At 45.0% G+C, this 57,671-nt stretch carries 52 protein-coding genes and 1 tRNA gene (2 of these 53 only partly in view); 45 read left to right on the top strand and 8 right to left on the bottom strand.

The genetic code is table 11. From position 1 onward, the window contains the following. Nucleotides 1–971, top strand: the 3' portion of a protein-coding gene (nspC, locus tag UQ64_RS16065; RefSeq protein ID WP_060624450.1) for a carboxynorspermidine decarboxylase. 166 nt of this gene lie to the left of the window's left edge; the window shows 971 of its 1,137 coding nt (coding positions 167–1,137); its start codon lies beyond the left edge, outside the window; the stop codon is at nucleotides 969–971. Between the two features lie 45 nt (nucleotides 972–1,016). On the opposite strand, the gene UQ64_RS16060 is transcribed toward nspC, so the two are convergent. Continuing rightward, nucleotides 1,017–2,537 (bottom strand): stalk domain-containing protein, encoded by a 1,521-nt coding sequence (locus tag UQ64_RS16060; protein ID WP_060624449.1) that lies wholly within the window; start codon nucleotides 2,535–2,537, stop codon nucleotides 1,017–1,019. Between the two features lie 300 nt (nucleotides 2,538–2,837). Here UQ64_RS16060 and UQ64_RS16055 point away from each other — a divergent pair, with 300 nt between their 5' ends. The 31 genes from UQ64_RS16055 (at nucleotide 2,838) to UQ64_RS15910 (ending at nucleotide 37,168) form a co-directional block, all read left to right on the top strand. Further along, nucleotides 2,838–3,461, top strand: coding sequence for a deoxynucleoside kinase (locus UQ64_RS16055; protein WP_060624448.1), 624 nt, complete (start codon nucleotides 2,838–2,840; stop codon nucleotides 3,459–3,461). After that, on the top strand, nucleotides 3,458–4,111 hold the full coding sequence (locus tag UQ64_RS16050; RefSeq protein WP_060624447.1) for a deoxynucleoside kinase: 654 nt from the start codon (nucleotides 3,458–3,460) through the stop codon (nucleotides 4,109–4,111). The genes UQ64_RS16055 and UQ64_RS16050 overlap by 4 nt, the downstream gene beginning before the upstream one ends. A gap of 472 nt (nucleotides 4,112–4,583) precedes the next feature. Continuing rightward, entirely contained in the window at nucleotides 4,584–5,993 is a 1,410-nt protein-coding gene (locus UQ64_RS16045) for an extracellular solute-binding protein (protein WP_060624446.1), read from the top strand. A 557-nt stretch (nucleotides 5,994–6,550) separates the two neighbouring features. Further along, entirely contained in the window at nucleotides 6,551–8,206 is a 1,656-nt protein-coding gene (locus UQ64_RS16040; protein WP_060624445.1) for an extracellular solute-binding protein, read from the top strand. Nucleotides 8,207–8,315: 109 nt separating this feature from the next. Further along, entirely contained in the window at nucleotides 8,316–9,281 is a 966-nt protein-coding gene (locus tag UQ64_RS16035; protein ID WP_082651161.1) for an ABC transporter permease, read from the top strand. 143 nt (nucleotides 9,282–9,424) lie between these two features. After that, nucleotides 9,425–10,303: a carbohydrate ABC transporter permease gene (locus UQ64_RS16030; protein WP_042126182.1), complete on the top strand. Its 879-nt coding sequence runs from the start codon at nucleotides 9,425–9,427 to the stop codon at nucleotides 10,301–10,303. Nucleotides 10,304–10,367: 64 nt separating this feature from the next. Beyond that, a complete protein-coding gene (locus tag UQ64_RS16025; RefSeq protein WP_060624444.1) occupies nucleotides 10,368–11,432 on the top strand; it encodes a zinc-dependent alcohol dehydrogenase in 1,065 nt (354 codons plus the stop codon). After that, nucleotides 11,429–13,294: a WD40 repeat domain-containing protein gene (locus UQ64_RS16020; protein WP_060624443.1), complete on the top strand. Its 1,866-nt coding sequence runs from the start codon at nucleotides 11,429–11,431 to the stop codon at nucleotides 13,292–13,294. Before UQ64_RS16025 ends, UQ64_RS16020 begins: the two co-directional genes overlap by 4 nt. Before the next feature lie 34 nt (nucleotides 13,295–13,328). Continuing rightward, the gene (locus UQ64_RS16015; protein ID WP_082651160.1) at nucleotides 13,329–14,396 is read left to right on the top strand and encodes a glycosyltransferase family 4 protein; all 1,068 of its coding nucleotides are present in this window, start codon (nucleotides 13,329–13,331) and stop codon (nucleotides 14,394–14,396) included. Nucleotides 14,397–14,452: 56 nt separating this feature from the next. Next, nucleotides 14,453–15,349: a Gfo/Idh/MocA family protein gene (locus tag UQ64_RS16010; RefSeq protein ID WP_060624765.1), complete on the top strand. Its 897-nt coding sequence runs from the start codon at nucleotides 14,453–14,455 to the stop codon at nucleotides 15,347–15,349. A 31-nt stretch (nucleotides 15,350–15,380) separates the two neighbouring features. Next, nucleotides 15,381–16,382, top strand: coding sequence for a Gfo/Idh/MocA family protein (locus UQ64_RS16005; protein WP_167348492.1), 1,002 nt, complete (start codon nucleotides 15,381–15,383; stop codon nucleotides 16,380–16,382). Beyond that, entirely contained in the window at nucleotides 16,379–17,383 is a 1,005-nt protein-coding gene (locus UQ64_RS16000; protein ID WP_060624440.1) for a Gfo/Idh/MocA family protein, read from the top strand. The genes UQ64_RS16005 and UQ64_RS16000 overlap by 4 nt, the downstream gene beginning before the upstream one ends. A gap of 42 nt (nucleotides 17,384–17,425) precedes the next feature. Then, nucleotides 17,426–18,082 carry an RraA family protein gene (locus UQ64_RS15995; protein ID WP_060624439.1) on the top strand — a complete coding sequence of 219 codons (657 nt, stop codon included), beginning with the start codon at nucleotides 17,426–17,428 and terminating at the stop codon, nucleotides 18,080–18,082. A gap of 18 nt (nucleotides 18,083–18,100) precedes the next feature. Beyond that, nucleotides 18,101–18,868, top strand: a complete 768-nt coding sequence (locus UQ64_RS15990; RefSeq protein WP_082651159.1) for an SDR family NAD(P)-dependent oxidoreductase — start codon at nucleotides 18,101–18,103, stop codon at nucleotides 18,866–18,868. 23 nt (nucleotides 18,869–18,891) lie between these two features. Beyond that, a complete protein-coding gene (locus UQ64_RS15985; RefSeq protein WP_060624437.1) occupies nucleotides 18,892–19,785 on the top strand; it encodes an SMP-30/gluconolactonase/LRE family protein in 894 nt (297 codons plus the stop codon). A 17-nt stretch (nucleotides 19,786–19,802) separates the two neighbouring features. After that, nucleotides 19,803–20,573 (top strand): SDR family NAD(P)-dependent oxidoreductase, encoded by a 771-nt coding sequence (locus UQ64_RS15980; protein ID WP_060624436.1) that lies wholly within the window; start codon nucleotides 19,803–19,805, stop codon nucleotides 20,571–20,573. A gap of 18 nt (nucleotides 20,574–20,591) precedes the next feature. After that, on the top strand, nucleotides 20,592–21,500 hold the full coding sequence (locus UQ64_RS15975) for a fumarylacetoacetate hydrolase family protein (RefSeq protein ID WP_060624435.1): 909 nt from the start codon (nucleotides 20,592–20,594) through the stop codon (nucleotides 21,498–21,500). Between the two features lie 9 nt (nucleotides 21,501–21,509). Continuing rightward, nucleotides 21,510–22,352: an amidohydrolase family protein gene (locus UQ64_RS15970; RefSeq protein ID WP_245238019.1), complete on the top strand. Its 843-nt coding sequence runs from the start codon at nucleotides 21,510–21,512 to the stop codon at nucleotides 22,350–22,352. 49 nt (nucleotides 22,353–22,401) lie between these two features. Next, nucleotides 22,402–24,189 carry an IlvD/Edd family dehydratase gene (locus UQ64_RS15965; RefSeq protein ID WP_060624433.1) on the top strand — a complete coding sequence of 596 codons (1,788 nt, stop codon included), beginning with the start codon at nucleotides 22,402–22,404 and terminating at the stop codon, nucleotides 24,187–24,189. 732 nt (nucleotides 24,190–24,921) lie between these two features. Next, complete coding sequence (locus UQ64_RS30915) at nucleotides 24,922–25,095, top strand: hypothetical protein (protein WP_156417578.1); 174 nt, start codon at nucleotides 24,922–24,924, stop codon at nucleotides 25,093–25,095. Nucleotides 25,096–25,113: 18 nt separating this feature from the next. After that, a complete protein-coding gene (locus UQ64_RS15960; RefSeq protein WP_156417577.1) occupies nucleotides 25,114–25,359 on the top strand; it encodes a hypothetical protein in 246 nt (81 codons plus the stop codon). Beyond that, nucleotides 25,359–26,375: an NAD-dependent epimerase/dehydratase family protein gene (locus UQ64_RS15955; RefSeq protein WP_060624431.1), complete on the top strand. Its 1,017-nt coding sequence runs from the start codon at nucleotides 25,359–25,361 to the stop codon at nucleotides 26,373–26,375. The genes UQ64_RS15960 and UQ64_RS15955 overlap by 1 nt, the downstream gene beginning before the upstream one ends. After that, a complete protein-coding gene (locus UQ64_RS15950) occupies nucleotides 26,375–27,445 on the top strand; it encodes a dihydrodipicolinate synthase family protein (RefSeq protein ID WP_060624430.1) in 1,071 nt (356 codons plus the stop codon). The genes UQ64_RS15955 and UQ64_RS15950 overlap by 1 nt, the downstream gene beginning before the upstream one ends. Before the next feature lie 126 nt (nucleotides 27,446–27,571). Beyond that, a complete protein-coding gene (locus UQ64_RS15945; protein ID WP_060624429.1) occupies nucleotides 27,572–28,753 on the top strand; it encodes a MalY/PatB family protein in 1,182 nt (393 codons plus the stop codon). A gap of 117 nt (nucleotides 28,754–28,870) precedes the next feature. Beyond that, on the top strand, nucleotides 28,871–29,182 hold the full coding sequence (locus UQ64_RS15940) for a hypothetical protein (protein WP_060624428.1): 312 nt from the start codon (nucleotides 28,871–28,873) through the stop codon (nucleotides 29,180–29,182). A gap of 45 nt (nucleotides 29,183–29,227) precedes the next feature. After that, entirely contained in the window at nucleotides 29,228–30,178 is a 951-nt protein-coding gene (locus tag UQ64_RS15935) for a nucleoside hydrolase (protein WP_060624427.1), read from the top strand. A gap of 158 nt (nucleotides 30,179–30,336) precedes the next feature. Beyond that, complete coding sequence (locus UQ64_RS15930; RefSeq protein ID WP_082651158.1) at nucleotides 30,337–31,590, top strand: stalk domain-containing protein; 1,254 nt, start codon at nucleotides 30,337–30,339, stop codon at nucleotides 31,588–31,590. 77 nt (nucleotides 31,591–31,667) lie between these two features. Continuing rightward, complete coding sequence (locus UQ64_RS15925) at nucleotides 31,668–32,675, top strand: AraC family transcriptional regulator (RefSeq protein ID WP_245238052.1); 1,008 nt, start codon at nucleotides 31,668–31,670, stop codon at nucleotides 32,673–32,675. A 98-nt stretch (nucleotides 32,676–32,773) separates the two neighbouring features. After that, the gene (locus tag UQ64_RS15920) at nucleotides 32,774–33,721 is read left to right on the top strand and encodes a radical SAM protein (RefSeq protein WP_060624425.1); all 948 of its coding nucleotides are present in this window, start codon (nucleotides 32,774–32,776) and stop codon (nucleotides 33,719–33,721) included. A gap of 172 nt (nucleotides 33,722–33,893) precedes the next feature. Then, a complete protein-coding gene (locus UQ64_RS15915) occupies nucleotides 33,894–34,919 on the top strand; it encodes a bile acid:sodium symporter family protein (protein ID WP_060624424.1) in 1,026 nt (341 codons plus the stop codon). Nucleotides 34,920–35,134: 215 nt separating this feature from the next. Further along, nucleotides 35,135–37,168, top strand: a complete 2,034-nt coding sequence (locus tag UQ64_RS15910) for a methyl-accepting chemotaxis protein (protein WP_060624423.1) — start codon at nucleotides 35,135–35,137, stop codon at nucleotides 37,166–37,168. A gap of 144 nt (nucleotides 37,169–37,312) precedes the next feature. Here the strand turns inward: UQ64_RS15910 and UQ64_RS15905 are convergent, their stop codons facing one another. Next, entirely contained in the window at nucleotides 37,313–38,593 is a 1,281-nt protein-coding gene (locus UQ64_RS15905) for a histidine--tRNA ligase (protein ID WP_342447590.1), read from the bottom strand. A gap of 352 nt (nucleotides 38,594–38,945) precedes the next feature. Here UQ64_RS15905 and UQ64_RS15900 point away from each other — a divergent pair, with 352 nt between their 5' ends. The 3 genes from UQ64_RS15900 (at nucleotide 38,946) to UQ64_RS32580 (ending at nucleotide 41,306) form a co-directional block, all read left to right on the top strand. Then, nucleotides 38,946–39,599: an HD domain-containing protein gene (locus tag UQ64_RS15900; RefSeq protein ID WP_060624421.1), complete on the top strand. Its 654-nt coding sequence runs from the start codon at nucleotides 38,946–38,948 to the stop codon at nucleotides 39,597–39,599. Between the two features lie 85 nt (nucleotides 39,600–39,684). After that, on the top strand, nucleotides 39,685–41,130 hold the full coding sequence (locus UQ64_RS15895) for a DEAD/DEAH box helicase (protein WP_060624420.1): 1,446 nt from the start codon (nucleotides 39,685–39,687) through the stop codon (nucleotides 41,128–41,130). A gap of 47 nt (nucleotides 41,131–41,177) precedes the next feature. Beyond that, nucleotides 41,178–41,306 (top strand): hypothetical protein, encoded by a 129-nt coding sequence (locus tag UQ64_RS32580; protein WP_280818210.1) that lies wholly within the window; start codon nucleotides 41,178–41,180, stop codon nucleotides 41,304–41,306. Nucleotides 41,307–41,689: 383 nt separating this feature from the next. On the opposite strand, the gene UQ64_RS15890 is transcribed toward UQ64_RS32580, so the two are convergent. Beyond that, entirely contained in the window at nucleotides 41,690–43,405 is a 1,716-nt protein-coding gene (locus UQ64_RS15890) for an ABC transporter ATP-binding protein (protein WP_060624419.1), read from the bottom strand. 313 nt (nucleotides 43,406–43,718) lie between these two features. Here UQ64_RS15890 and UQ64_RS15885 point away from each other — a divergent pair, with 313 nt between their 5' ends. Further along, complete coding sequence (locus tag UQ64_RS15885; protein WP_060624762.1) at nucleotides 43,719–44,897, top strand: CynX/NimT family MFS transporter; 1,179 nt, start codon at nucleotides 43,719–43,721, stop codon at nucleotides 44,895–44,897. Between the two features lie 111 nt (nucleotides 44,898–45,008). Here UQ64_RS15885 and UQ64_RS15880 read toward each other — a convergent pair whose 3' ends face one another. Further along, nucleotides 45,009–45,770: a class I SAM-dependent methyltransferase gene (locus UQ64_RS15880; protein ID WP_060624418.1), complete on the bottom strand. Its 762-nt coding sequence runs from the start codon at nucleotides 45,768–45,770 to the stop codon at nucleotides 45,009–45,011. A gap of 157 nt (nucleotides 45,771–45,927) precedes the next feature. Here UQ64_RS15880 and UQ64_RS15875 point away from each other — a divergent pair. Next, nucleotides 45,928–46,011: transfer RNA gene (locus UQ64_RS15875), tRNA-Leu, on the top strand. 131 nt (nucleotides 46,012–46,142) lie between these two features. Here the strand turns inward: UQ64_RS15875 and UQ64_RS15870 are convergent. Then, complete coding sequence (locus UQ64_RS15870; protein ID WP_060624417.1) at nucleotides 46,143–46,880, bottom strand: CPBP family intramembrane glutamic endopeptidase; 738 nt, start codon at nucleotides 46,878–46,880, stop codon at nucleotides 46,143–46,145. A gap of 296 nt (nucleotides 46,881–47,176) precedes the next feature. On the opposite strand from UQ64_RS15870, the gene UQ64_RS15865 reads away from it, so the two are divergent. From UQ64_RS15865 to UQ64_RS15850, 4 genes are all read left to right on the top strand, one after another. Further along, nucleotides 47,177–47,506: a PadR family transcriptional regulator gene (locus UQ64_RS15865; RefSeq protein WP_060624416.1), complete on the top strand. Its 330-nt coding sequence runs from the start codon at nucleotides 47,177–47,179 to the stop codon at nucleotides 47,504–47,506. After that, a complete protein-coding gene (locus UQ64_RS15860; RefSeq protein ID WP_060624415.1) occupies nucleotides 47,503–48,060 on the top strand; it encodes a DUF2812 domain-containing protein in 558 nt (185 codons plus the stop codon). Before UQ64_RS15865 ends, UQ64_RS15860 begins: the two co-directional genes overlap by 4 nt. 221 nt (nucleotides 48,061–48,281) lie before the next feature. Beyond that, a complete protein-coding gene (locus UQ64_RS15855; RefSeq protein WP_060624414.1) occupies nucleotides 48,282–51,371 on the top strand; it encodes a PAS domain-containing hybrid sensor histidine kinase/response regulator in 3,090 nt (1,029 codons plus the stop codon). Nucleotides 51,372–51,441: 70 nt separating this feature from the next. Beyond that, nucleotides 51,442–51,837 (top strand): NusG domain II-containing protein, encoded by a 396-nt coding sequence (locus UQ64_RS15850; protein ID WP_245238017.1) that lies wholly within the window; start codon nucleotides 51,442–51,444, stop codon nucleotides 51,835–51,837. Here the strand turns inward: UQ64_RS15850 and UQ64_RS15845 are convergent. The 3 genes from UQ64_RS15845 to UQ64_RS15835 are packed head-to-tail and all read right to left on the bottom strand — an operon-like array spanning nucleotide 51,830 to nucleotide 54,759. After that, complete coding sequence (locus UQ64_RS15845; protein ID WP_060624412.1) at nucleotides 51,830–52,705, bottom strand: TIGR03943 family putative permease subunit; 876 nt, start codon at nucleotides 52,703–52,705, stop codon at nucleotides 51,830–51,832. The genes UQ64_RS15850 and UQ64_RS15845 overlap by 8 nt on opposite strands. Before the next feature lie 48 nt (nucleotides 52,706–52,753). Then, the gene (locus UQ64_RS15840; RefSeq protein WP_425339598.1) at nucleotides 52,754–53,755 is read right to left on the bottom strand and encodes a permease; all 1,002 of its coding nucleotides are present in this window, start codon (nucleotides 53,753–53,755) and stop codon (nucleotides 52,754–52,756) included. Beyond that, nucleotides 53,731–54,759, bottom strand: a complete 1,029-nt coding sequence (locus UQ64_RS15835) for a CobW family GTP-binding protein (protein ID WP_060624411.1) — start codon at nucleotides 54,757–54,759, stop codon at nucleotides 53,731–53,733. Before UQ64_RS15835 ends, UQ64_RS15840 begins: the two co-directional genes overlap by 25 nt. Before the next feature lie 200 nt (nucleotides 54,760–54,959). Between UQ64_RS15835 and rpmG the strand changes: the two genes are divergently transcribed. The 4 genes from rpmG to UQ64_RS15815 form a co-directional block, all read left to right on the top strand. Further along, a complete protein-coding gene (rpmG, locus tag UQ64_RS15830; protein WP_060624410.1) occupies nucleotides 54,960–55,109 on the top strand; it encodes a 50S ribosomal protein L33 in 150 nt (49 codons plus the stop codon). Between the two features lie 50 nt (nucleotides 55,110–55,159). Then, the gene (locus UQ64_RS15825; protein ID WP_060624409.1) at nucleotides 55,160–56,371 is read left to right on the top strand and encodes a GTP-binding protein; all 1,212 of its coding nucleotides are present in this window, start codon (nucleotides 55,160–55,162) and stop codon (nucleotides 56,369–56,371) included. A gap of 166 nt (nucleotides 56,372–56,537) precedes the next feature. Further along, complete coding sequence (locus UQ64_RS15820) at nucleotides 56,538–56,963, top strand: DUF6157 family protein (RefSeq protein WP_060624408.1); 426 nt, start codon at nucleotides 56,538–56,540, stop codon at nucleotides 56,961–56,963. A gap of 15 nt (nucleotides 56,964–56,978) precedes the next feature. Further along, nucleotides 56,979–57,671, top strand: the 5' portion of a protein-coding gene (locus UQ64_RS15815; protein WP_060624407.1) for a GNAT family N-acetyltransferase. The gene runs 57 nt beyond the window's last position; 693 of the gene's 750 nt are visible here — the first part of the coding sequence; the start codon lies at nucleotides 56,979–56,981; its stop codon lies off the right edge, out of view.

Below are 57,671 nucleotides of genomic sequence, written 5' to 3'. Positions count from 1 at the left end.
AGTACTTGCATGGCGTAACCTCAAGCTCCTTGTTCGAAGCCAGACTTGGCTATGAAAAGATGGGCAAAGAGGTTCATGTGTACGCACCAGCTTATATAGATAGTGAATTCGATGAGCTTCTTGGATACTCCGACCACATTGTGTTCAATTCTTTTGACCAGTGGAATCGATTCAAGGATCGCGTTAAGAATGCACCGAAGCAGATCAGCTGCGGTATTCGGGTGAATCCAGAGTATTCTGAGATCGAAGTTCCGCTGTATGATCCGTGCTACAATTATTCCAGAATGGGAGTAACCCTCCCTAACTTCAGACCGGAAGAGCTTGAGGGGATTGATGGATTACACTTCCATACAATGTGCGAACAGAATTCGGATACACTTGAGCGTACACTCAAGGTGGTAGAAGAGAAGTTCGGACCTTATCTCAAAGGAATGAAATGGCTTAATTTCGGTGGTGGTCATCATATTACACGTCCCGATTATGATCTGGAGACCTTGATCAAGTGTATTCTACACATGAAAGAGACTTACGGTGTGGAAATCTATCTGGAGCCGGGAGAGGCAGTAGCTCTTAATACCGGATATTTAGTAGCTACCGTTCTCGATGTGATGCATAACGGAATGGATATTGCGATTCTCGATACCTCGGCAGAGTGCCACATGCCGGACGTACTGGCAATGCCGTACCGTCCGAACATTATCGATGCTGGACAACCTGGGGAATATCCTTATACGTACAGATTAGGTGGAATGACTTGCCTAGCGGGAGATGTTATCGGAGATTATTCCTTTAAGGAGCCTTTGAAATACGGCGATAGACTCGTATTTCTCGATATGGCGCATTATTCCATGGTGAAGAACCATATGTTTAACGGCGTGAATCTGCCTTCCATTGTTAGTTACAATGAAGAAGAGGGAATCAAAGTAATCAAACAGTTCGCTTTCGAAGATTTCAGCGAACGTTTATCTTAATAGTAAAAAGGTGTCCCTTGATGGGGCACCTTTTTTGATTACTCCTTATTGCATCGTGATGGCGATACGCTCCTCCTGCGGGAGCCACTCAACATTTGCTCCGAGTTGCTCACTTATAAAGCGAAGCGGCAAATACATCGAGCCGTTTACGATGAAAGGGAGTGTGGGAAGATTCACGGATTTATTGTTCACCATCGTCGCTCCAGTTACACCGTTAATACTGATGGCGAGAGTCGGTTTATCTGTAGCAGAACGTGTGATCATAATTTGTTTGTCTATGGTTTTCGCTGCAGTGATGTTCTCTTTATAGGTAATCGTGGCTCCTAATTTTTCGAACAGCGATCGAAGGGGGACGAAATTTTGTCCGTTTCGAGTAATAACTCCATTTGAGAGTGGGATGGATTCTCCGTTTAAGGAGATCGAAATAGGCTTTTGCACAGGTACGGGCCCATCATGGCTGAATTCATAGTCGCCATAGCCCAGCTGTGCGTCCTTATTGACACCCCAGCCCCAGAGGGAGCCGTCTTTCTTTTGCATGATGATATGCCGTCCGCCTTTCTTTAGGCTACTTACTTCTTTTTCGAGAAGTGTGAATTTTGAATCTGAGGGCATCTTTTCGTTTTCAATAGAAGTTTGATAGACGTTTCCTTCCCCAGTTAATGTAACAATAGAGCGCTCTACGATGTAAGCATCAACTACATTCTTGATCCCTTTTAGAAGAATCGGTGGTTGTTCATGATAGGTTATTCCGTCTGAGGAACCTGTAATGGTAGCGCCCCAGAACCATAATTGAGATGCCCCATCAATGGCTAATAGGCTGTTCTGGTTTCCTTTTAAGCGTTTAATATTACTGATTCCTTTGAAGGGGGTCGCAGATAGATCTATTGGAGCGCCTTGGTTCTTGTAATAATCTTGGATAGGCCAACTCCATATGGAGCCGTCCTTCTTAAGTGCAAGATTGTTTTTGATTTGAATAATATCTGTTAAATTCTGGATTGTTTCGAAGTTTTCAAAATCATCGCGCGTAGTAGAAACAGTTCCATCCTTCTTTAAGAACACATAACGTGTCCAGCTCTTATGAAGATCAGACTCGTAGTAACCATCCACAGCTGCCACGTTATCGACGCCGGAAATCGGTGTGAAATTAGAGGTTGTGAGGCCATCGGACGAAAGGGTGGTGCTCAGAATCGTCCCGTCTCCTTTAAGGGCTATTGTTCTATTTCCCGCCAAGAACATATCGACCAGATTGTCTAGCTCTTGAACGGGGGTGACTTTAACAGCTTCAGAGTATGCCGATGTTCTCCATTGCCAGACCGAAAGGTCTTTCTTCATTACATATTGGGAACCAAAGTATGCTTGTACCTCATTCAGGTCATGGATTTGAGTAGGAACGGAGCGATTACCTCCCCATACCCAGAAGGAACCATCCGTTTTGGTCAGATAATCCGCGCCATACGAAGTGAGGTTGGTTGTAGTGGTCGTTTTCTCTGTAGCTGCAGCTGCGCTTGCGTTAGAGGCGAGGCTTAATACTAGAAGAGCACTAACTATGCTGATCCATTTTTTCATAGGAATACCTCTTTTTTTATTAGATAGTTTTAATATGCTCGCACTATAATCCATTATCTTACATTTAGACGCTAGTACTACTGAAAAAGTTTCTTCATATTTACCCACTCACAAGAAAGGTCTCATGTGATACAATAATTTAGTCTGTTTTTAAAAAAAATAAAAGATAGTATAAGTTTCACACTATACTTTATTCTTATATTTCTCGCTTAAACAGTTACCGTTCTTATAAGGACGCCGAAGGCGTTTATGCTTGATTAGCTATTGAAAGGTTCGTATCTGAGGAGGAAGTCAGCATTAATGAAACATGCACCGTTTATTGCAGTGGAAGGCCCAATCGGGGCTGGAAAAACAACACTAGCTTCTATGCTAGCAGAGGAATTAAATTTACCGATCATTAAAGAGATTGTCGATGAGAATCCGTTTCTGGCTAAATTTTATGAGAACATGGACGATTGGAGCTTTCAACTGGAGATGTTTTTTCTCTGTAATCGGTATAAGCAGCTTGAAGATACCGTCACACAGTACATAGATAAAGGGAGCCCGGTCATTTCGGATTACCATATTTATAAAAACCTCATCTTTGGAGAACGAACGCTGAACGGAACGAAACGTGAAAAGTATCGGAAAATTTATCATGTGCTTACGGATGACCTGCCAAAGCCGAATATTATTCTCTACATTAAAGCTAATTTAGATACGTTATTAACCAGAATTGAAAAACGTGGGCGGCCCTTTGAAGAGGGAATGGATACTGCTTATTTGGAGCAATTAGTTAAAGATTATGATGAAGCGATGGCCTCTCTGGCCATTCAGGAGCCGTCGACCGTAATTATTACCATTGATGGAAATGCAGTCGATTTCGTGGAGAATCCAGAACACTTCACTGATATTGTCTCTTATATAAAGGAGCTAATGAAATGAATTCATATCATATCCCGGAAAACGCCATTATTACCGTGGCTGGAACTGTCGGGGTGGGGAAATCCACTTTAACAGGTGCTTTGGCTAAAAGGCTTAATTTTCAAACCTCGCTAGAGCAGGTTGATCACAATCCTTATCTTGAAAAGTTCTATCATGATTTTGAGAGATGGAGCTTTCACCTGCAAATCTATTTTCTAGCTGAACGTTTTAAAGAGCAGAAGAAGATGTTCGAACTGGGCGGTGGTTTTGTTCAAGACCGTTCCATTTATGAAGATACCGGTATTTTTGCGAAAATGCATGCGGATCAAGGTACGATGTCCAAAACAGACTATGAAACCTACACCAGCTTATATGAAGCTATGGTTATGACGCCTTACTTCCCGCACCCTGATGTGCTGATTTATATTGAAGGCAGCCTGCCCTCTATCTTGACACGAATTAATGAACGTGGCCGTGAGATGGAAATTCAAACGGATGTTTCCTACTGGGAGCATATGCATGGCAGATATTCGAAATGGATCAACGAGTTTACAGCTTGCCCAGTGCTTCGTTTGAACATTGATGATTACGATGTAAATGATGAGACTTCGATGTCTGATATACTTGTGAAAGTTGGCGAAGCGATTCGCAAACCTGCTGATAAAAAATAATAATTGATGATTAGATGCTCCCAAGGTTTGGGGGCTTTTTTTATGAGATCAGTAAGCGAACTAAGCGATATAAACTGAGTTGAGGGATGATTTGTAAAAATAAAAATAGACCCAAATCATAGATTTGAGCCTAATAGGGAAGTGTCCGTTGTCCTAGTAATAAAATACGAAAATTAAATTAAATTGGTGTGGACATTGTAATCTACTCAAGGGCCAGACCCTATTTTTATAGCCCTTTTTTATAGAAATAGGTTCCAGTCTAATAGAAACTAGGACGTGCGATAGGTACATCAGAAATCGTAGAAATGGCTATAGTGCAAACAACGGTCATGGCATCTCTCGGGTGAGGGGGGGCTATTTTACTTAATTTAAATTGTGGAAAAATTCGGAATTTTCATTTGACTTCAATTCGGAGTTGACGCAAAATAAGAAGGAGATGATGTAAACTTGAATTTTTCGGGGAGAATTGTACATGAATAATAAATCAGGTCGTCATTCCTTCCGAGAGCGACTGGATCATATGGTGGGTAAGCTTCGTACGGATATCCTGAGTGGAGTTCTACAGCGAGGTGCTTATCTGCCTGCAGAGAGTATGCTAGCCAAGCAATTTGAGTTAAGTAATAAATCGGTTAGAAGAGGGCTGGATGTGCTCGTACAGGAAGGCCTTATCGTCAAAATTGACCGTGTTGGAAGTAAGGTTATGGAATCCGTGCAGGAGAGGATCCGTATTCATTTTGGCTGCAGTGCCTCGCTGTCCAAGGACTTTCTGCTGGATGATCTAATTGGTGAATTTCATCGACTGCATCCCGGTATTCATATTCTTCCACTGGCGCTGAATGATTTTGACCATGTGAATTCTGCCGTGGAAATGATCAATAATGGGATGCTCGATGCTGTATCGCTAAATAGCACCCAATTTCAGGAATTGGCCGAAAATGGCTCGGCGGAGCTATTGGAATCGCTTGATCCTGATCCTGAATTATATCCAATTGCGACGGAAGCTTTCTATCATGAAGAGCAATTGTATGCCTATCCGATTTCCTTCTCTCCTGTGGTGCTGTGCTATAACAAGGCCCATTTTCGGGAAGCGGATCTGCCGGAACCGGACAGCTATTGGACATGGGATGACTTGATTGAGGCGGCTCGTCAGTTGGCAGAGAAACGTGGACGCCATGCCATTTATTTTGTGCCTGCTTCTGAGAATCGTTATTCTGTATTCCTGCTACAGAGCGGTATTCAAACCGTAGCAGACGGAACTAAGCACCGAACTCTTAGTCCGGAAACCGCTAACAGCCTCAGTGTGTATAGTCGGCTTGTGAACAACCATCAGATTTTCCCTAAATATCTTGCTGGCAATCATGAAGATGAGACAATCTCTTTGTTTGTCCAAGAACAAGTTTCAATGATTCTGACGACCTTTTTTAATTTAAATGAATTCAAGAAATTAACGTTGGACTATGATCTTGCGCCATTACCTAGGCTGAAAACAAAAGATCCACAGAAGACACTATTGGTGACGATCGGAGCGGCTGTTGTCGCGAATTCAAGACAAAAGGAAGCGGCTCGTCAATTCGTGAACTTCCTTGCTTCCGTAGAAGCACAGAAAATTATCCGGGAACGGACGGTTAGTATTCCAGCTCGAAAGCGGATCGCTGAGATGAGCACTGCGGATCATTTGAATCGTCCTTCGAGATATCTGATGTACAGGGAGTTATTTCCAACCTTCTCATACCTAAAAGATCTGGGGCTTCCCATAGCCGTTCTAAAAAGCTTTCGTAAAGTGTTGAACGCTTATTGGTCAAAGATGATTGATGAGGAAACGCTTCATGAGGAGCTGTGTGTCTTGATTTCGGAGCAGGATGATAACGATCAGAAGGTTTAGAGGTGTTTTTTTGCGATTGATGTTCTCTTTAGAATAAATGTAAAGCGTGATAATGGTGCTGTTAGACCATTATTACGCATTTTTTTAAAAAATAAGTTGCCGTTATATCTTATCCATCTAAGATCGGAGATGGTATATATAAAGTATCTAAATACGAGTGTTTTTGTAAGCGTTTTCTATTAAATTTGAGGGATTTCAACATTTTGCGACAGGTACATGTTATAAAAGGTTACACTTATTAGAGATATTTCTTATTATTATATTGACATCATGTAAGCTGGAAAATATAATAAAATACATCAGATGTATAGCAGATAGAGAGGTATAAAAGTCTGTAACTCTGATATGTAAATCAAAAAGAAGTCAGAACAGATGTTTTCGTTTATTTTAAGTGAAAAAGAGGCTAATGAAAGGAGGATATATCTTATAAAAGGTTGTTTGTAATATTATTGTTCATTTAAAAATTTATTAATGTATCGTTGATTCCTTCTAGTTGATGTTAGTGAATATATCATAATGATTATCTTATTTTTTAGTTATTAATAGGGGGTTGAATTATGAATGTTGCTAAAAGGAAATTAGTTCTGCTGCCTGTCCTGTTGTCACTAGTTACGCTCGTATCTGCTTGCGGCGGCTCGAATACTAAGGCTGGCAATACCGCAGATCCAACTGCGGAGGTTCAGAAAGCTACGGCAGTCCCCGCTAAGGAAGGTAAAACAGTAGGTGGTCTGCAGCTCCCGATTGTTTCAGATAAGCTGGATCTGTCACTCTGGTCACCCAGCGGCGGCAATTTCAGAGGAACTAATTTTAATGAGAAATTATCCTTTCAGCAAATGGAAGAGAACACTAACATTCATATCGACTTTCAGCATAGTACGGAAGCCAGTGCAGAAGCCTTCAGCCTATTGATGTCATCTGGAAAGCTGCCAGACATTATCTACAATGATCTTTGGGGCACGGATTCCGGAAAATATGGTACACAAGGAGCGCTGCTTCCACTGGAAGATTTAATTGAGAAAAACGCGCCAAACTTCAAGAAAATCCTCGACGACAACCCGGATATCCGGGGACAAATCACTTCGCCTGAAGGCCACATTTTTTACCTACCTAATCTCGTTCTTGATTCACAGGATCTCACTCAAATGTTCCCGCAAGTGCGGAAAGACTGGATAGAGAAGTTAGGTCTATCTATGCCTGAAACTACGGAAGATTGGTATAACATGCTCAAGGCTTTTAGGGAGCAGGATGCCAACGGAAATGGCAAGAAAGATGAAAATCCACTAGTCACAGTCAACTTGGAAAATATCATGATGTTATTCGCTCCTGCCTTTGGCGTCGACTACGGATTCTTTGTGGATAATGGCCAAGTAAAATATGGCCCAAACGATCCTAAATTTAAGGATGTCGTAACCTATCTGCACCGTCTTTACGATGAACAATTGCTTGACCCGAACTATCTGGTAGATACCACATTTCAGACTCTGACTGAGAAGGTGACTACCGATGTGGCAGGGGCATGGTTTGGTTGGTCTGGCTCCTACATGGGGAACTTTACGACCTTAATGGAGGGCAAACATCCAACTTTTAAAATTGCACCGGCCAATCCTCCTAAAGGACCCAATGGTGATCAACGTCACGTCTCCTTCCGCTGGCAGGCAGCAGCACACGGATTGGCGGTCTCCTCGCGGACCGAGCATCCTGAGGAAGTGATGAAATGGCTGGATTATCAATACTCAGAAGAAGGCATTCTGCTGAACAACTTTGGGGTTGAAGGCAAATCTTATGATCTGGTAAACGGAGAACCTATTTATAAGAAAGAAGTAACTCATCCGACCAATGGACTCACGAATACGCAAGAACTGCTGAACCATACGATCGGGGGCGGAAGCTGGGCTACGGTAGCGGATACCAGATATGCTGAACAAATTCGAGAAGCTAACGGACAGACGGAGAATCCGCTCGAGTTATACAGTGACTATATTGATTTTGATAGTAAGTTGCCTCCAGTCCAATTCACAACGGAGGAAAATGATACAGTGGTTCCTTTGATGGCCGATATCCAGACCTATGTAGCCGAAACGATCAATGCCATGATCATGGGGCGCCAAAAGATTGAAGACTATGACAAAGTAATTGCGCAGCTAGAGAAGATGGGAATTAACGATGTGCTAAAAGAGTACCAGGTAGCCTACGAGCGATTTAAAGGGAAATGATTCAGCTTGTGAGTAGGTTGTCATGGGTCGAGCGGTTCAGAGATTGCTTTATGACCGCTCGCCACATGACTGCTATGACTAACGCCAGTGTCCGGGAGAGGAGAACTATATGGCTGTACCTGTAAAAGTCGCTAAAGTTGAAAGCAGGAAGCTTCCGGTCAAGAGGAGTCCGATTCCCTGGAAACGAATAGCCTCCAATCGCTATCTATATCTCATGCTGCTCCCTACGGTTTTATATTTTCTGATCTTTGAATACAAGCCGATGTATGGGGCGATCATTGCCTTTAAAAATTTCAATCCCTACTTGGGGATTACAGATAGTCCTTGGGTGGGCTTCAAAAACTTCGAGAAGTTTTTCGAAAGCTATTATTTTCTCAGACTGCTTAAAAATACCTTCTTAATGAGTTTCTACTCACTGATCTTCATTTTTCCTGCTTCACTTACTTTTGCTCTGCTGCTCAATGAGCTGCGGCTCAAGAAGCTGAAGTCCTTTCTGCAGACCGTGTCTTATTTGCCGCATTTTATTTCGCTGATCGTCATCTGCGGGATGATTATTGATTTCACCAAACCCGGAGGTATTATTAACAGCTTGCTGCTTGGCATCGGCCTGATCTCGGAGCCTATTCAGTTCCTTATTCTGCCGGAATGGTTTCGAACGATCTATGTGGGTTCTGGCATGTGGCAGAGCCTGGGCTGGAATTCAATTATCTATTTAGCAGCGTTATCTGGCATCAATCCGAGCCTGTACGAGGCCGCGGTTGTAGATGGAGCAGGGCGATGGAAGCAGCTAATGAATATAACGCTGCCTGGGATTCTTCCTACGGTGTTGATCCTCTTGATTCTGAATGTGGGTACCCTGCTGAATGTGGGTTGGGACAAAATTATATTGCTTTACAATCCTGGAACGTACGTCACTGCGGATGTTATATCAACATTTGTCTATAGACGAGGTGTGATGGAGGAGAATTACAGTTTTTCTGCCGCAGTAGGATTATTCAATTCCGTAATTAACTTCACGTTACTCGTTCTAGCCAACCGTATCAGCCGAAAAACAACTGAAAGCAGCCTATGGTGAGTATAAGCTTCCGATGCGAGTTTTGTACGAAGTAAATTCAATGAAGAATAGCTTACAAAACTTAAGCTTATGCTTTCGATGTGAGTTTTGTACGAAGTAAATCCAATGAAGCGTTGCTTACAAAACTTTTAGGAGGGTAGACAATGGTTGTGAAACGCAGTATGGGTGAAATCATTTTCGACAGCTGTAATGTGCTGTTTCTAATCTTGTGTTCTTTCCTGTTCCTGTACCCGATGTGGTACGTGCTGGTCTCCTCGTTCAGCGATGCACATGCTATTGCTGCGGGGAAGGTAAGCTTCTTTCCAATTGGCTTTAATCTGGATGCTTACAAGCTGGTATTTGAGGATACGCGGGTATGGACGGCTTACGGAAATACTTTCTTTTATGTCATTGTCGGTACGTTGATTAATCTGGTACTAACTACACTTGGTGCTTATCCTCTGTCCAGAAAGAATTTGGAGGGGAGAAATGTCATTATGGCTTTCATCGTGTTCACGATGTTTTTCAGTGGTGGTCTAATTCCGGCGTATCTGAATGTCCGTGAGCTTGGCTTGTATGATACGCGGTGGGCGCTGCTGTTACCTGGTGCGGTTAGTGCCTTCAATTTGATAGTGATGAGGACCTTTTTTCAGTCTATTCCTGATAGTTTGATAGAGTCTGCCAAAATAGATGGCGCCCACGATTTCAGAATTCTGCTGCGGATCGTGCTTCCGCTCTCCATGCCGGTTCTGGCGGTGATGACCCTCTTCTATGCGGTAGGCCACTGGAACAGTTGGTTCTCGGCCATGATTTATTTACAGGATCGGAATTTGTTCCCGCTTCAATTGATATTGAGAGAAATCCTGATTCAATCCTCTGCCCAAAATATGCTGGCCGGCGTTACCCAAGATGAGGTGTTTCGGATCAGTGAATCTATTAAATTCGCTACGATTATTATTGCTACTGTTCCCATTCTGATGATCTATCCATTTTTGCAGAAATATTTTGTAAAAGGCGTAATGATCGGTGCGCTGAAGGAGTAACAGCCCTAGAGAAGATGCTGCATGTGACGGAATCGTTTCTGAAGCAGTCGGGAGGAGAAGACATATGAAGGCGGTAATATCTCAGGAAGGACAGATTCGCATGTCGGATGTTTTGACACCAGTCATTGAAGATGGATTTGTACTAGTCCAGACTGAATATTCGGCGATTAGCCCCGGAACGGAAATGATGATGAATGGTCTGCAACGTACCCAACAGATTGTACTTGGGTATAGTGCAGCAGGTGTAATCCGAACGCGTGGGAAGGGAATGGAGCACTGGCCTGAGGGGCTTCGGGTAGCTTGTTATGGTGGTCCTTATGCGAAGCATGCAGAATGGCTGCTAATGCCTCAGCATCTGATGGTGCCCATTCCTGATCATGTAAGTTCGGAGGAAGCATCGACAGTAGGGCTTGGAGCCATTGCAGTACATGCGGTAAGGCAGGTTGCACCGCAGTTTGGAGAGACACTTGTGTTGATCGGTGCCGGAATTCTTGGACAGCTGATTGCGCAGATTGCTAAGGCAGCAGGATGCCGAGTGATTGTCTATGATTTGCTTGCAGAGCGCTGTGAGATGGCTGAGCGCCTGGGGATTAGACATATCGCTACTAGCCCAGAGAAGGTTAAGGAACATCTTACTAACCTAACGGAGAACATGGGAGCAGATGCAGTCATCGTATGCGCGGGAGGCAAAACTGGAGACCTTATTGATCAAGCACTAGAGTGGGTACGGGATCGCGGCAAGGTACTGTTGGTTGGAGATGTTAAGCCAGATTTCTCTCGGGATCTGATGTTCGGTAAGGAAGCCCAAGTGCTGATTTCTAGAGCTGGCGGTCCCGGACGATATGATCCTATCTACGAGCGGAAGGGAGTTGACTATCCTTACGGCTACGTGCGGTGGACGGAAGGGCGCAATATGGCTGAATATATTCGGCTGATCTCTGAAGGGGACATTCAGGTGAAGCCGTTGATTAGCGCGATATTTCCGGTCGAGCGTTGTGAAGAAGCCTTTCGGCGTTATGCAGAGGACCCAGTGGATCTGTTAGGAGCGGTGTTAGCTTATCCTGCGGCAGTCTCTGGAACAGAGCTGAAGGTGAAGGAACAACTGACGAAAGAAGGCGGGAGCAGATGAAGGCGCTGCGGATCGGTGAGCCTCTGAACGGTCTGGCGGTTTGGGCCTCGGCTTATGGAACATGGCAAGGAGTAGACCGGATATACGCGGTTTCTTCCGGGAGTCCTTGCATCTTATTTGTTCTAGACCCGAGCGGTGAACAAGCGGTGGAACGGTATGCACTGGAAGGCTCGGATCATTGCTGGGGTGTAGTCTTAACGGCAAGCGGAGTGTATATCGGGGGAAGTGGCATTTTGTACAGGTACACGCATGAAAATGGTGTGGAGAACCTGGGAGAGATGATTCCCGGAGAATTCTATACGTGGCGGTTAGCAGCAGACGCGCAAGGCAGGATCTATGGGGGATGTTATCCGGGAGGGAAAGTGTTCCAGTATGATCCAGTGACAGGAGTGTTTAGGGATTACGGGGCCATGATAACTGGAGAACAGTATGCTCGATCTATGGAAGCATGGAAAGGTAAGCTCTATGTGGGTGTTGGTACACAATCTCCTCATATTGTAGTACTGGATACGGAGACAGGAGGTCGCTCGGAGATTGGGCTACCAGATGATTGTCAGGGCGAGCAGCTGGTGTATGACTTGAATATCGTTCAGGGTAAGCTTTTTGCTCGAATTACACCGTCTGCACGGTTGTACATTTATGATCTGGAACTGCAGGAGTGGGGCGACACTCTGGATCATGTGAGTGGTCTTAGTGTTTCTCCGCCGGATGAGCTGGGAAATGTGTACTTCATTAAAGATGACCATTTACAGCGCTATGATATCCGGACTGGAAGCCTGTTCGTTACTTCACTAGCTATGCCTGAGCCGGCGGGAGACTATGGCTGGCTGAATAACCATGATCTAAATCCGAAAGCGCGCTGCTTAACTGGTGTATGCAGGGACGGGAGTTGTTGGATTTACGATCCAGCGACGGATCGACATATGATTAAGGACTTCGGGCTGCAAGGCCAGTCGGTTCATTTGCAGACCATGACCTCCGGACCTGATGATGCTCTCTACATCGGAGGGTATTTCGCAGGTGGGCTGGCCAGATTCGATCCGTCAACCGGCAAGATCATTTCATATCGGGGGATTGGTCAGACGGAAGGTATGCTTGCCGGGAGCGGTTGTCTTTATTTAGGTGTATATCCGCGAGCGAATATTTTTAAGTACGAACCGAACCAAGAATGGAAACCGGGTGAGAATCCAGAGCTACTATTTTCCCTGCAGGAAGAGGAGCAGGATCGCCCTTTTGCCTGGGCTTGGGCGGGAGAAGAGCTGGCAATTGGAACGGTTCCTTCCTATGGTCGGCATGGGGGAGCGTTGACACTATACAATCCTGCGAGCGGTGCGCGTGAGGTGTTTAGACATCTTTTGCCGCAGCAGAGTGTGGTGTCCTTGGCTAGTCGAGATCAGCTGTTGTTCGCTGGAGGGTCCGTCTGGGGTGGACTTGGAATTGCTCCTCAGCGTGCCGATGCATCTCTAATGATTTGGGATATGAAGAAGCGCTGCAAAGTATGGGAAGATGCACCGGTGCAAGGGGAACGGGCTATTTCTGCCTTGGTTCTAGATGATGTAGGGCATCTTTGGGGTTTGACGGCAGGACTGTTATTTCGGTTCGATCCACAGCTGAAGCAAACTGTAAAGACTTACTCATTGTTCCCCATGGACTGGAATGCAGTGACTCATTTTTGGCGTAGTGGTAATGAACTGCTCTACAAGGATGGCAATCTGTACGGCGTGTCGATGAATCGAATGTTCAAATTTGATGTGCTAAGTGAGGAGCTTGAGGTGTTGGATGACGATGCACGGCTGCTGACGATGGACCGTGAGGGCGATCTATATTTTGCAAGAACTACAGAGTTGTATCGGATGCGCTAGTCAGGTCTGCACTATCCTTGACGAAGGGTGAGGAATGATGAGAATCTTATATTTTTATAAATTCTGTATTCTGGGCGGGGTAACTACTCAACTTGCGAATAGACTTAAATTTTTGCGGCATCACTCGGAAGTGCATTTTGCCTTTCTAGAGGATTACGGCGGGGTGAGCGCTTTTGAAGGATATGAGCATGTCCGAATTCTGGGGACGGTTGAAGAAATTAAGAGCTACATGGAAGCCTTTGATTTCGATGTCATTATTACTATTGATACTTACGAGCTGTATGAAGCGCTTGGGCCTGTACAGGAGGGAAAGGTTATTATTCATGAGGTACATACCACCTATTCCGAACCCCTGCAGAAGTTGGCCGCAACGAAGGATAGTCTGCCTTTTCACTATGTGATCACTCCCTCCGCTTACATGAAGGATTATTTGGACGGGATCGGCATAGCGGGTGCTTATCATATTAATAATTGCCTGGATACCGATTTGTTCCGATATGAAGCGGGTATTGAGCAGGAGCCTGCCACTATTTTATGGGTGGGTAAACTGGATGATCATAAGAACTGGTCGTCCTATTTGAACATTGCTGGAAAGCTGAATGCGAAGATGCCAGAGCTGCAATTTATGCTTGTTGGGGGATATACGGCTCCCGAAGAGATCAAGAAACAGCTAATGGTAAAGGTGGCACAACAGGGGATTAAGCATTTCAAGTGGATTCCCAAAGTGGACTACGACGAGATGCATCGCTATTATTCATCAGTTGCACAGAGTGGTGGGTTATATATTAGTACCACAACCAATGAATCTTTTGGGATGACTGTATTGGAGGCGATGGCCTGCAGATGTCCGGTGGTGGTCCCGAGTGTTGGGGCATTGCCGGAATTGTTGGATGGCTCGTTAAGTGTTTCCCTGTACGAATCAGGCAATGAAGCGGAATGTGTGGACAGATTGAGCGCACTGCTGGAGCAGAATAGCCTGCGGGAAGGCCTGAAGTCATTGGGAGAACAGAAAGCCAGAACTACTTACAGCATAGAACAAGTAGGGGAAGAATACATGGAATTACTTGAGCGTTTCAGAGAAGAACGTATAATTCCTAAATAAGTGGATTACTCCATGGGGTTGTCAACCGAATAAGAGGTGTTGTTGAAGTGGAAGAGATGCAGATAGGTATGGTAGGAATGGACACTTCACATAGCAGGATTTTCGCGGCGCTGTTAAATGATGAATCCCATCCGCTATATATTCCGGGTGGCAGGCTACTCTGCGGTTATCCGGGAGGTTCTCCTGATTTCGAGCTAAGCTATTCACGTGTGAAACCGATTAGCAGTGAATTGCAGGAGCGCTATGGTGTTGAGCTGCTCGATTCTATAGAAGAAGTTGCGGAGAGATCCCATGCGATTCTACTGACTTCTGTAGATGGGAGAGTGCACAAGGAACAGTTTTCGGTGCTGGCTCCTTACGGGAAACCGGTATTTATTGACAAACCGTTAGCGGTTTCTTCTGAAGATGCGAAGGTGATTGTGGAATTGGCGGAGAGGTATGGAACGCCATTTTTCTCCAGCTCTATGCTTCGTTTCGGTGGACCGCTGGTAGCCCTCTTAGGGGATGAAAGTGCAGGTGCTATTCTAGGTGCGGATTGCACTGGACCACTCGATCTACAGCCGACACAACCGGGATTATTCTGGTATGGCATACACGCTGCTGAGATGTTATATGCCGCCCTTGGAGAAGGTTGCTATTCAGTACGTGCTGTCCGTAACGATACGCAAGAATGGGTAGTCGGCCAATGGAAGGACGGGCGAATCGGGACGATCCGCGGGAATCGAACAGGCGGTTCTGATTTCTATATCGTATTGCACCGTGAACGGGGGAGTAACGGAATTAACGCGCTCGGAGCAAATTACAGCGCAGGGCATCAGCAATTGCTGAAGAACTCTATAGCTATGGCGCGAGGGGGCGATCCACCGGTACGACCTTCCCTAACGCTTGAGTTGATTCGCTTCATCGAAGCGGCCAACGAAAGTCGGGTAAGTGGTGCTGATGTTCGTCTGTAAAGGAAAGCGCAATCTGAAAGGAGTGAGTGAATTGATTAGGACAGCAGTAATCGGATGCGGCAGCATGGGAACTGTTCATGCGGACCGTTACAAGTCCATGCCCGAAGCTGAGCTTGTCGCCGTATGTGATATCGTTGATAAGGCCGCTGAGGTGCTGGGGAATTTAGTGGGCGTTAGCTATTTTATATCCGTACATGAGATGCTCGAGCAGGTGAAGCCAGAGGTAGTCAGTATTGCTGTGCCGACCTATTTACATGTACCACTGGTACGGATTGCAGCAGATCATGGCGCGCATGTAATCTGTGAGAAGCCGCTCGCACTCACTTCGCAGGAAGCGGAAGAAGCTATTCGCTACTGCAGCGAACGCGGTGTGAGTTTGTTTGTGGGCCATGTCGTTCGCTTCTTTCCTTCTTACAGACAGCTTGCGGAGGGAATAAAGCAGCTTGGCAGTGATCAAGGCGGAATATACCATGCTAAGCGGGCGGGTTCGCATCCCGGAAACGTGCAAGAATGGTTTCGAGACCCACTCCTTAGCGGTGGCGTCATTATGGATTTAATGATTCATGATATTGATTACATCCGTGGGGCTTTTGGTGAAGCCCGTGAAGTATATGCGTTTCAGCACCAGTCGGAAGATATAAATTATGCCTCAGCCACTTTCCGGTTTAAGAATGGAACCATTGCACAGCTTGAAGCATTTTGGGGGTATCCCGGGTCGTTCCATTCCTCCTTTGAATATGCGGATGCCGAAGGAATCATCTCAGGCGGGACTGGCGATGGCGAAAGTCTGCATATTCGCAAGTCGATTACAACGGGCTCTACATCGGGATTTGTGGAGACGCCTTCGGGTGTGCTGCTGAAGGATCCGTATTTTTTGGAACTGGAGCATTTTCTAAGCTGTCTAATAAGTGGGGAAGAGCCGATAGTCACTGCGCAGGATGCGTTGGAAGCTGTACGCTGGGCTGAAGCGGCTCAGCAATCAGCAATGACCCATCAACCCGTGAAGCTTGAAGTGAAGGAGGAGATAGAGTGAGCCGTTTAAATATTGGCATGATCAGTTTCGCGCATGCGCATGCTTTTGACTATTTGGCGAGTTTACTGCACATGTCTGAAGTGACGGTCGGTGGAATTGCTGACGAAGTGCCGGAGCGAACAGAAGCACTCGCAAAACATCATTCGATTCCCTATTATGCTGACTATAAGGAACTTCTGGCTGATGCGAATATAGATGCCGTAATTATTTGCTCGGAGAATGTCTATCATGGTGAGCTGGCCATCGCTTCGGCCCGGGCGGGCAAGCATGTCCTGTGCGAGAAGCCGCTAGGTTTGTCGGTGGAAGAGATGCAACGCATGATTTTGGTTTGCTCTGAAGAAGGAGTACAACTCATGACAGCCTTTCCTTGCCGCTTCCTGACTCCCGTTGTGCGGGCTAAGGAAGCGCTAGATCGCGGCGATATTGGTGAAATTATTGCTTTTAAAGGAACGAACAGAGGTTCTTTTCCAGGACCCAAATGGTTCTCGGATGAAGCCCTATCGGGGGGCGGTGCTGTTCTAGATCACACTGTGCATGTAATGGATCTGATGAACTGGTTCTCTGGTTCTTCTGTAGAACAGGTGTATGCCTATGCGGATACCTTGTTTGATCCAGAGCGCAAGCGGATGATTGATGATGCTGGAATGGTGCATGTAACTTTTGAGAATGGTGTGTTCGGTGTGCTCGATCCGAGCTGGTCACGCAATCCCGGCTTCCCGACATGGGGGGATGTGACCGTGGAAATCATTGGCACTAAAGGTGTCATCTCCATTGATGCTTTTAATCAAAAAAACAATGTATACGGAAGGGTATCAGGTAAAGGGAGCAGGTCCTTCTGGGGTGATGATATGAATGAACTGATGCTGAAGGCTTTTGTACAGGCGCTTATAGAAGGGGTGGAGGTACCGATTTCGGGAATAGATGGACTCCGATCCACAGAGGTTGCACTTACCGCTTATCAATCTGTTCATGCTGGCCAACCGGTGCGTTTAAATAAATGAGGATGCTGTAAACACCTAACTTTAAGGAGGATGGAACCGCCTATGAAGGATCAGGAATTGTTCGACAACATGTGTGAAAAGCTCTACTCCGCAGTAATCTCTGACACGCTGGATCAATTGGGCTATCGAAATCAGGTGATGCGGGAAAATATTAACCCTATAGATCCTGCCTGGATCGTCGCCGGCAGAGCAAAGACCATTCTGTCTGTGGATATTCATCATTTGCCGGAAGATCCTTACACGAAGGAGATTGAGGCGGTGGACAGCGTCAAGCCCGGTGAAATTGTTATCGGCTGCACGAATGAATCGAGGCAGAACGGACTGTGGGGAGAGCTATTGTCTACGGCTTCCAAAATGAGAGGCGGCCGCGGAGCGATTGTAGATGGACTAATCCGTGATACTGCTAAAATTCTGGAGCTTGGTTTTCCTGTCTTTGCTACCGGGACCAAACCTGTTGATTCTCAAGGGCGGGGGATTGTTATCGACTATGACATTCCGGTGCTATGCGGTGGCGTCATGGTCCATCCCGGAGATGTAATCTTTGGTGATCGTGATGGTATCGTTGTAATTCCGGGCGCAATTATCGATGAAGTATTCCAATTGGCCATGGATAAAGTGACTCGTGAGAATCATACACGGGATGAACTGCTTGAAGGATATACCTTGCGGCAGGTCTACGATAAATACGGGGTGCTCTGATCAGGAGCCGAAGGAGTGATGAACATGAGGCTGGCTGGCAAAAGAGCGCTGGTCACAGGTGCAGCGAGAGGAATTGGACTGGGAATCGCCCTTCGATTTCTGGAAGAAGGCGCTCTGGTGGTTCTGCTGGACCGAAGTGAGGGTGAGCTTCTTACTGTACTGGACACCTTGAAGGATTATGGTGGAAAAGCTGCAGTGGAGGTATGTGATCTTCGTGATGCGGCACAACTGGAACAATCTGTTGCCCGGGCCTTTGAAAGGTTCGGTGGGATAGATATTGTAGTGAACAATGCCGGAATCGCCTTTCGTGAACACTTTCTCGATATCTCGGTGGAGCACTGGAATGCAGTATTTGATATCAATGTAAGGGCTGTTTATTTAATCGGTCAGCTAGCAGCTAGGGAAATGATTTCTCAGGGTGGCGGAGGGGCCATTATTAATATGAGCTCCAAAAATGGTCTATCGGCAAGCTCGGAGCTTGCGCATTACAATGCTTCTAAGGCTGCTGTTATATTGCTAACTGAATCGATGGCAGTGGAGCTAGCGGCTTATGGGATCAGGGTAAATGCTGTGGCGCCGGGATTCGTGGATACGCCCCTTGACCGTAAGCTGCGCGAAGCTTCGAAGCTCCCAGCGTACTCGGAGCATACACCGATGAAGCGGGCGGCAACCATAAGGGAAGCCGCCAATGTATTTCTTTTTCTGGCTTCTGATGAAGCCTCCTATGTAACAGGAGAAACCATTCGTGTGGATGGTGGACATTTGGCTAATGGTAGTGAGCTGTAAAAATAGAAGAAGGAGTGAACGTTTTGGAAATTACAGAAATTCAGGCAGAATTGATGATTGATGCTCAGGCTGAGCTTGGTGAAGGACCGCATTGGGATGCCGAATCCGAACTATTGTACTGGGTGGATGTTACGAGAAGAAAGCTTAGAATATACAACCGGATCACGGGTAATGAAATAGTCCGCTCATTCGACCGGATGATCAGCGCAGTGATTCCAACTACTTCGGGAGGACTTGCATTGGCTATGGAGGATGGAGTCTATCTCTCTCAAGCGGGGGATTCTCCTGTTCAGCTAACTTCAATAGAAGCGGAGCTGCCCCTCAACCGATTGAATGATGCCAAATGTGATCGACAAGGCCGGCTGTGGGTGGGAACGATAAGCTTGAACGATGAAGAGCCGGATTCCGGAGGCTTCTATGTTGTGGAGCCTGGTGGCTTCACTCGCCAAATGTTATCGGGCATCGGCTGTTCGAACGGAATGGCTTGGGACTATACGCGAAGCAAGATGTATTACATTGATACGCCGACTAGGCAGGTGGATGTTTTTGATTACGAGGAAGAATCCGGAAAGATCAGTAACCGGAGAATGGCGTTCCAAATCCCTACAACTACTGGATATCCAGATGGAATGACGATAGATGGTGAAGGCATGCTTTGGGTTGCTCATTGGGGCGGCGGCTGTGTATCACGATGGAACCCGGAGACGGGTGAACAGCTTGGGATCATTCGAGTTCCAGCACCTCTCGTGACTTCATGTACTTTTGGAGGCAGTGATCTAACCGAACTCTACATTACAACTGCAAGGATAGGGATGCACGAAAAGGAGTTGCGTGATTATCCGTTTGCTGGCGGATTGTTTATGACTAAGCCAGGGGTGAGTGGTCTGTTGCCCGGAAACTTTCAAGCTAAGGAGTAGGATGAGGAGGCAAAGCGATGCGACTCAAAGATAAGATCGTCATTATCACCGGAGCTGGCTCGGGAATTGGAAAAAGTACGGCCGCATTATTCGCTTCAGAAGGAGCGACGGTAGTCATTGCCGATGTCCAAGAGGATTCAGGAAAAGCAGCTGCCACTGAAATAGAGGCATCGGGTGGGAATGCGCTATTCATCCTTTGTGATGTTACCGATGCTAGCAGTACTACTGCAATGGCTGATCAGGTAATTCATGCTTTTGGCCGAATCGATGTACTTTTTAATAATGCGGGGATCAGTGGCGTAGGTGCAGTGCACGAGGTTGCTAAGGAATTGTGGGAGAGGGTTATGCGGGTTAATGTGACAGGTGTGTTTTTAACCTGCAAGGCTGTCCTCCCTTATATGATGAAGAGCAAGAAGGGTTCTATTATTAATATGTCCTCTGGCATCGCTGAAATCGGAGTTGCAGAGCGAGCTTCCTACAGTGCTTCTAAGGGCGCAGTTCTATCTTTAACAAAGGCGATGCAAGTAGATTATGCACCATACGGCATTCGTGTAAATGCGCTGCTGCCCGGTACGATTATGACTCCGTTTGTGGAAGGTTATTTGAAGGCGTCTCTGGATCCAGAGGCCTCGGTTGCGGCCATTAAGCGTAGACAGCTTAGCGGTAAGCTTGGCAAACCAGAGGATGTAGCACGAGCCGCACTATTTCTAGCTTCCGATGAGTCCGAGTTTGTGATGGGTTCACCGTTATACGTGGATGGTGGCCTTGTCTTCGGCAAAAATGCATAAAGTGAAGGAGAGTTATCTATGAAGCTAATTAACTTTTTGCAAAAAGAGGAGGCTCATATGGGCATTCTAACCGACCGTGGTGTGGTGGATATTGAGGCGGCACTGACTGCATTATCCACTCGGACGGGTCGGATGGAGGTTCCAGTAACTGTTAGGCAATTGCTTGAGGGTGGGAAGGATGCGTTTAACCAACTGAGGGTTTTTGTGAATGAGTTGCCTGTTGGAGAAGTGAATCCATCTTGGCTGAAGCAGGAAGAAGATTTGACTTTCGGTTCCTGTGTTACTGATCCTGGCAAAATCATTTGTATTGGCTTGAATTACCGCCGGCATGCGGAAGAGACAGGAATGGCCATTCCCGAGTATCCCATCCTGTTCAACAAATTTAATAATACGTTAACCGGACATGGCTCAGAGGTCCCGCTTCCGCGGACCAGTCAGAAGGTGGACTACGAGGCAGAGCTTGGCATCGTCATCGGCCGGACCGCGAAATATGTGACTGAGGAAGATGCGCTGGATTATGTCTTCGGGTATTGTACAGCTAATGATCTGTCGGCGCGTGATTTACAGATGCGGACGAGTCAATGGCTAGCGGGAAAGTCTTGCGATAAATTTTCACCCATTGGGCCTTACTTAGTCACTGCGGATGAGGTGGGTGATCCCAATCAGCTCGATATTCAGTGCACAGTGAACGGTGAACTACGTCAGGACTCCAACACTTCGGATATGATTTTTAATTGCAAGCAGATTGTCAGTTATGTTTCCCAATGCATGACGCTTTCGCCGGGGGATATGATTTTGACTGGAACACCAGAAGGCGTAGTGATGGGTTACCCTCCAGAGAACCAGGTCTATTTGCAAGCTGGTGATGTGGTCACGGTGCAGATAGAGAAGCTTGGTGCCATTACAAATACGATGGTTAACGAATAGGAGGGAGTAATGATGATCTTCGATTGTCATACCCATTTGTTTGGACCGGGAATGGTTTCAGGACCTACGGATGAGGCGATCAAACGAGCTTGGGGGCCGGATATGCATATCGAAGCAACCCCCGAGCAGCATCGTCGTAATTTGGAAGGCTTCTCTGGTGCTATCGTACTGGCTATGGCTGCGCATGCAACGGGACTTGTTGTCCCCAATGCGTATGTCGCTGATTACTGTCGCACGGATCCAGATCGATTATTCGGTTTTGCGAGTGTAGATCCGAATCATCTGGATTGTGTTGCTGAATTTGAGACTGCGATCCGTGAGATGGGATTAAAAGGGCTGAAGCTTGCGCCTATCTATCAGAATTTTTACCCAGATGATCCCAAGCATTATGCCCTCTATGCCAAAGCAGAACAACTGGATGTACCTATACTTTGGCATCAGGGAACCTCTTTTGTGCCGGAGGGTTATTTGGATGCTTCAAGACCGGCGATGCTTGATCCGATTGCCCGTTCTTTTCCGAAGCTGAAGATGATTGTGGCACATATGGGCCATCCCTGGATTGATGAATGTATTTCACTGGTGCGCAAGCATCCTAACCTATATATGGACGTTTCAGCGTTAGGAAGCAGACCTTGGCAGTTCTACAATGCACTGGTATCTGCGATGGAATACGGGGTACAAGATAAAATACTGTTTGGGTCGGATTATCCGTTTTTTGGGACACAAAAGATGCTAGATGCTCTGTATCAAATCAATGCTCTAGTGGAGGGAACGAAGCTTCCGCACATACCGCAGAAATTTATCGAGAACATAATACATCGTATAACACCGGAAATTCTCGGGTTTGTCTGAGACATTTATGCTTGGTCTATAAGTGAGGTAGTTAAAAGGAGTTGGAGTCATGGCGGAGTGCAGGGTCAGTGAGGAGAGCGTAGCTGAATCCGGTGGCAGGTTGAAGAGTGAGGCTTATTTTCAGGAAAAAGATTTATGGGGATTTATCCATCGTTCCTTCACGAAGTCTATGGGATACACGGAAGAAGATCTTCGCAAGCCCGTAATCGGCATTTGCAACACGTTTAGTGAGCTGAATAAATGCCATTCACATTTTAATGAATTGGTGGATTATGTGAAGCGCGGCGTTTGGCAGGCAGGGGGAGTGCCGATGGAATTCCCGACGATCTCGATCGGTGAGCCTTATGTGAAGCCTACAACGATGCTACTGCGTAATTTGATGGCGATGGATACGGAAGAAATGATGAAAGGACATCCTATTGATGGCGTAGTGCTGCTTGGGGGTTGCGATAAAACGGTGCCCGCTCAGCTGATGGCAGCCGCTAGCGCCAATATCCCAGCCATTGTGCTGACAGGTGGTCCTATGCTAAATGGCCGATTGGGCGGCCGTAGCCTTGGAGCATGCACAGATTGCTATGGCTTTACGCTGGAGCATAAAGCCGGAAATATCAGTGACGATGAGCTGGCTGTTGCAGAGAATGCAATTTGCCGAAGTGACGGTCACTGCATGGTAATGGGCACAGCCAGCACGATGGCCTCGATCGCCGAAGCGATCGGCATGGCGTTACCGGGCTGTGCGGCTATCCCGGCGCCGGATAGCAGACGCAGACATATGTCTGAGCGAACTGGAAAGCAGATCGTAGAGTTGGTTCGCCTGGGCATTCGTCCCCGTGACATCATGACTGCAGCGGCGATAGAGAATGCGATCACAGTTACGATGGCGAGCGGCGGCTCGACGAACGCCATCATCCATCTAGTAGCGATCTCCCAGCGGCTCGGGATGAAGCTGCCACTGGAGACATTTGATCGGATCAGCAGCCGGACGCCGTTTATTTTGAACCTGCGACCTTCGGGCAAATATCAGATGGAGGAGTATTTCGAGGCAGGTGGTGTCCCCGCGCTGATGAAGGAACTGGAGCCGCTGCTACACGGGGATTGCTTGACTGTAACAGGCAGAACGGTTACAGAAAATCTGGTTCAGGCGGCAACACTGGACAGAGATGTGATTCGTACCTTGGAGGAGCCGCTGGACAGCCAAGGCGGGATTGCCGTATTGCGCGGGAATCTGGCGCCGGATGGGGCGCTGATTAAGCAAACCGCTGTATCTGCTCATCTCAAAAAGCATATTGGACGCGCAGTAGTGTTCGAGAGCCCGGCCGATCTGAATGATCGGATCGATGATCCCGATCTGGTTGTGGATGAGAACAGTGTGCTAGTGCTTAAGAACGCAGGACCGAAGGGCGCTCCAGCGATGCCGGAGATCGGACAAATTCCGATTCCGCAAAAGCTGCTAAAGCAGGGCATACGCGACATGGTCCGCATCTCTGACGCGCGGATTAGCGGTACTTCCTATGGTGCATTGATAGTACATGCGGCTCCGGAAGCGGCTATCGGTGGAACGCTGGCTCTTGTGCAGGATGGCGACGAAATTGAGTTGGATATTTCCGCGAGGCGCTTAGAGCTGAAGGTGTCGGATGAGGAATTGGCAAGACGAAGGCTCTCATGGCAAGCGCCCAAGCCGCACTACGACAGGGGTTATGGCTTGCTATTTCATGAGCGGGTGCTTCAGGCGAACCTTGGTTGTGATTTTGACTTTCTACTGCCTGCTGAGCTTAGAGAAGCATTGCTGGGCGAGATAGAGTCGGTGCGCAAGATGGAATCGTCGAGATTGAAATAATCTAATGCTTGTGAAGATGAAATAGTTGCACTTTATACAACTACACTATATCGTAATCGTCTAATTTTGATTTTAGTTGCACATCATACAGTTAAATCTTATCAAATCGCTGTTTGTAGGCTCATTTTGGATTTTTAATTGCAGATAGTACAACTAAATTACCATCTACGGGAACGGAAGTTGATATAAGTGTACGAAATACACTTGTATCGCACGCAGCGCACGCATCGCAAGTATCGCACGTATCTGCAGCTCCGGAAGCAACTATTGGCGGAACTCTGACCCTTGTGCAGAATGGCGGCGAAACAAGGTGGAAATTTCCGCGAGGCGTTTAGAGTTGAAGTTGTCGGATGAGGAACTGGCCCGACGTCGGGTGTGTGCGAGCGCCTAAGCCATACTACGACAAGGGTTACTATGAATTTACTAGATTGTCTGACTGAACTGGATAGATTGGACTGAGCTGGGTTGATGCTTTGACTGAGTTGATGCTTTGACTGGGTTGATGCTTTGATTGAGTTGACTACTTTGATTGATTTGATTGCATTCTATGCAATAGATTCCGCTCTAGAGGGGCTGGATTTTGATTCTATTGCACTTTCTGCAATGGAATTTCAAAGAATGAGCACTAAATGAGCTTGTGGCCGGAATCTGATGTATGAAGTGCAATAGATTCATTTATTTGCGAAGAATTTGGAAATTCTATTGCACATTCTGCAACCAGGGAGATGGTTTGTGAATGTAGCGAGCTGGTTTGTGAATGTAGCGAGCTGGTTTGTGAATGTAGCGAGCTGGTTTGTGAATGTAGCGAGCTGGTTTGTGAATGTAGCAAGCTGGTTTGTGAATGTAGCGAGCTGGTTTGTGAATGTAGCGAGCTTGGTTTGTGAATGTAGCGAGCTTGGTTTGTGAATGTAGCGAGCTTGGTTTGTGAATGTAGCGAGATGGTTTGTGAATGTAGGGAGACAGTTTGTGAATGTAGCGAGCTGGTTTGTGAATATAGCGAGCTGGTTTGTGATTGTAGCGAGCTTGGTTTTTGATTGCAGCGAGCTGGTTTCTAATTACCGCGATTTTGGCTTCCAATTACAGCAAGCAACGTTCCCGATTACTCCGAGCTATAAGGTCTTTTTTGGTAAAACCGACAAACCAGAGTCAACTGAGAGGAGAGTTCAATGATGCGAACCGTTCAAGAGTTAGAGGAGCGCTTGGCAAGTCCATCGGCAGCACTGATTGAGGAACTAAGCCAGCTCGATGGGGATATTATGCTACTAGGTGTGGGGGGTAAAATGGGGCCTAGTCTCGCAAGGCTGGCGGTGAATGCGATTCGCCAAGCGGGGCTAGACAAGAAAGTTATCGGCGTATCCCGCTTCTCGAACAAGGAGCTGAGACGAGAGCTTGAAGAGGGCGGAGTCGAGATTATCTCCGCTGATTTGTCAGACGATCAGGCGCTGCAGGCACTCCCTGAAACCCAAAATATTCTCTATATGGCCGGGAATAAATTCGGCACGGCCGGGAATGAACATTTCACTTGGATGATGAATGCCTATCTGCCGGGACGCGTAGCGGAACGGTTCCGTAATTCACGAATGGTTGTGTTCTCTACAGGCAATATTTACCCGTTTACTCCGGTCAGTCAAGGGGGAGCAACGGAAAGAACTTCTCCGAACGCGAACGGGGAGTATGGGCAATCTTGTCTGGGACGGGAGCGTATTTTTGAACATTTCTCTCATAAAAATGGAACGCCGATGTTCATTTATCGGCTGAATTACGCCATTGATTTGCGGTATGGCGTGTTGCTAGAGCTGGCTCGATCAGTTAGGGAAGGCCTTCCCATTGATATCACGATGGGCCATGCCAATGTGATTTGGCAAGGGGATGCGAATGAAATCGCATTGCGAGCGCTGCTACGTTGCAGTTCGCCGCCTAATGTCATGAACATTACTGGGCCTGAGACATTGTCTCTGCGATGGGCTGCGAATGAATTCGGCCGAAAGTTAGGCATTGAGCCGATCTTTACAGGTGAAGAAGCGCCTACCGCACTGTTAAGTAACGCGGCGAAAGCCGCTGCAACCTTTGGCTATCCTCGGGTATCGCTGGCCGAAATGATCGACTGGATTGGTGATTGGGTAGGACAAGGCGGAGAAATCTGGAATAAACCGACGCATTTTCAGGAGCGGGAGGGCAAATATTGATGACGCTGACAAGAAAAGCATTAACCACTGAATTGTATGTCGCGCTTCATGATGGGTTGGCTATTCCCGCGCATCCGCTCGCCTTAACTAAAGAACGTAAACTAGATGAACGACGCCAACGGGCACTTACCCGCTATTATCTTGCTTCTGGAGCGGGTGGAATCGCGGTTGCAGTGCATTCCACTCAATTCGAGATCAGGAATCCAAAAGTAGGGCTGCTGGAGCCTGTGTTACGTCTAGCCGCAGAAGAGGTGGAGGGTGCTCAGCTAGATCGACCTTTCATGAAAGTAGCGGGTATCTGTGGTGGTACGGAGCAGGCTGTTCTTGAAGCACGGCTTGCCGCAAGCATTGGTTATGAAGCAGGCCTGCTCAGTATGGGAGGCCTGCAAGTCTTGAGTGAGGAAGAACTGCTGGAACGGACACGTAGAGTGGCGGATGTGATTCCGGTATTTGGATTCTACCTTCAGCCGTCGGTGGGAGGACGGATTTTAAGCTTTGATTTTTGGAAAGCATTTGCTGAAATAGCAGGCGTAATCGCCATCAAGATGGCGCCGTTCAATCGTTATCAGACGTTGGATGTAGTCAGAGCTGTGCTTGAGTCCAGCCGCAGTGAAGAAATTGCTCTATACACCGGAAATGATGATAATATTGTCAGCGATCTGCTCACGACCTTCCGATTTAAGGTGAACGGCAAGTCCGTTGAGAAAAAAATAGTCGGCGGTCTTCTCGGCCACTGGGCGGTCTGGACGAGCAAAGCAGTACAACTGCTTAATGAGATTAAAAAGATACGAAATGAACCCTCGTTGGCATCCAATTGGCTGACGTTTGGGGTTGAAGTGACGGATAGCAATGCAGCGATATTTGATCCCGCGCATCATTTTCATGGCTGTATCCCGGGTATTCATGAGGTGCTTCGCCAACAGGGATTGCTTGAAGGTTTATGGTGTCTAAATCCGGAGGAACGATTAACCCCGGGGCAAGTGGAGGAAATCAACAGAGTGCGCAGAGACTATCCTCATCTGGTGGATGATGAATTTGTAGCAGTACATTTGGAAGAGTGGCTGCAATAACAAATAGTTGTATATGAGTTAAGGAGGGCGCACTTTCGACAAGTGCGTTCTTTTTTATCCAGAGTGCGATATCCTCCTCCTCATGATACAATAAGGGACAAGTTTATAAGGATGAGGTGACTTTAATTGAAGTATGATTTCGATCGCGTAATTGACCGCCGTAATACACGTTCTTACAAGTGGGATCAGTCCGAGAAGTTGTTTGGTGAAAAAGATATTATGCCACTTTGGGTGGCAGACATGGATTTTGAAAGTCCTCCTGCAGTGAAGGAAGCGATTCTGCGCCGCGCAGAACAAGGGGTTTACGGTTACAGTGTGCCTAGTGACTCTTATAAAGAAGCTATCACGTCGTGGTTCGGAAGACGGCATGATTGGGAAATTAAATCGGAATGGATTTCGGATTCTCCCGGAATTGTAACTTCTTTAAGTCTTTCCGTTGAGCTGTTTACCGAGCCAGGGGACGAGGTTATTTTACAGTCGCCAGTTTATTATCCTTTCTATGATGTAATCAAAATGAATGATCGAAAGGTCGCCAGTAATCCGCTTGTGATCCGTAATGGACGCTTCGAGATGGATTATGAGCAATTAGAAGGGCTGATGCAAGGTGGAGCCAAGCTGCTGCTCTTATGCAGTCCGCATAATCCAGGTGGTAGAGTATGGGAAAGAGAAGAACTGCTGAAGCTTGGTGAACTTTGTCTGCGTTACGGAGTGACCGTAATCTCTGATGAGATTCATTGTGATTTGGCACTTCCGGGCTATGAGCATATCCCTTTTGCATCCTTATCCGAGGAAATTGCGAATATTACACTAACCACACTTGCCGCGACCAAAACCTTCAATCTCCCGGGAATTCAATCTTCCTTTATCGTGGCTTCGAATCCGGAATTGAAACTTAAATTTGATCAAAAAATGAAAGCTCTGAGCTTACATATGGCTAGCTTCTTCGCCCAAGGTGCAGTAGAAGCTGCTTATAATGATGGAGAAGAATGGTTGGATGAGCTTGTAGAGTACGTTTCAGGCAACGTGGACTATGCGATTAGCTATCTGTCGGAGCATTTACCACAGGTCCAAGTGATGCAGCCACAAGGCACTTACCTGCTATGGGTAGATTGCCGTGGGTTGAATCTGGATACAGATGGACTTAAAAAACTGATGTACAAAGAAGCGAAAGTCGCTTTTAATGAAGGCTCTGTCTTTGGAACTGAGGGACAAGGTCATCTGCGGATCAATCTAGCTTGTCCTAGATCAATTCTAGTTGAAGCGTTAGAACGCTTTTGCCGAGCAGCCGCAGCTTATACAGCGAAATAAAAGGTATTCCTGAAGCTTGATGACTCCTTCTGAGGGGATCGTCGAGCTTCTTTATTTTGCAAAAAGGTAAAAAGAATAATAAAATGGAGTCCATTACGTCAAGCAGGAGGACTTCAAATGAAATGGGTAGCTCAGCTTCCGTATTATAAGATACAACGGGAAATTAAGGATGGAGAACAACGAAGTATTACATGCAATCGCTTAATGTATTTGTACAAAGATAGAGTCGTGACTCGTCATCGTGAATTTCCAATAAAAGATATCTTAGATATGTCCTATCGCACTATGGGAGGTTCAGAGGGGATGTTCTATCTGTACACGAGTAAGGGCGTATATACTTATTTGGTAGAGTGTGATCCCGAAGGTTTTATCAATACTTTTAAAGAACAGCAAATAAAAAGAACTAAAATTGAGCGATTTAGTAGATAGTGATATGTTAATCCTTACGACATTGCATAATGGGAGAGAAACTAAATGAGCAAAACACGAATTATTATTGATGCAGACACAGGCATTGACGACGCACTGGCGATTCTATATGCCTTACGCGCTCCAAACGTAATTGTAGAAGGAATTACAACCGTTTTTGGGAATATTGCTGTCGAAAAGGCGGCTGACAATTCACTGCGACTGATTGAGCTTGCTAAGCCCGGCTATGAAATTCCTGTAGCTATCGGAGCATCCAAGGCACTTGTTCGTGAGAGCTCAGGCTTCGCAACCCATGTGCATGGTGAGAACGGCATCGGTAATGTGGAAATTCCTGCATCTACCCAGCATCCCATTAGCGAAACTGCATCTGAGTTTATTGTTCGGATGGCCAATGAGAATCCCGGAGAGATTGTATTAGTTACACTTGCACATCTAACTAACCTCTCGATGGCGATTGATATGGACCCTGGCATTAAGAATACTTTGAAAAAAGTAGTGGTGATGGGCGGTACGATCTTCAATCCCGGTAATAGAACACCGGTTGCGGAAGCGAATATTGCTGGAGATCCGGAAGCTGCTGATCATGTGTTTACATCTGGACTTCCCGTTATGATGGTGGGTCTAGACGTTACACTTAAGACGCGGATCACCCAAGAGCATATCGATTTATTAAACCGTTTTGGACGTGAAGAGAATAAAGCAATCATTTCGTTTATGGAACAATCGCTCACTCATTATTTTAATTTCTACCGTGAAGTGAACTTTTTGATTAACAGCGCACCGCTGCATGATCCACTCGCGCTTATGGTTGCGCTGCAACCAGATCTAGTAACCTATAAAGAAATGAATGTTCGTGTGGAGCACAAAGGTGAGTTTACATCTGGAATGGTCGTAGCGGATTTGCGGGCTCAGCCAAAAGTGGGTAAACCCATACAAGTTGCAGTGGATGTAGATGTTGAACGAGCAGTGGGAACCTTTTTGAGCGTGTTTATGTAATTTTGTCGACCTCTACTAATATGAAAAATAATTTCGAAGCTCATAGATGACAATCTATTAATTTTACAATTGGATAATCTTTGGTAAAATGGTAGAAGACATAGAAAGAGTTTAAGAGATTACACTTCATATTATGGAAGATGGGAGACTTAACAGTCATGAACAAACGGATTGGTAAATTGGTCTTATGTCTGGCGATTTCGCTAGGCGGCACCACAGCTATATTCCACAATACTACACAAGCAGCGCCAGCAGGGGGAGTTAGTATTGTACTGGATGGTTATGCACTGCCTTTTCCAGTAGAGCCTGTTGTGATGAACGGAACTACGATGGTTCCATTCCGGGCGATATCTGAAGCGCTGGGGATCAACGTAGAGTGGAATCAAGCGCTTAAGAAAATTACCGCGACCAAGACGGATACAGCGGGTACTAAAGTGGTAACGTTGACCCTTGGTAGCAAAAATGCAGGCGTAAACGGCGAGGTTGTGAAGCTAGGGGTTGCCCCGCAAACGATCCGTAATAACACGATGATTCCACTTAGCTTTTTCGGCCAGCAGTTTGGTGCGGGCGTAGCTTGGGATCAAGCAACCAAGACGGTATCGATCACTTCACCAAAGACGGATATGTACAAGCTGGGTTTCTATGCGCTAAGCTCATACAGTGAAATTTCGTTACTTCCTAGCTTCGATGCTGTAGCTTTTGGGTGGAGCGGGATTGATAAAAGTGGACAATTCACCACGACAGGCACTGACTTTAGATGGCCTCAAGCTGCTGGGGAGGTAACCCCAGAGTCTATTATCTCGAATGCAGCAGCTGGTGGCACAGCGCCTTATCTGATGGTCTTTTCTGGTGATACTGCATCCGAACTGACGAAGAACCTGGAAGATAAAGTGCTTCAAGAGCAGACGATTACAGGAATCGTCGATCTGGCTACGCAAAAGGGATTCCAAGGTATCACGCTGGATCTCGAGGGACTGGGTCTAACGGGAGATAAAGCAAAGGTGCAAGCGGATTATAATGCTTTTGTGAAGAATCTGTCTCAAAAAGCACATGCAGCAGGTCTTAAGCTCACGGTTATTCTTCATCCATTAAACAGCTCTTATAAAGGTTATGATTACAAGACGCTGGGAAGCCTCGCAGATGATTTGGTCATTATGGCTTATGATTATTTGAAAGAGAAAAAAATTCCAGAGCCGATGAGTTTAGTTGATGAAGGCATCCGGCTTGCACTTCAGCAAGTGAGTAAGGATAAGCTGATTCTCGGTATTTCCGTATACAGTGAGAATGAAACATCAGTAAATTCCAAGGTTGGACTTGCCAAACGTTACGGTCTTAAAGGGATTGCAATCTGGCGTGTGGGCTTGATTGGACAGCCTGTCTGGAATGAGATGGGCAAGTCGGTGGAGTTGTAGGCGGAATTCATTTTCTTCTAGAACACAACGATCAAAAGAATGGTACCGCGAAGGTTAAACCTATCGCCTCTTTGAAGGTGATAGGTTTTTTCTATTCAGAATTTTATGAAAATGGGATTTCTATTAATCATTTATTTTATCAGCGCGGAATTGAGGTAAATCAAATGAACAATGATTACAGGGTTCGTATTCAGACTGTTCTTCATTTTATAGAGGAAAACATAGATCAAGAAATCAATCTAGAGATGCTTGCTGAAATTTCTAATTTTTCAAAGTATCATTTTTCTAGAGTTTTTTCTGCAATTACAAACCAAACACCAATGACCTACCTAACGGAAAGACGTCTAGATCGTGCAGTCACTTATCTTGAAACAACGAATAAAACTATGCTAGATATCTCAACTTTATGCGGTTTTAATTCCATCTCGAGTTTTAATTCATCTTTTAGAAAGTTATTTAAGACAACCCCAAGCGAGATGAGAAGATCCAAGCAAGAACATAGCAATAATCAGTTAATGTCCAGCAATAATCAGGAAGAATTAGCTCCTTCTAAAAATTATGATGTGAATAGCAACAACAATAATAATTTTCTAAGGAGAGTATGGCAAATGAACATTGAAGTACAAGAACTTCCGGGTTATAAAGTAGCGTATGTAAGGCATGTTGGTAGCTATCTTGAAACGTATAAAGCATGGGCTACACTCAGCAAATGGGTTGCGAAAAACAAATTACCATCAACAGAATATTTTATCGGCATCTCTTTAGATGACCCTAGCGTAACTGACGAGTATTCTTGCAGGTATGATGCTTGCATAACTATTCCGAGAGAGTTTTCTATAGAAGGCGATTCAAGCATATCCTTCCAAACATTATCTGGTGGTCTTTATGCCCGGTACCAGTTTTATGACACGATTGATAAATTCGCAATTGCTTATCAAAGTGTGTACGGACAATGGCTGCCTAATAGTGAATATGAGCCGGATGATCGACATGCGCTCGAGTTTTGTATGAATGACCCCTATAATGACCCTGAAGGCAAGGCGAAAGTTGATCTTTACATCCCTATAAAGAGTATTGGTGGGTAGTGTTATAAACCTCACATTCACCTAAGTCATAAACCTTTATACTCTCTAAGGTTGAACCCTTGAACCAAATTTATTATTTTTCAGGAGGACTTTAGAGTATGAGATATAAAGCATTAGAATTAGACAAACCGCTTACCTATGAGCTGGAAGGCTTAGAAATAGGAGTCACCTCAAACTGTAATTTCCGCTGTGATTACTGTTGTGCATATAATAGAAATGATGGACAAAGCATCAAAGCTAAAGAGGTTATCCGAATTCTTGAAGAGCTTCCAGGTCTAAAAAGAGTGCGTTTGTCTGGTGGCGAGGTCACATTAAAGTTTGATGACTGTGTGGAAATTGTAAACTACTGCTCATCCAGAGGGATTCAGACACAGCTCAATTCGAACGGCAGTCTTTTAAATGCTGAACGGATTGATCAGCTGGTTGCGGCAGGATTAACGACGATACATATTTCCTTCAATTTTACTACAGCGGACGCCTTTTCCCGTTATTATAATATTCATCCAAGCATTTATGAGAAAATAAGAGAGAACATTACTATGTTCGCGGCAACTAGTGTAGATACGGTGCTGGAGACGCTGTTGTTCAGCGAAACACAAGATAATATGAAGGAAATAAGTGATCACGTATACGCTATGGGCGTTAGAACACATGAGATTCAGAACAGTATCATCATGGATCATACGGGCTGGAAGTCTATAGCTGCCCGCGAACAATTAAAGAATGCTGTGAGTGAACTGATCGCTATGAAGAAAGAGGATACGATCCTGTATTTCACTTGCATGGACCGTTTTATGGATGCGCTTGGATTCGAGGAGCAACCGGGCGTTTATTTTCCTCACTGCATAGAGGGTAAGAAACAGCTTCATCTGCATGGAAATGGGGATATTCTGATCTCTGAATTATGTCATCCCGTTATTATTGGCAACATTTATCAGGGGACCTCACTGAAGGACTTGTACAGTAACATGCCAGCGCCATTGGCTCAGTTCCTGGATAAACTGCCATGCCCTGCACTGGACGCCTTGTTTCCACAAGGGGTTTAAATATTTAGACATTTTTATAAAAAAGTACCAGGAGCCAATTTAAATAATTGGTTCCTTTTTGTGTAGTAGATTAATGGGAAGTCCTGTATGATTTCTGTAAGCTTATAGAAACTGTTACAGCTTAAATTTGTGGATAAGGAATGTATGACATCATACATAAGGTGTGCGACACATGCTTACGAATATAAGAAATGGACTCATCAAATCCAATGTTGTTCTCGAAAAAATTATGCCATTGTTGACACCAACTGCCATCGTCGTTGGCGTACTTAATGAAAGCAGACTATTGCCGTTCACATGGCTAGTTCCTTGGATATTCGCCTTCATGACATTGATCGGAAGTTTGAAATCCAATCTCAAGGATCTGCTGGGCGTACTGCTGAAACCACAGAAGTTGATGGTGTTGATGATTATTCTGCATATCGTGATGCCGCTCATTGGCTGGCTCGTTGCAAGTGCTGTTTTTCCGGGAGATCCTTACACAGTGACTGGATTTGTACTGCTGTTTGCGATCCCCACGGGTGTCGTAAGTGTGGTGTGGGTATCCATATATGGAGGGAATATTGCACTGACTTTGGCCCTTATTCTGATCGATACGCTCTTGTCACCGATTGTCGTTCCGGGTACCTTGTATTTGCTAATGGGAGCGAGTTTGGAAATCCAGCTTGGGGAAATGATGAAAGGTCTCCTATGGATGGTTGTCATTCCTTCGGTGGTCGGGATGCTTCTGAATCAATGGACAAAAGGCAAAGTGAATACGGTATGCGGACCACCGTTTTCTCCATTTGTAAAGGTTGGATTGTTCATGGTCGTTTCCATTAATGGTGCTAGCATTGCTCGTTATCTGAAACACCCGGATAGTAAATTAGCGATTATTATTGGCGTAACCTTCTTAACCGTAGTTCTTGGATATGTAATCGGAGCATTAGTATCACGCCGTTTCCGCTTTAGCTATGAAGATTCTGTGGCTGTGCAATTTAATTCCGGCATGCGTAATCTAAGCGCGGGAGCTGTGCTCGCAGTAAAATATTTTCCTCCGGCTGTTGCACTCCCTGTGATTTCAGGAATGTTATTCCAGCAAATTCTCGCAGCAATGTCTGGTCTGTTTTTACGTAGCAGAACTAAACACACCTTAACAGAGGGTGCAATCACGCAAGTTACCCCAGCATCCCAGTCAGAACCGCCTATTTCATCATAGAGATAAAACAGGTCTTAATGACTATTCTGAAGAAGGTGACCGAACTAGCAGAACTAGTTTTTTCTGCATTTATATGCAAAAATTCGACATTTTTTGATATTTTCCGTATTTTCGCTTAGTCAATATTCACTAATTTATCATGATATCCGATAGTAATTGTATTATTTACAATTGCATTGTTCTCTAATGAACAGTAGTCGGAAGGATGAGGAAAAATGAAGATTCGTCTAAAACTATCACTTATGATGATAGGTGTGACCCTACTATGTATTGCAGTAATGGGGGTTTTTACATATTTAAGGTCAACTCAGGCGATAGTGAGCCTTACTGAGAATTCTATGAAGCAGGTCAATACGAATAAAGCTCAGACCATATCGTCTATGATTTCGAAAGAACAGAGAAGTATTGAGCTTGTTGCGGGAAGGTCGGAAATTGTCGAATTATTACTTCAAGCAAAGAATGGTGGAGTCGCCAAGGGGAATAAGCTACAGAATGAGGTAAATATCAGCCTTCAGGAAATTGTGAAGGATGCTGGGAACCTTGAACATGTTTTTGTCAGTGATATGAAGGGCATCGCTGTGGCTGACAGTGACATTAAGCTTATTGGTACGGATTTTAGTGATAGGAATTATACGAAGAAAGTAATGGAAACAGCAGAACCGGTAATTAGCGAAACACTGAAATCGAAATCTACTGGGGCTTATGTGGTGGGATTTGTGCATCCGGTGAAGAGTGACGGCAAGATGATTGGATATGTAGCTTCAGCGGTTTCTGCAGATAGTATGATTAAATATTTGGCAGACACAAAAGTGGTGAACACGACGAGCTCTTATGTATATTTACTGGATGAGAACGGGAATAAGCTGTACCATCCGGATAAAAAGCAAGTTGGACAACCGGTTGAGAATACTCAGATTTCAGCTGTTATTGATCGTGTGAAGGCTGGTCAGAAGGTAGCAGACGGCCTGCTCAATAATACAGTTGATGGTGTGGAAAAGAAATCAGCTTACACGGTTATGCCTGAGACCCACTGGTTGCTTGTATTAACTGCTGACTTAGATGAGATAGTGAAGCCTGTCACTGAGATGAGAAACTTCAATATTTTTCTAGGTGTGGGAAGTTTGATTATTGCATTGCTGATTGCATTTTATTTTTCTCAAAAAATTTCTGCACCGATTGTTAAACTGACAGAGTTGATCAATAGAACGGCAGAGCTAAATTTGACGTATGACTCTCAGTACGAATATTTGACGAAAAACAAAGATGAAACAGGGACGATTGCCAAAGCAATGCTCCGCACACGTACTATTCTTCGTGATATGGCGGGCAGTTTAATCACGATCTCGACGAAGGTGTTAGATAATGCGGAGACCCTTGAAAAGCTGTCTATAGATGTACGAGAGAATGCTCACGACAATTCGGCAACAACACAGCAGCTATCGGCAGGGATGGAGGAGACAGCAGCTTCAACACAAGAGATGACGGCAGCGATTACTGAAATTGATGTTAATGTATCCGAGATCTCCAGTAATGTGAAGGAAGGCGCTGAAGTTTCCAAACAGATCAGTGAGCGAGCTATGGCGTTACAAGATGAGGCGTTAGAGTCCACGGATAATGCGAAGCGAGTGTATGAATCTGTTCGTGTAGATATGGAAAAAGCAATTGAGCAGTCGAATGCGATCTCGGAGATTAATGTGTTGGCGGATACGATTCTATCGATTACTAGTCAAACCAATCTGCTTGCTTTGAATGCAGCGATTGAAGCAGCAAGAGCAGGTGAAGCGGGTAGAGGATTTGCTGTTGTAGCTGGTGAAATCCGCAAGCTGGCTGAGAAATCGTCAGAGACCGCGGCGGGGATTCAAGGGGTTGTTTCAGGTGTTTATGCTTCTGTTGAACTAATGAAGGAAAATTCAGAGGCATTACTCGCTTTTATTGACCAGAACGTTCTTGGCGATTATGAGCGGTTAACGGAGGTAAGTCAGCAATATAACAGAGATGCAACTACAGTGAATCTGCTGATGAATCAATTCGAGACCGCGGCTGACCATCTAAGTATGGCGGTATCTAGTATTTCTATTGCGGTTAATGAAGTGGCTGCTACAGTAAACGAGGGGGCTATTGGGATTCAGGATATAGCGGTAAAAACTGCCGATATCGTAGAGAAAACATTCCATGAAGTTACAGTGGCTGACGAGAATACCCAAAGTGCCAAGGAGCTACAGGGTCTAGTAGATCAGTTTAAGATCTAAGAAGGATTAAGGGAATCTTTATCCGTCATTCATAAAATATTAAGCTTGCAAGGATATAGTACATATATAACCTCCCTTAAATATAAACTTTGCCCCGCCGGCCGCCGGCGGGGTCTTTTTTTGTGTAGTATTTAAAAATGTTCTTTATCCGGTAATGAGGTAAATAGCTTTATCCAGCGGAACGATAACCTCTGTTTGTTCCTCCATATCTTTCAAACGTACCTTATCAACACTGGATTCGCTTTCGCCGATCAGTATAACGTAACGGATGCTTTTGGATGAGGCTGTGGCGAGCTGCTTTTTTAATTTTCTTTTACCGGATACGAGAGTGGTTCTTATAGAACAGGCACGCAGCTCGGCCGCTGCAATCAAAGCTTTTGGTAGTGTCTCACCAATGGGAATGACCATAACATTAGCTGATTTATTTTCTTGGATAGGTCGTTCTGCCAGGAGAGCCATGATAGACTCCATGCCAAAAGACAACCCAACCGTAGGGTATTGAATATCTTCTCTGCCCACTAACTGTCCGATAATCGCATCATATCTGCCTCCACCACCCAAGCTTGACGTAAAGGAACCAGAAGCATCAAAGATCTCGTAGATAGTTCCTGTGTAGAATGAAAGACCTCGGGATAAGAAAGGATCGAAACGGCAAGTTTCCTGTAGTCCAATGTCTTGGATTAGCTTTTGTAAGATAAGAACCTCTGATGCACCAGGTTGTGCTGTGAGATCATATTGTTCGCATAACTGTTCGAAGCTTGGATTGTCCATTTCGATAAGCGCTAGAATAGCTGTGATGGTCGCAGATTCTAGCCCCTTGCCAATCAATTCGTTCTCCACTCCGCTAATGCTGATTTTCTCAAGCTTATCAAGGGTAAGCATAACGGATAGTTGCTCTTCTGCAGGTACGCCAATGGACTCCAGAATCTCGCTGAGAAATCGTCGATTGTTCCATTTTAGGATGATAGGGATGTCTAGCTTGCGGAAAGCTTCGGAAGCCAGTTGCATTAGCTCAGCTTCAGCCTCAGGGCCGGAAATGCCGACTACATCAACATCGCATTGCAGAAATTCACGCAGACGCCCACGTTTCACGGGTCCATCTCGGAACACTTTTCCGATCTCATACCGCTTGAAGGGGAACTCTATCCCTGGATTTAAAGCGATCACTTTGGCAAAAGGAATGGTCAGATCATAGCGTAACCCCAGATTGCGGTTGCCTTGATCCGTGAGTTGGTACATTTCCTTGAGAATTTCGTCCCCGCCTGCATATTTTGAGGTTAATAACTCCAATTCATTTAATAACGTCGTATCCATCGATTCAAAATCATAGAGCTCGAACAAGTCCTGCAGCGTATTTTGAATGTTCTTTCTGAGCGCTTGCTCTTGACCGAAGTAATCATTAGTTCCTTTAATGTTTTGCATCATTAGTAGCTCCTTTGAATTGGCATAGTTTAGAAAATAAAAAAACGCGCAGGACCTCTTGGTCCTGCGCGTGATCTATGCCGCAGGGAGGCCAACGCGAGTAGCGTTAGCCTCCCTGAGAAATTCAGGGGTGCTAACGCTGTTTGTGATAATAATGAAGTTGATTCAGCATGATTGTATTAGTATTCATCAGAACCAATTCCCTTCGAAATTTTGATTACTGCCGATTATAGCGGATCATTTAGAGTCGTGCAAGTAAGAATTTATAATACCTTCGATTTCTTGTGGGCGAATAGACAAGTTATCAGCTATAATAGGGCTTCGATATTCCTTAAGGAAAGGGAGTTTTTCTAAGATGAATGAAGCTTTAATTATAGCTCGGACCGAAGACTTTGTTAAAGAACAGCTAGGACAAGATACTACGGGGCATGACTGGTGGCATTCCGATAGAGTGCGCAATACCGCCGCTGAAATTGCCAAGATCGAGAGCGCCGATGTATTTGTTTGCACGATGGCGGCTTTGCTGCATGATGTTGCTGACGAGAAGCTTAATCCGTCTAAAGAAGAAGGTTTGCTTAAAGTACGTACTTGGCTTTCTTCAATTCTTACAGATGAGGAACAAATTAATCATATCATGATGATTATTGAGACAATGTCCTTTAGTGGTGGCGGGGGAGAACCGATGCAGACCCTTGAAGGCCAAGTCGTCCAAGATGCCGATCGACTTGATGCACTTGGGGCGATTGGGATAGCCAGAACCTTTATTTTTTCAGGGGCGAAAGGTCGTCCGGCTTATGATCCGGAAGTGTCTCCAAGAGATGAATCGCTTCAAAAGGAGTACAGGGATTACAGCAAGGGGACGGCTATCAATCATTTTTATGAGAAATTATTAAAATTAAAATTCCTGATGAATACAGCTTATGGGCTGAAGTTAGCAGAAGAACGGCATGATTTCATGCTTGGTTTTCTGGACCAGTTCTATAAGGAATGGAATCAAAGGAGCCAATAACTGTTATAATAATAAGTATGCACAAGATGAAGGATCGCGGAGTTTCCGCTTTAACCAGAACAATCGGCATAGAAGAGGTTGAACGATGAGTGAATTGCAATTTAGAGATTATGAGTTAAACGAAGACATTATTAAAGCGCTGGATGTCCTGAAATATGAGACGCCAACAGAAGTTCAAAGTAAAGTGATCCCTGTAGCTCTCCAGCAAAAGGATCTAATCGTTAAATCGCAAACGGGGAGCGGCAAGACGGCAGCCTACGGAATCCCGGTCTGTGATCTGGTGGATTGGGTGGAGAATAAGCCGCAAGCTTTGATTCTAACGCCTACTCGGGAGCTTGCCATGCAAGTGAAAGAGGATATCACCAACATTGGACGATTTAAACGGGTTAAGGCCGTGGCTCTTTTCGGCAAGCAGCCCTTTGCTCCACAAAAAATTGAACTTACTCAAAAAACACATGTTGTCGTAGGTACGCCTGGACGTGTGTTCGATCATATTGAAAGAGGTACGCTTCCGCTAAACCGGATCAAGTATTTGATCATTGATGAAGCAGACGAGATGCTGAGCATGGGGTTCATTGAGCAGATTGAGAAGATCATCAAACAGCTGCCAAAAGAACGAGTGACTTGTGTTTTCTCCGCTACATTACCGGAAGTAATTAAGAATTTGTGCCGGAAATATATGAGCGATCCAACGGAAATCGAGATTCAGGCAAGTGGAATTACAACCGCTACAATTGAACATGCGTTGATCGAAGTGAGACAAGCTGCCAAGTTCTCGCTATTGAGCGATATTATCACGGTGGAGAATCCGGATAGCTGCATTATCTTTTGCCGTACACAAGAACAGGTGAATGCGGTGTTTAGAGGGTTGGCTGATCTGGAATATCCTTGTGATAAGATCCACGGGGGAATGGAGCAGGATGAGCGTTTTGAGGTCATGAATGCTTTTAAAAGAGGGCAGTTCCGTTATTTAATCGCTACCGATGTAGCCGCAAGAGGAATTGATATCGAGAACATCACTCACGTGATTAATTACGATATTCCGCTGGAAAAAGAAAGCTATGTGCACCGTACAGGCAGAACTGCTCGTGCAGGCAAGACAGGCAAAGCAATCACTTTTGTTACTCCGAATGAGCAAAAGTGGGTGAAGGAAATTGAAGGCTATATTGGCTTTAGCATCCCGAATATGAAAGCTCCTTCAGATGATGCCGTTGCTTACGCGAAGGAAGCGTTCGAGCAGAAGATTAACAAGCAGCCTGTCCGCAAGAAGGACAAAAGCGAGAGCTTGAACAAAGAGATCATGAAGCTGTACTTCAACGGCGGCAAGAAAAAGAAGTTAAGAGCCGTGGACTTTGTCGGTACAATCGCAAAGCTTGAAGGGATGTCTGCGGAAGACATCGGGATTATCTCGATTCAGGACAATGTGACTTACGTGGATATTTTGAATGGTAAGGGTGCAATGGTACTGCAAGCGATGAGAGAGACGACCGTGAAGGGGAAGCAGCTTAAAGTGCATATTGCGAAGAAATAAACGGTAGAAATCCCGTAGATTAGGCTAAATTGGGTGGAAACGCCGAAATGAACGGTAGAAATCCCGTACAACGTGCTGAGCAAGCCGTAGGAATTATCGGGGGATTGAACATGGTTACCTTATCGGAGCGGAGAGCTACTATTATGCACAGATTCGTGTTTGTATTTGATTTTTAGGGAAATTCTCCCTATAAATTACTGATTTTCGCTGGATTCTAAGCTTTTTAGGGAATTTCTCCCTATAAATCGCCTGAAATCCACTGTTATGAGCTAATTAGGTGAATTTATAGGGAGAAATTCCCTAATTATTGAAATCAGGACCGTAATATCGATGAAATTGGGGAGGATTTCCCTAAATTTCATTCCCACGAATCCATAAGTCCATAACTCCTTATACTCTTTAACTCCAATACACTTAACTCCCTAACCCCATAACTCCCTAACTCACCAATTTAGCATCTCACGCTGGAAGCAGCAAGATGCACTAAAAAGCAAGCCTAGTCGCCAATAACGTGGAGACTAGGCTTGCTTCATTTAGCTAGGGAACTAGATAGAACGCCCTAAGCGTTATACTGCGCCTGATGCAGCCGGCTGTATATGCCACCGGCATGCACTAACTCTTCATGGCGGCCTTGCTCGGCGATGCCTTCTTCGTTCACGACCATGATCCGGTCGGCATTCTTTATGGTCGTCAATCGGTGGGCGATGACGAGTGTGGTTCTACCCACGGACAGATCCGCCAGAGATTGCTGGATCGCTGCTTCCGTTTCTGTATCTAGTGCGGAAGTAGCTTCATCTAGAATTAGAATCGGTGGATTCTTCAGGAACATGCGGGCGATCGCTAGGCGTTGCTTCTGTCCACCGGACAGCTTCACACCGCGCTCGCCGATCACCGTATCCATGCCCTCTGGCAGATTCTGAATGAGATCTTCCAGATGGGCACGTCGAGCAGCTTCCCAGATTTCAGGCAGCTTTGCATCCAGCTTTCCGTAGGCGATATTCTCACGAATCGTACCGGAGAACAGGAATACATCCTGTTGCACGATCCCGATCTGTTTACGTAACGACTCCAGCTTCATGTCACGGATATCGATGCCATCAATGGTGATAGCTCCGCCTGTGACATCATAGAAACGAGGGAGCAGGCTGCAGATGGTTGTTTTGCCTGCACCTGAGGGTCCAACAAAGGCAATCGTTTCGCCAGCCTTTACTTTTAGGCTGATATTTTGTAGAACTGGACGGTCCTCGTCATATCCGAAAAAGACATTTTGGAAGGTAATATCCCCATGTAAAGTACTTACCTCCACAGCATCTGGCTTATCACTGATATCCGGCTCAGTATCAATAATCTCAAGATAACGTTTAAAGCCGGCGATTCCTTTTGGATAACTCTCGATAACGGCATTGATCTTTTCGATCGGTCGGAAGAAGATATTAGACAGAAGAATAAACGCCACAAATTCACCAATTTGAAGTTCTCCGTTGATGAAGAACCACGCGCCGCTGATCATCACAAGGATCGTAATGAGGCGGGTCATCATATAGCTGACGGATAGGCTTTTGGCCATGATTTTATAAGCAAGAAGCTTAGTTTTACGAAACATTTGATTATCTACTGCGAATAGCTCTTGTTCATGCTGCTCATTTGCAAAAGATTGAACAACCCGGATTCCGCCTACATTATCTTCAATACGGGCATTGAAGCTACCCACATTTCCAAAAAGCTGGCGGTAGGTGGAAGTCATGTTGCGTCCGAAGTAGATGATCACCCAGGCCATAATTGGAACGATAATAAAAGTAATAATGGCTAGCTTCAGATTAATATCAGCCATAAGGAGGAAAGCACCGACAAGTGTCATAATGGCGATAAATATATCCTCAGGACCGTGATGCGCCACCTCGCCTATATCATTTAAATCGTTGGTGATGCGCCCGATGAGGTGACCTGTTTTATTATTATCGAAGAACCGGAAGGATAGTTTCTGGATGTGATCAAACATTTTTTTACGCATATCGGTCTCGATATTAATACCAAGCATATGTCCCCAGTATGTAACGATATACTGCATCACCGTATTCAAGGCGTAAATAGCTAGGAGCGCGACACAAGCAATAAGAATTAGCGGCCAATCTTGACCTGGGAGCAATTCATCAATAAATTTATTGACAGCTACCGGAAAAGCTAGTTCAAGCAGACCTGCAAAAACAGCGCAGGAGAAGTCCAATATAAATAGTTTTTTATAGGGACGATAGTAGGAAAAAAACCTTCGAAGCATTCTGTTCACTCTTTTCTATAGGATTATGTAGGAGATCGAATGAAATTGATTCTCAATTGTCTTGATTATATGGATACTAAAGATGTCATTCGATTTTGTCAATAATAGGGTTATAAAATTACTTAAGGCTTGTAACTTTTATAATAATAGTGGATGATAGGTCTTAATGCCATGTAATAAACATTTTTATATTTCTGGCTTAATCGCTCACCGTCCTTACAGGGATGTCAAAGGCGTTTATGCTTGTTGCAATTTAGGAGGATACATGATGAAAGCATCGCAACGAGAAGGAAACATTCAGAATAGAGGTTTAATGGATACCAAGTATGATCGATGGCTACTAGTGTTGGGAATTGTTTTTATCGCAGCGGCACTTAGAGCTCCTTTCACTTCCGTCGGACCGCTGATACAAATGATTCAGGATGATCTAGGCTTATCGAATACTTTAGCAGGAGCTATCACTACTCTACCATTGTTGGCTTTTGCCATTTTGTCCCCGTTTGCTCCAAAGCTAGCCCGGCGTTTCGGCTTGGCTAATGTGTTGTTAATTGCTATGGTCATGCTGGCTATGGGGATTTTAATCCGGTCGGGAGCTGGAACGGGACTGTTGTTCACAGGTACGGCGATACTCGGACTTTCTATTGCAGTATGTAATGTATTGCTTCCGGGCCTTATTAAAGGGAAGTTTCCTCACAAAATTGGATTAATGACAGGTGTCTATACTGTCTCTATGAATTTATGCGCAGCAGTCGCTTCAGGAATTAGTGTACCGCTAGCCAGTAATGCTGGATTTGGCTGGAGAGGGACTTTGGCGATTTGGTTTATGATCGCTGCGCTAGCAACCTTGTTCTGGATTCCGCAAATGCGCAAGCTCGATCAAGGAACTGGGACTAAGGGCTCGGTCTCCAGTGGGAATATGTGGCGCTCTTCGCTAGCTTGGAAAGTAACCATTTTTATGGGCCTACAGTCACTGCTTTATTATGTCTTTATTGCTTGGTTCTCTGTTCTCCTTGGTGAGCGGGGGATGTCCTCAAGCCATGCTGGCTGGCTACTATCGCTGATGCAAATGGCGCAGCTGCCGTTTACTTTCTTTGTGCCGTTGTGGGCAGGGCGAATGAAGAACCAACGTATTCTAGTAATAATCACTGCTATTCTTTATTTCATCGGTATAGGTGGGATTTGGTTGGGCAGCAGCGCTTTAATGGCTGTTTGGGCGATATGCTTTGGGATTGCCGGAGGGTTTGCCTTCGGTCTTGTGATGATGTTCTTCAGTCTACGGACCAGAAGCACTCAAGAAGCGGCGGAACTGTCAGGGATGGCTCAATCCGTAGGTTATGTGCTTGCTGCGATGGGTCCGGCATTATTCGGATGGCTGCATGACGTGATGAATAGCTGGACAATGCCGCTGGTTTTATTGCTTGGTGCAAGCGTATTGCTGCTGGTGGTCGGACTTGGTGCTGGGAGCGACAGATATGTGGGAGATAGAAGATAGATTGTCGGTGCCTTTCAAATCCCCCCATTATCCAATTGAAAAAGAGTGTATTGGTGCGGTCACTGCGCCAGTACACTCTTTTTTTGTGGTATCGGAAGATCCCTCTCAGTATTAGACTCGATTGTAAGCGGCCACCCGTATTCTTCGATAATCCATCACCCAGCGGTTATCTTGAAATAATATCGGTTTCAGTTTCTGTTCCATATATGAGAGGACTTCATCTCGTTCAGATGGTGTGAAGACGCTTAAGATTCCATTAGCAAAAGTGTTCAACCAGCGCTGGAACCCTTGCTCTCCAGCCTCTAGTGGTGTTGGACGGTCGAAACAAAGGGCGAGGTCTACAGTCAGTCCATGTTGTTCTAGTAATGTTGTGTATTGTCCGATGCTTGGGAAGTACCAAGGCAGCTGAAGCTTATCACTACACCCTATAGCTGCAAAAGCATTTGGAAGTTCAGTAACGATAGAAGCGATATTGCCCAGCCCACCGAACTCGACGACAAAACGTCCGCCTGTTCGCAGGCTAGCCGCAATAAAAGCGGCAGCTCCGTTCGCATCGGTCAGCCAATGAAGAGCCGCGTTGCTGAACACAGCATCGACTGGCTGATCCGCGACATAGTTTTGCCCATCTGCTAAGATGAAGCTTAGCTGTGGATGCTTGTCACAGGCAGTCTGAATCATTTCGTCAGAAGCATCCATCCCTGTTACAGTGGCACCACTAGCAGCTATGGCTACTGCCAAATCGCCAGTTCCACAGTCCCAATCCATTATCTGTTCGCCAGGCTGGGGGCGAAGAAGCTTAATCAGAGACTCTCCAAACTGAGACACAAACGCCATGTCAGTATCATAGGTTCCGGTATTCCACTGCTGGTTCATACGTATTCGTCCTTTCTGGTTTGGAATTTCACTGACACATCTGATGTAGTACTCCTGTTAGATTTCGCTGGACATCGCTTCGAAAATATGTTGCTATTAATCTGAAAAAGGAGTATAGTCTTATGTACGGTGATTATTTCACTGATGTACATAATGTGCGGTCGTGGCGGAATTGGCAGACGCGCACGGTTCAGGTCCGTGTGGTAGCAATATCGTGGAGGTTCGAGTCCTCTCGACCGCATCAATTAACAATGAAAGAGCTCTTGAACTTCCTTATAGGGAGATTCAGGAGTTTTTTGCATTTTGGGCGTACCTTGTTCCAGCCTTTTTAGTAGAGATTAATTCGCTCAGTTAGCTTCAGCTTTTTTTATTTTACGGAACACGATGAACAAGAAGATAATACTTAGCGGGGCGGCAATCATTATACTCAAACCACCTAAGCCACTGCTGTCGGCAGAAGAATAATCTGACATGAACACTGAGACATCCCAAAGTCCATGCAGTAACATCGCCCAGATTAGGGACAATATATAAGCTAAATCCCATAAGGGCAGCAAAGAAAAATTGACTGATGGTTGTTGAAATATCTTGACCAAGCACGATGTTCGAGCCGTGAATGAGACCAAATATTATACTAGTCAGAATACATACCCATCCCTCGGATACCTTAGAACGTAATGATGTCAATAGTAAGCCGCGATAAGTGATTTCTTCACAGAAACCTACTAGCAACCCAAACAGAATCAGAATAAGAATAAATTTGGCGTCAAATTTACTAAAGTCCGTTAAAAAAAGATTGGCGATTGCGCCAAGTAGCAAAAATAACGGAGCAATGATCGGCCATTTATAGGTCCAACGTTGCTGTGTATTGTCGAATAATGCAGGCTGCCACCAACCGAGCAGGGAGGTTACAATAATAAGTGCTACAGCACCCGCGGTCATAGACATGATGGCTGAACGGTACAAGTTATCCGCTGATGCACCGAAATCTTGATAAGGAATGCCAGATAATTTTTGGATTGGAAGAATAATGCATAGATATCCGACTGCGATGAGTAGTCCAATCCAAATTTTTGGTGTAACACGTAATTGATGTTCTGATTTTTTCATGTTATAACGAACCTTTCTGTTTGTATTTAAATGCAATCAATCCAGTCTACAAGCAATGTATGAAAATTTTCGTTTTTTTTTATATTTTTTCGATCATATTTTCACTATTAAGATACCATTTTATGTATTAGTTTGAAACGTCTATAACTATGTGCATAGGCGTTTTTTGTCACGCACATGATCAAATCGAATACAAAAAAATGGGTGTTTTTGTATTGACAATTATATCGGCTTCCGTAATAATGATATTACGGTAACCGATATATCGCTAACAGTAATAGAAGGGGGGTGGAATCATGCCTGAAAGCTCAGAAAGAGGAGCCTTAACGGAAGCTGTGTTTTACATTTTATTGTCTCTATACACCGCAATGCACGGATACGCAATTATGCAAAATGTGAAGGATTTAAGTCATGGTCGTGTGGATCTTGGAGCGGGGACTTTATACGGAGCTATCAACACCTTGCTTGAGAAAAACTGGATAAGAGCTGTAGAGGGGGAAGAAGGCTCTCGAAGAAAGGAATACGAAATTACTGAATTAGGGAAGACGGTAATTCAGGGGGAGCTTATCCGGTTGGGAGAGCTGATTGCCAATGGGAAGAGAATAGCTGGAGGTGAGTCCAAATGATACATGTGGTTCGCAAGCTGTTTTGGGATTTTGAGAAGGAAGAACAGTGGCTTAATGAAATGTCTGCCAAAGGGATGGCCCTTACACACTACTCGTGGTGCAAATATGTGTTTACTGAAACACCTAAGAATGAGTATACGTATAGGATTGAGCTTTTAGATAATGTGCCTACTCATCCGGAGAGCATCGCTTACATCAGGTTTTTAGAGGAAAATGGAGTGGAATGTGTTAGTAGCTATGTTCGTTGGATTTTTCTTAGAAAAAAGTCATCTGAAGGTGCTTTTGATATCTACACGGATTTGGAATCCAAAATAAAACACTTTAAGCGAATCAATACACTATGGAATTCTGTAATGTGGTTAGAGTTCATTGTAGGTCTAGCAAACATTCTCATTGGGGTAACGAATTATTTCAATTCATCCAGTAGCATTAGTTTGGTAAACGTTATTCTAGGCGGGCTTTTAATCCTTTTAGGACTTGTTTTTTTAAGAGCTGGCGCACCTATCCGTAAGAAAATAAGGAAGCTTCAACAAGAGAATTTAATAAGAGAATAGTCCTTTTAACTTGTAATATGTACTAACAGCATGCTACCCGATCGCTCGGGACTTGCTGTTTATTTTTTTGTCTATGACGCTAACGCGCAATCCCTTTGATTTATACCAACCTATCATTTAGGACTCAGCTATCAAGCTTAATTCCCGAAAAAAAGGTATACTGGAATAGATTACGAGATTGTAATAAATTTGTCCCCATCTCAAAAGAGGAGGCTGCACAGGTGTCTGAATTTCTTTTTAAGCAACTATACTTACGGTCTTCTAAAGGGGTTGCTGTAGTCTCTCCCAAGGAAGGAACCTTGATTCAATCCAATCCCGCGCTTTGCCATATGTTTGGTTATTCTGAAGAAGAGCTCTTGAATATGCACTATTTAGATCTTATTTACCCAGACGATAAGACGAATGATGATCATTACGTTATCTTGAATAATCTCTTGACAGATCCTGGGACCGCTATTGAGTTAGAAAGACGGTTCTTATGTAAGGATGGCGGGATGATCTGGGTAGCACAACATATATTTCTGATTCTTCAGGAGAATTCTAGTGAACCTCTTGTCTTGATCTCAGAACTAACGGATATTACAGACCGGAAGCTTGCTGAGGATAAGATTCAGGAAGACCAACATTTATATAATTTGATCACACAAAATACGCCGGATATGCTCTCTTTTGGCGAACCGGACGGTACACTGCACTACGTTTCTCCTTCAGTGGAGTTGTTACTGGGATATCCTCCCGATGAAATGATAGGCACGAAAAGACCTGAGTATTATCACGTAGATGACGCCATAGAGATGACCGAACACGGAAAGCTCTATTCAGATACGGAAGTATATACACGAAGAGCCCGGCATAAGGACGGACATTATTTGTGGATCGAGAGCAGTTCACAGGTGGTACGTGATGAGCAAGGGCAAATCAAGCAGATATTAACCATCGGCCGTGATATTACGCAGCGTAAGAAATATGAGGATATGCTGGCGAAAGCCCAATATCTTGCACAAATGGGATCTTGGGAATGGGATGCGAATAAAAAGCGGTTGACGGTTTCGAGAGAGATGCGTAACATTTTCGGTTTTTCACTGGACGACAACAGTCATTCCTATTTTGATTACAAACGTGTTCTTTCCTGTATTGATCCAGATGATTTCACAAGACTTGAAAAGCTAGTTCGTCAATCTATTGCGAATGGGACGAATGGCGAAGCTATGGTTCGAATTAAGAGTGCGGATGGGATATTGAAATTTCTGGATGCGCACTGGGAAGTGCTTAAAGATGAAGAAGGAAGAGTACTACAGATCAGCGGAATAGCCCAGAATGTGACCGAACGTTATCGAATGGAGGAACAGCTGCGTGACAGTGAGCAGAATTACCGTCTCCTTTCGGAAAATTCAATGGATTTCATTTCACGAAATACAGCGGACGGACATCTCACCTATTTGTATGCATCACCTATTTGCCAGACTATGTTCGGCTATACGCCGGAAGAAATGTACGAAACGAGAGGTATAGATTACATACATCCTGAGGACAAGGAGAAGGTGGTGTCCTATCTTAGCAGTTGTATGGAAGGGAAGAAGCTTGAGCCTGTGACCTTTCGGTTTCTATGCAAAGATGGAACTTACATTTGGACGGAGACAACACTTCGATACATCTACTCGGAGACCTTTGGAGGGCTGGAGCTGGTGTGCGTAACCCGGGACATTGCGGAACGGGCGCGGCATTTTGAAGAAATAGAGAAGTTAAGTAACGAGCATGCTTTAATATTGAATTCGGTATCTGAAGGTATATTTGGTATGAACCTTGAAGGGGATACGATGTTCATCAATCCAGCGGCCATTACTATGCTAGGATACGATCCAACGGAATGGTTGAACAGCAAATTCCATGCGATTCATCAGACTTGGCTGGATAATGAGCCATTCTTGGGCATTCAGAAGACGCTGATTCCCTCGCACTTAAATAATCGTTCTTTCGAAGAGAAGGAGGGTGTGTTTTGGAGGCAAGATGGTTCCAGCTTTTTGGTCAGATATCGCATGACTCCTCTTTTTGATGGAGAAGAGCGGATCGGGGCTGTAGTGGTTTTCCGAGATATCACAGAAGAGAAGGAGATTGTGCGAGCTAAGGAGTCTGCTGAGGAAGCGGATCGGGCTAAATCGGAGTTTCTAGCGATCATGAGTCATGAGCTGCGTACGCCTATGAACGGCATTATAGGAATGGCAGACTTGCTCTCAGGTACAGAGCTGAATGAAGAACAGAGCTACTACACGCAAATCATTAACAGTAGTGGAGAAGCATTGCTTCATATTTTGAATGAAGTCCTGGATTTCAGCAAAATTGAAGCAGGCATGATGACCCTTGAACTGCAAATGGTGGATTTGCGTGAAGTGATTCAGAACGTTAGTGAGCTATTCTATCCGAAGGTCAAAGAGAAAGGGTTGTTATTGACTATCGATATTGCACCTGATCTTCCATTTGTCATTGTGACGGATGAGGCGAGATTGCGCCAAATTCTTGTGAACTTAGTCGGGAATGCGGTGAAATTTACAGAGACAGGTGAAATCAGTATTTCTGCCAGCCTGGAAGCATCACAAAAGTCAGGAAATATTATCGTTAAATTTATAGTTAAAGATACAGGTCTGGGGATCCCGGTTGCCAGCCAAGGGTTATTGTTCCAGTCGTTTTCGCAATTGCATCCTTCCATCAATCGTAAATATGGCGGAACAGGACTTGGACTGGCCATTAGCAAAAAGCTGGTGGAGCTGCTCGGAGGAACGATTGGTGTGAGGAGTTGTGAGGAACATGGCTCAGAGTTCTTTTTCACAGTGGAGGTCTCTTTGCCGAAAGAGGAATGGAATCAGAAGGTTACACTTCACCCTTCAGTGGATGCAGACAAAAGCAATAAACCTAACGCCAAAGCATCTGATAAGGGAGAATATGGACCGATGTCCATTCTCATCGCTGAAGATCATCCTGTGAATCAGCAACTGATGCAGGCTTATCTGAAGAAGAGGGGATACGTCCCTGACATTGCATCTAATGGCGAGGAAGCGGTTCGAGCTGTGCTGTCCAAGGATTATGATCTTGTATTTATGGATGTTCAGATGCCTATTATGGACGGGATTGAAGCAACGGGAATCATACGTGAGAAGCTGGGGTTGTATCCTATTATTATTGCGGCCACTGCCTTTGCCAGAAATGAAGATAGAGAGATGTGTCTGAGTGCAGGAATGCAGGATTTCATTTCCAAGCCTATCTCGATAAAGGAGCTCGACAGGGTATTAAAAGATGGGTCTACTCGGATTCGTTAAGGATGAGGAGTATCATTGACGTAATTATTACGAATATGTTGTCGATGAAAGGGTCCATACCTTGTTAAAGATGAAGCGTGGCGATTTTGTAATTATTTTTTTAGCTCTATTCGCAGCCGGTTTGATTTACGGAATTAAGTGGTGGGACACCCACAATGAACAGTATCAACAAGGAGATTTGAAAGCTATAATAACGGTCGATGGTAAGGAATACAAGACCGTTTCTTTGACTAAAGAAGAGCAAATTATAGATATTCAAACGAAGTTTGGTCACAATACCTTAAAGGTATTTGATTACGGGATCCAAATGACGTATTCTGACGCTCCTTTACGAATCGCTTTGGAAATGGGGTTTATTTCTAGGCCAAAGCAGCAAATCATCTGTATACCGGCCCGTATAATGGTTGAAGTATTTAACCCTAACCGATCTGTGAATGATGAAGATGAGCTGGACGCAATTATTTAGTAGGGTTGGCCGTAATCTGCAAAGCTTTCCATGCAGTTATGGAGTCAGCACTCGTGTATATGTATGGTGTTGTTGGTTGCGCGATAGGTGTAATTGCTTCTGCGCGTATTTGCATCATTTCTTGGCCTTTGTATTGCACAACTTGAAGCTTGCCCCGGACCTCTATCCAGGTATCGGTGGGCAAGCTTTTTAGTTTGCCGGAATCAACCAACATCCCAAACGGAGTAGCATCGGCGGTGCAGCACTGAACCAGAAATCTGCCAATGGCAAAAGCACTCTCTGGCATTTCGCTGTCATCGCGATATAAAAAACCGGAAACGGAAATTTCTTTGCCTTCAAATTGCTGTTTATACAAGTCAATAGCACCTAGCGTTTCAGAGAAAATAGCAGAATACACAGGGATAGTAGGCTGCGCATATAGAATCTTAGCTAGCTCGGTGAGCTCCTCATGATAAGGATCAATCGATTCGAATCTAACAGCGTTGTTAGTTTCTGATGGTAATGAGGAGAACGAAATCCCTTTTTTGCTAGCGGCCATACTTCCCAAGGCACGATCAGGAAGTGCAAATCCAAGCAGCAGTGGAAACAGGAATAATCCATAGAGCGCTGTGCTTTTAAATATGGAATGTGGAAGCCGATGCTCGCAGTCACATAGCACGCTTCCCTTACCAAATAAGGCTTGAATGGCCAAGCTGAGCGCCATAAGTGTCAGAGGAATCGGACATAACTGAACCCAGCGTGCTAGCTTGGGCGCTACATAATAATGCAAAGCGTCCTGCTGCACTAGATGCCCGATATAGAGAGCGAAGGCGAGCAGAATGACCGCCCTTAACAAATAGTGAAATCGGATGCTTCGAGAGTCATTCATGCTCTTCCTCCTAACAATGCGGTAAGCAGCTGCTTGCCACCTCTATGTTTACAGCCATATGGACATGAGGACCGCTCCGATAAATACGCTCGAAAAGATAAGAAAGAACAAATAAAGCGCAAATTTGGTCTTAAACAGTGAGAGTAACATCAATGAATTTTTGAAATCCAGCATCGGCCCAAATACCATAAAAGCGAGCAGTGCTCCTGCCGGAAAAGAATGTACAAAGGTGGAGGCTACAAAGGCATCTGAGGTGGAACAGAGCGAAAGCACAAATGCCAGTCCCATCATGAAAAAATAAGACCCGAGCGGCTTATCTCCGATCGCAGCCAGACTGTCCTGAACCATAAACGTCTGAATACCAGCGGTCAAAAGGCAGCCGATGATTAAGTATTTTCCCATCTCAAAAAACTCATCCGAGGTATGCACGAAGACAGCGGCTAACTTTCCTCCGCGAGAATTATTATGATGAGTGTTATCGGTTTCGCGCTGAACGCTTAGGCGTATCGGGGACTTTTTTACTGTTGCGTAGATAATTAAGCCTATGATACAGGCGACTGCAAAAGCTAGACCCATCCGGGCATAGGCCAGTTCCGAGTGGTTGCGAAATGCCGTAAGTGTTGCTCCATAGACGACTGGATTTAGGATCGGTCCGGATAAAATAAACACGATCGCCACGTAGACAGGCATCCCCTTATGGATTAGTCGGCGGACGAGAGGGATCATTCCGCATTCACATACCGGAAAAATAATTCCGAGCAGGCAAGCGAATAAAATGGCCGGAAGCGCCTGCCGTGGAATCCAACGGGAGATCATTTCATCCGGGATAAAGACGCGAAGCAGCGAAGATAATAAAGCTCCTGCTAACACAAACGGCAAGGCTTCCAGCAAAATCCCGATAAAGCCGATTTTGAACGTGTCAATGTACGCGTTATCTAGTAGCTCTGGCACCCATATAAAACCAACGATAATCAGGAATGAGATCGGTAGAAGCAGCGGCAGTATTTTTAATGGGGATAGGGTAGTCAAGGTGCGAATAAGGCGTTCCACCGATCTGCCAGCAGTTCCTCATCTAAATTTATCCCTATGAATACCACATAAGGCATTCCGGGGTAACGTGACGCCTCCCAGCTCGTACGCATTCCCGCATATTGGACGAGTTGAACCGGTTCCTGTTCGGACAAAAGGATATGCCCTTTGGCACGGAGCAGGTTGTCACCCCATTCTTGGAAGAAAGCCTCTATCCGTTCTTTAGAAGGCATTGTAGTCCCTGCTTGCGGGATGGTTAACGTGATGGCGGTCACTTGGGAAAAAGAAGCATGGGGCTCCTCTTGCCGTTCTTTTACAGCTGTAGCTCCCTGTTCTGAATTCATTTGCTTAAGTGTTGCGCCTTTAAAGGTTTGAGGTGCTCGTTGTGGCGCAGGGGCGATGATTTTACGTGGGATGATTCCTGATAATATCGGAGAAAGGTTGATCTCGCTGTAATGGGTATATACGATTTCAGCCTCTGAATTTTGCTTTCGAACTCCCTTTTCAATTCGCCATAAGGTTTCGGGTTCCACAAGATCGCTCTTATTAACGACAATGAGATCAGCGGTGGACAACTGCTTGCGAAGGGTACGAACCAGTTGTTTGTCAGAGGAGAGTCTGCTGTTATATTCCAAGGCGTTTTCTGCATCCAATAAGGTAATCGTAAAATGCAATTCGACCCTTTCCTGTAGAGCGGTTTCTTGTAGTGTTTTGGCAATTTCTTCTGGATTCGCGACGCCAGTAAGCTCGATATAAATAGCATCAGGGCGCCCTCTCAGCAGTACCAGCAGGCTATCTGCCAGATCCTCTTTACGGCTACAGCATACGCATCCATCCAGCAGCTTAGTGACGGTTGTACCCGTGTGCTCTTGCAGAATATACCCGTCTACATCTCTCTTACCCAGCTCATTCATGACTACGCCAGGGTTCAGACCTCTTACCTTGCTCTCTTTCAGCAGGGACAACAGCAGAGTTGTCTTCCCGCTCCCCAGAAACCCGCTCAAAATAATTACTGGTATCTTCATTGATCTCGACTCCTGCCTGATTCTCTTGGAATTACAAGAATCATATTTTTATATTTCCATCTATACGTGATTTGTCCGCAAGAAAGACCACAAAATTAAGAGAGTTGGAATTTTTACAAGATCATAGTTGACAGATTGTGAATAAAACGTGTACGATATGTTAATCGTAATTATTACGATTTAAAAAAGGAGATGAAACGATGAGAGTAATCATTACTTTGGCATGTACGGAGACTGGAGATCGCAACTATACCACTACCAAGAATAAGCGAAATCATCCGGGTCGTATGGAAATGAAGAAATATTGTCCACGTCTGAAAAAAGTTACATTACATCGCGAAACACGGTAAGAACCGTAGTATTAAAATTTTGAGCTTTAACAAATATAGGAGTGTGGTTTATGAAAAAGATTCCCGTTACCGTACTAAGTGGATACTTAGGATCCGGAAAAACAACGCTGTTGAATCATGTCTTACACAATCGTGACGGGCTCAAAGTAGCCGTTATTGTAAATGACATGAGTGAAGTGAATGTAGACGCCAATCTGGTGAAGTCTGGTAATGTACTTTCCAGAACGGAAGAGAAATTAGTTGAAATGTCCAATGGTTGTATCTGTTGTACGCTTCGTGATGATTTGATTGTCGAAGTGCAAAAGCTGGCTGTAGAAGGGCGGTTTGATTACATCCTGATCGAATCCTCTGGCATTAGCGAGCCTGTGCCGGTGGCACAGACCTTTACTTATGCGAACCCCGAGCTGGGTATCGATCTAACTTCTCTTGCTCTATTAGACACGATGGTTACCGTTGTGGATGCGGGCCGATTCTGGCATGACTTCTCTTCTGGCGATAGTCTGATGGATCGTAGTCAAACGGCTGGCGAAGATGATTTTCGCGATATAGTGGATTTGCTCATAGATCAGATTGAAACTTGTGATGTGTTGCTGCTTAACAAATGTGATCTGCTGGAAGAAGAAGAGCTCAACAAGCTTGAAGCTGTGCTTCGTAAACTTCAGCCGACCGCCAAGTTGATCCGTACGGTTAACGGAGTGGTAGATCCGAAGGAGATTCTTAATACTGGATTGTTTGATTTTGAAAAAACAAGCTTGTCCTCCGGTTGGATCACTGAGCTGAATAAGGAGTCGCATACGCCTGAGACGGAGGAATACGGGATATCTTCTTTCGTCTATCGCCGGAGAACACCCTTCCATCCACAAAGATTAAGCTTTTTCTTCAGCAATTGGCCGGAAGAGGTTGTAAGAGCAAAAGGGGTGGTTTGGGTGGCCGCGGAGGGCGATCTTGCAGCTACCATCAGTCAGGCTGGACCTTCAATTCAGTTCGGACCTGCCGGTTACTGGCTAGCTACAATGCCTGAAGATCAGCAGCTCGAAGTACTGGAAAGCGAACCTGAAATGAAGGCCAAATGGGATAATCAATGGGGCGATCGAATGAATGAAATCGTGTTTATCGGTGTAAGTATGGATCGAGGACAAATCGAAGCCAGATTGGATAGATGTTTGTTGACGATAGATGAGTTGAAACAGGATTGGACAACGTTTAATAATCCGCTTCCGTGGCCAGTTGAGGAACTCCTTGCGGCAGCGGGTGAGGAATAGAAAATCTGTATGAAATAGCAGGTAAAAATCCGGAATCCAGGAGATTGAGATTCCGGATTTTTGCCGTGCAATTATAGTGGAATTCATAAAATTCGGCTATGCTTATAATAGGACTATGAATTATCATAGAAGGAATATATTTCAATTAAAAATAGAGGTGATGTACATGAGTTATACAAACACTTTCGTCCGGGTAGCAGAAGATTGTCCTGAGGAAACGGGAATCCCCCCGATGTCTTGCCGTACACTCCCTCCTGCTCATGTAATTCAATATGAGCTGCTTATGAATGGGCCTTACAAATACAATCATGAAGAACTTCTGTACGAGGTTCATGTACGTCATAAACAAATTCCGCTAGAAGATCGTGTGACCAAGAGGGAAGAAATATGGAACGAACTATTTTCCAGAAACCATCCATGCTTACGAGCATCTCTACTTCCGAAGCGTTTCGGCTGGGGTGTTCATTACAATACTGAGGGGAAAATAGCCATTTATGGCAAGGAGTCTCCCGAATACGACTATTTTACTTCGCGTGCTGATGAAGCAGTGAAGCTGCTGCCAGCGATGCGTAATCAGCGGGAACGTGGCTAATAAGGAGGAGATAACTTGTATAAATCGATTGAAGAAATCACACTTAATACTTGGCCAGCAGAGCAAAGTGTTCTCCTGAATGGCTGGGTTCTGCGCACAGCAGCTGGTTATACGAAAAGGGCTAATTCGGTCAATCCGTTATATGGTACTGAAAGCTCTCATGCTGATCTTACAGACCAAATTAAGCTTGCTGAGCAGTATTATAAGGATGCTGGACTAAAGCCAGTATTTAAAATGACGCCATATATTCAGCCTGCGAACCTGGACGAGGTTCTTGCAGATCGTGGATACACAATCGTCGAGCCATCATCTGTAAGGATACTAGACCTGGAGGGATTAGCTGCTTCTGAACTTCGATTTCAGGTACAGATTCAGGAGAACTTGACGGAAGAGTGGCTAAATGCCTTCACTGAGCTTGCTGAGCTGTCTGTTGCGAATCGGAGCACATTAACTAGAATGTTATCCGCTTCTCTTTTGCAGCAGGGTTATATTCTTTTGTTTAATGACGGTGTTCCTACCGCTTGTGGTCTGGGCATTATTCAGAACGGATACATAGGTCTCTTTGATATTATCACTGCTACCGATCAGCGTAGACATGGTATGGCGAAACAATTACTGCTTGCATTGCTACACTGGGGCAAGACGCAGGGAGCAACAACCGCTTTTTTGCAGGTTGTACAAGCGAATGCTGGTGCTTCGGCTTTGTAT

Origin of the sequence: Paenibacillus etheri (assembly GCF_001012825.1) — a bacterium.
Taxonomy (GTDB): Bacteria; Bacillota; Bacilli; order Paenibacillales; family Paenibacillaceae; genus Paenibacillus_AQ; species Paenibacillus_AQ etheri.
This window is presented reverse-complemented; position numbering and strand designations above follow the sequence as displayed.

Excerpts from the sequence above, each read along its gene's own strand:
- UQ64_RS16060 (WP_060624449.1), bottom strand. The coding sequence starts at position 2,537 with ATGAAAAAATGGATCAGCATAGTTAGTGCTCTTCTAGTATTAAGCCTC.
- UQ64_RS16055 (WP_060624448.1), top strand. The coding sequence starts at position 2,838 with ATGAAACATGCACCGTTTATTGCAGTGGAAGGCCCAATCGGGGCTGGA.
- UQ64_RS16050 (WP_060624447.1), top strand. The coding sequence starts at position 3,458 with ATGAATTCATATCATATCCCGGAAAACGCCATTATTACCGTGGCTGGA.
- UQ64_RS16045 (WP_060624446.1), top strand. The coding sequence starts at position 4,584 with ATGAATAATAAATCAGGTCGTCATTCCTTCCGAGAGCGACTGGATCAT.
- UQ64_RS16040 (WP_060624445.1), top strand. The coding sequence starts at position 6,551 with ATGAATGTTGCTAAAAGGAAATTAGTTCTGCTGCCTGTCCTGTTGTCA.
- UQ64_RS16035 (WP_082651161.1), top strand. The coding sequence starts at position 8,316 with ATGGCTGTACCTGTAAAAGTCGCTAAAGTTGAAAGCAGGAAGCTTCCG.
- UQ64_RS16030 (WP_042126182.1), top strand. The coding sequence starts at position 9,425 with ATGGTTGTGAAACGCAGTATGGGTGAAATCATTTTCGACAGCTGTAAT.
- UQ64_RS16025 (WP_060624444.1), top strand. The coding sequence starts at position 10,368 with ATGAAGGCGGTAATATCTCAGGAAGGACAGATTCGCATGTCGGATGTT.
- UQ64_RS16020 (WP_060624443.1), top strand. The coding sequence starts at position 11,429 with ATGAAGGCGCTGCGGATCGGTGAGCCTCTGAACGGTCTGGCGGTTTGG.
- UQ64_RS16015 (WP_082651160.1), top strand. The coding sequence starts at position 13,329 with ATGATGAGAATCTTATATTTTTATAAATTCTGTATTCTGGGCGGGGTA.
- UQ64_RS16010 (WP_060624765.1), top strand. The coding sequence starts at position 14,453 with ATGCAGATAGGTATGGTAGGAATGGACACTTCACATAGCAGGATTTTC.
- UQ64_RS15995 (WP_060624439.1), top strand. The coding sequence starts at position 17,426 with ATGAAGGATCAGGAATTGTTCGACAACATGTGTGAAAAGCTCTACTCC.
- UQ64_RS15990 (WP_082651159.1), top strand. The coding sequence starts at position 18,101 with ATGAACATGAGGCTGGCTGGCAAAAGAGCGCTGGTCACAGGTGCAGCG.
- UQ64_RS15980 (WP_060624436.1), top strand. The coding sequence starts at position 19,803 with ATGCGACTCAAAGATAAGATCGTCATTATCACCGGAGCTGGCTCGGGA.
- UQ64_RS15975 (WP_060624435.1), top strand. The coding sequence starts at position 20,592 with ATGAAGCTAATTAACTTTTTGCAAAAAGAGGAGGCTCATATGGGCATT.
- UQ64_RS15970 (WP_245238019.1), top strand. The coding sequence starts at position 21,510 with ATGATGATCTTCGATTGTCATACCCATTTGTTTGGACCGGGAATGGTT.
- UQ64_RS15965 (WP_060624433.1), top strand. The coding sequence starts at position 22,402 with ATGGCGGAGTGCAGGGTCAGTGAGGAGAGCGTAGCTGAATCCGGTGGC.
- UQ64_RS15955 (WP_060624431.1), top strand. The coding sequence starts at position 25,359 with ATGCGAACCGTTCAAGAGTTAGAGGAGCGCTTGGCAAGTCCATCGGCA.
- UQ64_RS15950 (WP_060624430.1), top strand. The coding sequence starts at position 26,375 with ATGACGCTGACAAGAAAAGCATTAACCACTGAATTGTATGTCGCGCTT.
- UQ64_RS15940 (WP_060624428.1), top strand. The coding sequence starts at position 28,871 with ATGAAATGGGTAGCTCAGCTTCCGTATTATAAGATACAACGGGAAATT.
- UQ64_RS15935 (WP_060624427.1), top strand. The coding sequence starts at position 29,228 with ATGAGCAAAACACGAATTATTATTGATGCAGACACAGGCATTGACGAC.
- UQ64_RS15930 (WP_082651158.1), top strand. The coding sequence starts at position 30,337 with ATGAACAAACGGATTGGTAAATTGGTCTTATGTCTGGCGATTTCGCTA.
- UQ64_RS15920 (WP_060624425.1), top strand. The coding sequence starts at position 32,774 with ATGAGATATAAAGCATTAGAATTAGACAAACCGCTTACCTATGAGCTG.
- UQ64_RS15915 (WP_060624424.1), top strand. The coding sequence starts at position 33,894 with ATGCTTACGAATATAAGAAATGGACTCATCAAATCCAATGTTGTTCTC.
- UQ64_RS15910 (WP_060624423.1), top strand. The coding sequence starts at position 35,135 with ATGAAGATTCGTCTAAAACTATCACTTATGATGATAGGTGTGACCCTA.
- UQ64_RS15905 (WP_342447590.1), bottom strand. The coding sequence starts at position 38,593 with ATGATGCAAAACATTAAAGGAACTAATGATTACTTCGGTCAAGAGCAA.
- UQ64_RS15900 (WP_060624421.1), top strand. The coding sequence starts at position 38,946 with ATGAATGAAGCTTTAATTATAGCTCGGACCGAAGACTTTGTTAAAGAA.
- UQ64_RS15895 (WP_060624420.1), top strand. The coding sequence starts at position 39,685 with ATGAGTGAATTGCAATTTAGAGATTATGAGTTAAACGAAGACATTATT.
- UQ64_RS32580 (WP_280818210.1), top strand. The coding sequence starts at position 41,178 with ATGAACGGTAGAAATCCCGTACAACGTGCTGAGCAAGCCGTAGGAATT.
- UQ64_RS15890 (WP_060624419.1), bottom strand. The coding sequence starts at position 43,405 with ATGCTTCGAAGGTTTTTTTCCTACTATCGTCCCTATAAAAAACTATTT.
- UQ64_RS15885 (WP_060624762.1), top strand. The coding sequence starts at position 43,719 with ATGGATACCAAGTATGATCGATGGCTACTAGTGTTGGGAATTGTTTTT.
- UQ64_RS15880 (WP_060624418.1), bottom strand. The coding sequence starts at position 45,770 with ATGAACCAGCAGTGGAATACCGGAACCTATGATACTGACATGGCGTTT.
- UQ64_RS15870 (WP_060624417.1), bottom strand. The coding sequence starts at position 46,880 with ATGAAAAAATCAGAACATCAATTACGTGTTACACCAAAAATTTGGATT.
- UQ64_RS15865 (WP_060624416.1), top strand. The coding sequence starts at position 47,177 with ATGCCTGAAAGCTCAGAAAGAGGAGCCTTAACGGAAGCTGTGTTTTAC.
- UQ64_RS15860 (WP_060624415.1), top strand. The coding sequence starts at position 47,503 with ATGATACATGTGGTTCGCAAGCTGTTTTGGGATTTTGAGAAGGAAGAA.
- UQ64_RS15850 (WP_245238017.1), top strand. The coding sequence starts at position 51,442 with ATGAAGCGTGGCGATTTTGTAATTATTTTTTTAGCTCTATTCGCAGCC.
- UQ64_RS15845 (WP_060624412.1), bottom strand. The coding sequence starts at position 52,705 with ATGAATGACTCTCGAAGCATCCGATTTCACTATTTGTTAAGGGCGGTC.
- UQ64_RS15835 (WP_060624411.1), bottom strand. The coding sequence starts at position 54,759 with ATGAAGATACCAGTAATTATTTTGAGCGGGTTTCTGGGGAGCGGGAAG.
- rpmG (WP_060624410.1), top strand. The coding sequence starts at position 54,960 with ATGAGAGTAATCATTACTTTGGCATGTACGGAGACTGGAGATCGCAAC.
- UQ64_RS15825 (WP_060624409.1), top strand. The coding sequence starts at position 55,160 with ATGAAAAAGATTCCCGTTACCGTACTAAGTGGATACTTAGGATCCGGA.
- UQ64_RS15820 (WP_060624408.1), top strand. The coding sequence starts at position 56,538 with ATGAGTTATACAAACACTTTCGTCCGGGTAGCAGAAGATTGTCCTGAG.